The following is a 50,045-nucleotide window of genomic DNA, read 5'->3' on the forward strand; positions in this document are numbered from 1 at the left end:
GTCGGCCCGAGACCCTCGACCGCCTGCTCCGCTCGGTGCTTGAGCAGAGCCTCCCGGCCACCGAGATGATCGTCGTCGACCAGAGCGGCGGAACGGGGACCGCGGAGGTCGTCGAGCGCTGGCGGGAACGGCTGCCGGTCCGGCGGGTGAGCACGCCGCGAGGGCTGTCCGCGGGGCGCAACGCCGGGGTGGCGGCGCTCGGGGACTACGACATCGTGGGCTTCCCCGACGACGACACCTGGTACGCCCCCGACACCCTGGCCAGGGTGTGCGAGGCGATCGGCGGGCACGGGGTCGTCTCCGGCATGCTGCTCGACGCGGCGGGGCAGCCGACCCAGCTGGCCTTCGGCGCCGAGTCGGCCGTCCTCGACGGCGCCACCGTGTGGTCCCAGGCCATCGAGGCGACCTGTTTCTACACGGCGGCCTTCATGGGGGCGGTGGGCTCCTTCGACGAGGGGCTCGGAGCGGGCTGCCCGACGCCCTGGCAGTCGGGAGAGGGCACCGATCTGCTCCTGCGCGGGCTGCGGGACGGCTGGTCGATCGCCTACCACCCACGCGTCATCGTCTACGAGGACAACCCCTTCGTTCCCGCGGCCGGTACCAGAGAGTTCCGCCGCAGGGCACGCCACGTCGCGCGGGGGACGGGCAGGGTGTACCGCAGGCACCACGGCTGGGGGGCCCGGCTCAGGGTGCTGGCCAGACCGCTCGGCGGCGCGCTGCTGAGCGCCGCCCGCGCACGTTGGGCGGACGCGGGCTGGCACCTGCAGCGCCTGATCGGACGGTTGGAGGGCATCACGGGAATCCTGCTTCCCGTCCGGCGCCACGTCCACTCCAGGACGTGATCTCCTGAGGGTTCCCGCGCCCGGCGCCGCGCGGCCCATGTCCATGATCCATGCCATCTGATTATCACCGTGACGCGGGGCGCTCTCCCCGGTACCTTGAAGTGGGCCGACACTTCCGGGAGACGTCCATGGGCAAGTTCGAAGGAATGGACCCCAAGCTGGTCCGCGACCTGTTGTCCGAGGTGCGGCGGGCGGCCGATCAGATGCGGAACGTCGAGGGCAAGGTCACCCAGCTGATGAGCGGGGCCGGCCTGTCCTCGCAGTCGACCCACAGACCCGTCCAGATCGCCGACGCGTGCGACGTGATGGTCCGTGACGTCTCCGCTCGCGTGGCGTTGCTGGAGAAGAGGATCAACCAGAACGCGACGGCACCTCCCGCCGAGCCCAAGACCGGGGACACGAAGCCTGACAGCGGCACGGCGGGCGACGACGCGAAGCCCGAGACCCCGAAGGCCGACGGCCTCGAACCGGCGGTCGGAGCGGACGACAAGCCCCGCGTCGGTGACCAGTCGGCCGGGAGCACCCAGCGTGACGATCCGAAGGACTCCCCCAAGCCGGAGCCTCCGAAGGGCGACGAGACCAAGCCCGAGACGGGCTCGAAGGGTGACGAGGGCAAGCCGGAGGCGGGCTCGAAGGGTGACGAGACCTCCCCGAGGGACGGTTCGAAGGAGACGCCGAAGCCGGAGGCGTCCGGGGCCGACGACCGGAAGCCGGACACGGGTTCGAAGGCTGACGAGACCTCTCCGCGCGAGGGAGACTCCCCCAAGGAGAACGTCAAGCCGGTTGACACCGCACCGCGCGAGACCCCGAAGCCGGATGCCACGCCCACGCCCACGCCGGAGGCGCCCAGGGCTGAGGATTCGCCGCGTGAGGCGCCGAAACCGGATCCCACGCCGGAGGCGCCCAGGGCTGAGGATTCGCCGCGTGAGGCGCCGAAACCGGATCCCACGCCGGAGGCGCCCAGGGCTGAGGATTCGCGGCCGGAGACGCCGAGGGTCGAGGATTTGAAACCCGCGGTTCCCGGGCCCGGTGAGGGGCCTCAGGACGGGGGACGGCCGGTTGACGACGTGCCACGCCAGACGCCCGAGGCCCCCGGCCCGGATGCCACCCCCGTGCCGGAGATGCCCAGAGCCGATGACACGCAGCCGGAGATCGTCAATGTGAACGACACGATGCCCGGCGGGGAGGATTCCGACGCCAAGGGTGACTCCGGTTCCAAGGGTGACGAGACGACGCCGCGGGGGGATGGCTCCGTGGGTGGCGCGCCGGTGAACGATTCCGACGCCAAGGGTGACTCCGGTTCCAAGGGTGACGAGACGACGCCGCGGGGGGATGGCTCCGTGGGTGGCGCGCCGGTTGACGATCCCGACGCCAAGGGCGACTCCGGCTCCAAGGGCGACGAGCGCTCGCCCAGGCAGGAGGGCGGCACGTCCGGCAACGACATTCTCGACAGTTACCGGAAGGACCATCCCGACGACATCGACCAGAGCGGCGATCAGCGGGCGAAGGTCGTGGAGGTCGACGGTGTGAAGGTACTCCAGATCCCGCTCGACTCGCCCACGGCGGCCGAGGTCGACGAGTTGCTGAAGAACATCGAGGACATTCCGCCGCTGGAGATGCCTACGGTCGACAACGTCTCCGCCACGGCGGGGCAGCCGGGCTGGGTCGAGCCGCACGGCCCGCTCGATTCGGCCAAGCCCGACTATCCGCTCCTCGACACCGCGGGACCCACCACCGACCAGACCGTCCAGCCGCCGGGCACGGGGGGCGACGCCACCCCCGAACCCGCCGGTACGACCTCCGGTGAGGCGGCTGTTCAGCCGCAGGCCACGACCTCCGCCGTACCCGCCGTCCAGACGGCGGGTACGGCCTCCGGTGAGGCGGCCTCGCAGCCCGCCGTGGTGCCGCGGGGAGACGCCGGCACGCCGTCCATCGGCGACGCGGTCTTCAGCGAGGCGCGAGGGGCGGAGGATGCCGCAGGGGGCTCGGGGCAGTCGGCGTGGACGGCTCCCGGGGGGGTGGCCGCCGCACCGGACGGTTCGGTCGCCCGGTGGGCCGGCGGCGGCGACGTCGTCACCGCGGAGGCGAGCCCTCTCGATCTGGACGCCCTCAGGACGCTCGCCGACAACGCCCGGGAGATCGAGCCGCTGGAGATGCCCGGCGTGCGGGTGCCGGAAGGGGAGACCTGGGGCGAGGGGGCCTGGGTGCCCATGGACATCGGGCCCGACGGACCGGCGGGCGACGTGGAGCCGGGGAATCCGCTGCGGCCGATCCCGCCTCCGGGAGGCGGGCAGTGAGCGGGGGCGGGGATCATGTCGGCGAGTCCGACTCCCGAGCCGGTCAGCACCGTTACGGCGTCGGGCAGTGAGCGGGGGGCAGGGACTGTGTCAGCGAGGGTGAGGAGCCTGTGATGTTCGTGGATCCACCCGCACCGCAGCCGCTGCAGCCGGGGGAGACCCCGCCGGCCTCGGGCGGCGGCGGTCTGCCGTCCTCGGACGCCGCCACAGCGTGGGAGTTCAACCCCGAATACCAGCGGCTGGTCATGATGTGGCGGCAGGTGCTTCCCGCACTCGACACGCTGACCGCCAGTCTGGACAAGGCCTACCAGCTCGCCAGGAGCAGGGACGTCTGGGACGCCCCGGTCTCCGGCCGCTACGTCGAGGACATGACGGAGTGGCGCACCCGTCTCGGCCTCTACCGGCAGGCGATCCTGACCTCGATCAGCGACCAGGCGGCCGACACGCCGAGATGGGTGCCGGTGGGAGCCGGGGCCCCGCACGCCTTCTCCTGACGTCCTTCCCGGCTCGGCGTCGCCGGCCGGGTCCTTTGGTGCGAGGCCCGTGGGCCGGGCGGTTTTCGAAGCCTCCCGGGGGGACGACCCCAGGGGCCTTCCCGTGGCGTGCGTTTCCGCACGGAGACACGCCTTCCCGTGGCGACACCTCTCTGACCTGGGATAACCGGGGTAGCCGGGCTTACAGTGGGGGTGAGTTGTCATCTTCGGGATGTGAGCCATGGGCGCAGAGCCGTACTACGGGCCAGATTTCGGCCTACTGCAGCGCGAGGATCCGGAGATCGCCCGTGTGCTCCTCGACGAGCTCGACAGGCTCCGCGGCGGCGTCCAGCTGATCGCGAGTGAGAATTTCGCCTCGCCCGCCGTGCTCGCCGCGCTCGGCTCGACGCTCACCAACAAGTACGCGGAGGGCTACCCCGGCAGGCGCTACTACGCCGGATGCGAGGTCGTCGACCGGGCCGAGCAGCTCGCGATCGACCGGGCCAAGCGGCTGTTCGGCGCCGATCATGTCAACGTGCAGCCCCACTCCGGCGCCTCGGCGAATCTGGCGGCCTACGCGGCACTGCTCCAGCCGGGCGACACGGTGCTGGCGATGGCGCTGTCGCACGGCGGCCACCTCACGCACGGTTCCAAGGTCAACTTCTCCGGCCGCTGGTTCGACGTCGTGGCGTACGGCGTGCGCAGGGACACCGAACTGATCGACTATGACGAGGTCAGGGACCTGGCGTTGCAGCATCAGCCCAAAATGATCATATGTGGTGCCACCGCCTATTCCCGAAAGATCGACTTCGCGGCCTTCCGGGGGATCGCCGATGAGGTGGGCGCCTGGCTGCTCGCCGACGTCGCGCACACCATCGGGCTGATGGCCGGGAACGCCCTGCCGTCCGCCGTGCCGTACGCGGACGTGGTGACCTTCACCACGCACAAGGCGCTGCGCGGCCCGAGAGGGGGCGGGATCATGTGCACCCGGGAGCTGGCCCCCAGGGTCGACCGCGCGGTCTTCCCCTTCGTGCAGGGCGGCCCGCTCATGCACGCGGTGGCGGCCAAGGCCGTGGCGTTCGGCGAGGCGCTGCGCCCCGAGTTCGCGCGGTACGCGCGGCAGGTGGTGGCCAACGCCCAGGTACTGGCCGACGCCCTGGCCGCCGAGGGGATGCGGCCCGTCTCCGGCGGCACCGACAGCCATCTGGCGCTGATCGACCTGCGGGACGTCGGGGTCTCCGGCGCGGTGGCCGAGCAGCGGTGTGGCGCGGCCGGGATCACGCTGAACCGCAACGCGATCCCCTACGATCCGGAGCCGGCCACGGTGACGTCCGGGATCCGGGTGGGCACCCCCTGCGTCACGACCCAGGGAATGGGGGCCGAGGAGATGAAGACGGTGGCCTCGATGGTGGCACAGGCCATCCGCAACCCCGACGCAGTGGGTGAAATACGGGAGCGCGTCGCGGCGCTGACGAGCCTCCATCAGATATATCCCAGCGAACTATGAGCTGTTCTGTGGCGTTTTCCGGTCACAGGTGGCCGGACTATCCGCGAAACTGGTTCCGTGCGCGAATACCTACTCATGGCGCTCGTCGCGGCCGCGGTGACATACCTGCTGGTCCCACTGGTCCGCGTTTTCGCCGTCCGTATCGGTGCCATGCCCGAGGTCCGCGACCGTGACGTGCACACCACGCCGACGCCCAGACTCGGTGGCCTGGCGATGTACGGCGGTCTCGTCGCCGGTCTGCTGATCGCCGGCGAGCTGCCCTACGCCGGGGGCAAGCTGGCGGCCGAGGGCCAGGGCAAGACGGTGATCGCGCTGATCGCCGCGGGAGGGCTGATCACGCTGACCGGCTTTCTGGACGACTGGCTGGGGATGGACGCCCTCGTCAAGCTCGCCGGGCAGATCGGCGCGGCGGGCGTGCTCGTCGCCTTCGGCGTCAGCCTGCCGTGGCTCCCGCTGCCCACGGCGCTGGGCGGGCAGACCATTCTCGACTCCACGCTGAGCCCGCTGATCACGATCCTGATCGTGGTCGTCATGATCAACGCCGTCAACTTCGTCGACGGGCTCGACGGTCTGGCCGCCGGGATCGTGGGCATCGCCGCGATGGCCACATGGACGTACTCGGTGGCCCTGTCGAAGGACTACGGCAACACCAGCATCAACGTGACGGCGGTCATCGCCTCGGTGCTCATCGGGATCTGCCTGGGCTTCCTGCCGCACAACTTCCACCCGGCGAAGATCTTCATGGGGGACACCGGGGCGATGCTGATCGGCCTGGTCCTCGCCTCCACGATGATCCTGGTGACGCCGCTCGACTCCAGCAGCATCAACCGCTTCCCCGTCATCCTCCCCCTGCTCGTGCCGGTCGCGATCCTGGTGCTTCCGCTGCTCGATCTGATCATGGCGGTGGTCCGGCGCACGTCCAACGGCCTGTCGCCGTTCGCGCCCGACCGAGGGCATCTCCACCACCGCCTGCTGGACATCGGACACTCACACCGCCGCAGCGTCATGATCATGTACGCCTGGACCTTCCTGTTCGCCTTCGCGGTCGTGGCACTGTCCATCGAGGGTGTCCCGCTCATCCTGTTCCCGCTGACCGTGCTGCTCGCCATCGGCGTGCTGGTGATGATGGCGCTGCCCCGCTGGCGGGCCCGCCGCGACGTCGGCGGGTCCGGAGGGCAGGGCCCGACCGGCACCGCCGGGCCCGCCGGGCCCGCGGCTCCCACGGGATTCAGCGGCCCCCCCGAGGGGCCGGGGCGGCAGGTGCGACCGGGCGAGCCGCAGGCCCGGGTCCGGCCCCACCCCTACCCCTCGGAGACGCCGGGGCCCCGTCCGGCCGTCAGCGGCGACGACGGTGACGGCACGGCCACGCTCTCGGCGCTGCCCGGCCTGTCACTCACCGCTCCCCGGCAAGGTTTCTCAAACCCTGAGACGCGGCGTTGAGCGGTCCATCTCAGCTGCTTGATCGTTCACTTGAAACGGCAGGTAAAGGCGCTCTTCCATGAGCTTGTGATAGCTTTCACTAACGGATCCATGGTTCAGCTGGATCTTCGAGGTAGCAATCGCTCGCTTGATAACAGTCACTGGGAGTGCCGATGCAGGCCAATGACGTGCGCGTCCTCAAAGGGGCCGTGATACCCACCGCCGCCGCGGGTGCGGTCGTCATCCTCACGGCGGCTCTGCTCTCCGGTGCCAAGGGGGCACTGGGGGCCGCGATCGGCCTCCTGGTGGTGGCGGTCTTCTTCACGGTCAGCCTGGTCGCGGTCTCCTCCGCGAGCCGGGTCTCTCCCGTTGTGATGATGGTCACCGCGGTCGCCACCTACGCGGTGAAGGTCCTGATCATCATGGCGCTCCTCAAGGTGTTCGAGAGCGCCACGGCGTTCGAGCCGCGTGCCTTCGGCTGGTCGGCGATCATCTGCACCGTCGTCTGGACGGCCGGCGAGATGCGGGGCTTCGTGAAGACGAAGATGCTCTACGTCGACCCGGGTGCCGCTGTCCCTGGACAGGGTGGCCCCCGATGAGGCGTATCATGACCGGGCGGCGGGACCCGATATGACTAGTCATCTCCCCGGCTGCTATTGTCATGCCCGCAATGAGCGAACAAGAACGCAGGCCCGAGAGCGATGGCCGCGACTTCGCCAACGCTGCCTGGTCGGTTCCCAGCTACATTCTCTCCGGGATCATCCTGTACGGCGGCGGCGGTTGGTTGCTGAGCCGTTGGACTGGCGTGGCCGTGTTCACACCGATCGGAGTGATCGTCGGTGTCGTTCTCGCCATCTACCTGGTCTACCGGAAATACGGTCGCTGACCTCGCGCGGCGGTCGCTTCGCTGAGGAAGCAGTCTTGATCCACTACCACGTTGAAGGGAACGCCGCGTGAAGGCGCTGACGGTCCTCGCCGCCGACGAGTTCAAGGCCCCGGGGCTTGAGCTGTTCGATCTCCCCCCGATCATTCCCGGCGTCACCTGGTTCACCAAGCCGGTGCTGCTCGCCCTGCTGAGCTCGCTCGTGGTCATAGCCTTCTGCTGGTCGGCCTTCGCCAACCCGAAGCTGGTGCCCCGGGGCATCCAGAACATCGGTGAGTACGGTTACATGTTCGTCCGCGATCAGGTAGCCCGTCCCTTTCTGGGCAAGGACGCCGACCGCTGGATGGGCCTGCTGCTGAGCCTGTTCTTCCTGGTCTGGATCTGGAACCTGATGGGGGTCGTCCCCTTCCTGCAGTTCCCGATCGCCTCGCACATCGCCTTCCCGATCGTGCTGGCGGTAAGCGTCTACGTGCTGAAGATCTACCTGGGCATGAAGCACCAGGGAGGGCTCGGCTACTTCAAGAACATGATGTTCCCCCCCGGCCTGCCCAAGCCGATCTACGTGCTGCTCGCGCCGATCGAGTTCCTCTCCAACATGATCGTGGCGCCGTTCACCCACGCGGTGCGACTCTTCGCCAACATGTTCGCGGGCCACATCATCCTGGCCTTCTTCAGCGCCGTTGGTTTCTGGTTCCTCTTCGAGCAGCTCACGCCGCTCGGCGCCCCGGTCGGTGTCGTCGCCGTCATCATGACGATCGCGATGACCGCGTTCGAGATGTTCATCCAGTTCCTGCAGGCCTTCCTGTTCGCGCTGCTCGCCGCGATGTACATCGGCGGCTCGCTGCACGCCGAGCACTAAGACCCTTCTCCTCCAGTTCAGACCGGTGAGACCCGTTCACCGGCCATCTTGTAAAGGAAACAGCAATGAGCATCCTCGCTGAGGTCACCGGCAACATCGGCTCCATCGGTTACGGGCTCGCCACGCTTGGCCCCGGCATCGGTGTCGGTCTCATCTTCGGTAACGGTCTGCAGGCCATCGCCCGCCAGCCCGAGACCTACGGTCTGATCCGCCAGAACATGCTGCTGGGCTTCGTGCTCGTCGAGGCGCTGGCCCTGATCGGCCTTGTCGCGCCGTTCATCTACTGATCGAAGACACCCTGACGGAAGGCTGCATCGATGACTACCGCAGCTAAGCTCCTGGCGGCCGAGGGCGGCACCAGCCCGATCATGCCGCACCTCTACGAGCTGGTCGTCGGCGGTTTCGCGTTCTTCGTCGTCCTCTTCGTCGTCGGTAAGATCCTCACCCCGCGAATCCAGAAGACCCTGGCCGAGCGGACCGATGCGATCGAAGGCGGCATCAAGCGAGCCGAGGACGCCCAGGCCGAGGCCCAGGCGCTGCTCAAGCAGTACAAGGACCAGCTCGCCGAGGCTCGTCACGAGGCTTCCCGCCTCCGTGAGGAAGCTCGCGAGCAGGGTGCGCAGATCAAGGCCGAGCTCCGCGAGGAGGCGCAGGCCGAGGCCCGCCGTCTCGTCGAGGCCGCGCACCTGCAGATCGAGGCCGACCGTCAGCAGGCGTTCGCCCAGCTCCGCGCGGAGCTCGGTCGTCTGTCGATCGATCTGGCCGGTCGTATCGTCGGCGAGTCCCTTGAGGACGAGGCGCGCCAGCGCCGCACCGTGGACCGGTTCCTTGAGGAGCTCGAGTCGAGCAGCGCGGCGGTCCGCTGATGAGAGGTCTGAGCAGGGCTTCGCTGGCCGAGGTCGAAGAGCGCTTCAACGCCGTCGCGGGAAGCGCCGACCTCGGCACGCTGGCCGACGAGCTCTTCTCGGTCGCCGACCTGTTCGACCGTGAGCACGGGCTCCGCCGCAACCTCTCCGACCCCGCCCGGCCCGCGGCCCAGAAGGCGCAGGTCATACGGGTGCTGCTGGAGGGCAAGGTCAGCGATGCCGCGCTGGAGACGGTCGCCGCGGCCGTGTCCGCGCGGTGGGCCCGCTCCGGCGACCTGGCCGACGCCCTTGAGCGTCTCGGTGTCATCGCGGCCTCCGCGGAGGCCGAGGCACAGGGCAGGCTCGACGATGTCGAGGACGAGCTGTTCAGGTTCGGGCGCATCGTCGCCTCGAACCTGGAACTGCACCGGACCCTGACCTCCACGGCGGCACCGGAGCAGGCCAAGCGGGAACTGCTGGGCTCCCTGCTCGCCAGCAAGGTCGCCTCCACCACTCTCCGCCTGGTCACGCAGCTCGTGGTACACCCGCGAGGACGTAGCCTGGACAGTGGCCTTGAGGAGTTCGGAAAGCTGGTCGCCGCCCAGCGGCAGCGCCTCGTCGCGGTGGTGCGGAGCGCCATCGTGCTCTCAGAGGAGCAGAAGCAGCGTCTCGCCACGTGGCTGCGCACCTCGTACGGCCGCGACGTTCATCTGAACGTCGAGGTGGATCCGCGGGTGCTGGGAGGGTTCTCGGTGCACATCGGGGACGATCTCATCGACACCACCATCGCGGGACGAATCGAAGAAGTCCGCCGCCGGTTGGCCGGCTAGGCGAATAGGGAGACTGAAGAGAGATGGCGGAGCTTACGATCCGGCCGGACGAGATCCGGGACGCACTTGAGCGCTTCGTCCAGGCGTACGAGCCGGAAGGCGCCGCGCGTGAGGAGATCGGGACCGTCGTCGACTGCGGCGACGGTATCGCCCATGTCTCCGGCCTTCCCTCGGCGATGGCGAACGAGCTGCTTGAGTTCGAGGACGGCACGCGTGGCCTGGCACTGAACCTGGACGTCCGGGAGATCGGTGTCGTTGTTCTGGGCGACTTCAGCAAGATCGAGGAGGGCCAGTCGGTCCGCCGGACGGGCGAGGTCCTGTCCGTGCCGGTCGGCGACGGCTTCCTCGGCCGAGTGGTCGACCCGCTGGGCATCCCGCTGGACGGCAAGGGTGCCATCGAGTCCGAGGGTGTTCGTCCCCTCGAGGTTCAGGCGCCTTCCGTCGTGCAGCGCCAGCCGGTGAAGGAGCCCCTCGCCACCGGCATCAAGGCGATCGACGCGATGACCGCGATCGGCCGTGGCCAGCGCCAGCTGATCATCGGTGACCGTGGCACCGGCAAGACCGCGATCGCCGTGGACACCATCCTCAACCAGCGGGAGAACTGGCTCTCCGGCGACCCGGACAAGCAGGTCCGCTGCGTCTACGTCGCGGTCGGCCAGAAGGGTTCCACGATCGCCCAGGTCAAGGCTCGCCTTGAGGAGGCGGGCGCGCTGGAGTACACCACCATCGTCGCCTCTCCGGCGTCCGACCCGGCCGGTTACAAGTACCTCGCCCCCTACACCGGTTCGGCCATCGGCCAGCACTGGATGTACCAGGGCAAGCACGTTCTCATCGTTTTCGACGACCTGACCAAGCAGGCCGACGCCTACCGCGCGGTCTCCCTGCTGCTCCGTCGTCCGCCGGGCCGTGAGGCCTACCCCGGTGACGTCTTCTACCTGCACTCCCGCCTCCTGGAGCGTTGCGCGAAGCTGTCGAAGGAGATGGGTTCCGGCTCGATGACCGGTCTGCCGATCATCGAGACGAAGGGCAACGACGTCTCGGCGTTCATCCCGACCAACGTCATCTCCATCACCGACGGCCAGGTCTTCCTGGAGACGGACCTGTTCAACGCCGGTGTCCGTCCCGCCATCAACGTCGGTGTCTCGGTTTCCCGAGTCGGCGGCTCGGCCCAGACCAAGGCGATGCGGAAGGTCGCCGGCACGCTGCGCCTGTCGCTCTCCCAGTACCGTGACCTGGAGGCCTTCGCCTCCTTCGCCTCCGACCTGGACGCGGCGTCCAAGGCTCAGCTGGAGCGCGGTCAGCGCCTGGTCGAGCTGCTCAAGCAGCCGCAGTACAACCCCTTCCCGGTCGAGCGGGAGGTCGTCTCCATCTGGGCCGGCACCACCGGTGAGCTCGACGAGGTCCCGGTCGAGGACATCCGCCGCTTCGAGGCGGACTTCCTGGACTACATCGGTCGAGAGAAGAAGGGCATCTTCGACAGCATCCGCGAGACCAAGGACCTGTCCGAGGACACGGTCACCGCTCTCAAGGACGCCGTCACCGCGTTCAAGAAGACCTTCGAGACCTCCGCGGGCGAGCTGCTGGTCAACGAGGAGCCGGTCGAGGCGCTCGGCGCCGAAGAGGTCGGCCAGGAAAAGATCACCAAGCGCGTCCGTACGGCTGAGAAGAAGTAGCCGATGGGTGCCCAGCTAAGACTGCTGCGGCGGCGGATCAAGTCGGTCAAGTCAACGGCGAAGATCACGCGCGCCCAGGAGCTCATCGCTTCATCGCGTATCGTGAAGGCGCAGTTGCGGATGCAGGCGGCGGTGCCGTACGAGCGCGAGATCACTCGCGCCGTGACGGGCGTCGTCAGCAACACCGCCAGCGTCGACCACCCGCTGACCGTGGAGAAGGAGCGGCCGGCCAGGGCCGCCGTGCTCATCGTCACCAGCGACAGCGGCTTCTGCGGCGGCTTCAACGCGAACATCCTGCGTGAGGCCGAGGCCCTCGGCGGTCTGCTGAAGGACAGGGGCATCGAGCCCGTGCCCTTCGTGACCGGCCGCAAGGGCGTCGCCTGGCACAGCTTCCGCGGCCGCGAGATGAGCGGGCAGTGGACGGGGTTCTCCCGTAAGCCCTCCTACTCGGACGCCAAGGAGATCGCCGGTGTGCTGATCGACTCGTTCTCGGCCGAGGACGGGGTGGACGAGATCCACATCGTCTCGACCCAGTTCGTCTCGATGCTGACGCAGGAGGTCGTGATCAAGCGAATCCTGCCGTTGGAGGTCGAGGAGACCGTCGAGCCGGTGGACAGCACGCCGTTGCCGTACTTCGAGTTCGAGCCCAGCGCGGCCGATGTTCTCGACACGCTGCTGCCGCGCTACGTGGAGTCGCGCATCTTCAGTGCGCTGCTCCAGTCGGCGGCCTCGGAAGAGGCGTCGCGTCGCCGGGCGATGAAGTCGGCGACCGACAACGCCAACGAGCTCATCCGAACGTTCACCCAGCAGATGAACCAAGCTCGCCAGGCCGAGATCACCCAGGAAATCAGCGAGATCGTCGGTGGCGCGAGCGCGCTGGCTGACTCCGCAGCGGGGAAAGAGTGAAATGACTGCACAGACTGTTGAGACCGGCGTGGGCCGCGTCGCGCGGGTCACCGGTCCCGTCGTCGACGTGGAGTTCCCCGTCGAGGCGATGCCCGAGATCTACAACGCGCTCACCACCGAGGTCACCCTCGGCGGGGAGACCAGGCTGCTGACCCTGGAGGTCGCCCAGCACCTGGGTGACAACCTGGTCCGGGCCATTTCCATGCAGCCCACCGACGGTGTGACCCGTGGCGCGGCGGTGACCGACACCGGCGCGGCCATCTCCGTACCGGTCGGCGACGTCGTCAAGGGCCACGTGTGGAGCACGCTCGGCGAGGCACTGGACGTGCCCACCGCGTCGCTCAAGATCGAGGAGCGTTGGGGCATCCACCGCCCCTCGCCCGCCTTCGACACCCTTGAGTCGCGCACCGAGATGCTGACCACCGGCATCAAGGTCATCGACCTGCTCACCCCGTACGTGCAGGGTGGCAAGATCGGCCTGTTCGGCGGCGCGGGTGTGGGCAAGACCGTTCTGATCCAGGAGATGATCCGCCGGGTCGCCCGCAACTTCGGTGGCACCTCGGTGTTCGCCGGTGTCGGCGAGCGTACCCGTGAGGGCAACGACCTCTGGCTGGAGATGGAGGAGGCGAACGTCCTCAAGGACACCGCGCTCGTCTTCGGCCAGATGGACGAGCCCCCGGGCACCCGTCTGCGCGTCGCGCTCTCCGCGCTGACCATGGCGGAGTACTTCCGTGACGTGCAGAAGCAGGACGTGCTGCTCTTCATCGACAACATCTTCCGGTTCACCCAGGCCGGCTCCGAGGTGTCCACCCTGCTCGGCCGCATGCCGTCCGCGGTGGGTTACCAGCCGACCCTGGCCGACGAGATGGGTGTTCTGCAGGAGCGCATCACCTCGACCCGCGGTCACTCGATCACCTCCATGCAGGCGATCTACGTCCCCGCGGACGACATCACCGACCCGGCCCCGCACAACGCGTTCGCGCACCTCGACGCGCAGACCGTGCTCTCGCGGCCGATCTCGGAGAAGGGCATCTACCCCGCGGTGGACCCGCTCGACTCCACCTCGCGGATCCTCGACCCGCTGATCGTGGGCGAGGAGCACTACCGCGTGGCTCAGGAGACCAAGCGGATCCTGCAGAAGTACAAGGAACTGCAGGACATCATCGCGATCCTCGGTATCGACGAGCTCTCCGAAGAGGACAAGGTCACCGTCAACCGGGCCCGTCGCATCGAGCGCTTCCTGTCCCACCCGATGTACGCCGCCGAGGCGTTCACCGGTCAGCCCGGAGAGAACGTGCCGCTGGACGAGACCATCGCCTCGTTCAAGGGTCTGTGCGCCGGCGACTACGACCACCTGCCCGAGCAGGCGTTCTTCATGGTCGGTGGCATCGACCAGGCCGTGGCCAAGGCCAAGGAACTCGCCCGCTAGTCGCCTTCGGTGCCGGTACGGTCACGCGGTCGTACCGGCACCTGGTTCGATAGGGAACTGGAGAGAAAGTGGCGAAGCTGCGAGTAGGCGTCGTCTCCCCGGAGCGGGAGATCTGGTCCGGCGAGGCCGACATGGTGATTGCCAAGACCGTCGACGGCGAGATCGGTATCATGCCTAGACACGCACCCGTGCTCGGCGTTCTCGTCGAGGGCGGGCTGCTGAAGATCAAGCGAGGTGACGGCGAGGCCGATCTCGTCGCCGCCGTCCACGGAGGATTCCTCTCGGTGGCCGACGACGAGGTGTCGATCCTGGCCGAGATCGCCGAGCTTGGTTCCGAGATCGACATCGCCCGGGCCAGAAGCGCGCTGGAGCGGGCTCAGGCCTCGGTCGAGTCCGGCCAGGAAGACGCGGACGCGGCCGCCGAGGCCGCCGCCGAGGCCAAGCGTGCCAGGGCCCGGCTGCGCGCGGCCGGAGAAGAAGTCGGATAAATTCGGCTTCTTAGCGGTAAGGGCTTGTTGGGGGGCGGGCAGACATGGTGGTGCTGGACGTACTCATCGTGGTGGGGCTGCTCGTCGCCCTCCTGGCGCTCAGGGTGCTCATCCTGACCCGCTTCCGAGGGTCGGTGCTGTGTTGCCTGCGCCCCATGTCGAGGGAGCGGGGGTGGCGGGTCGGAGTGGCCCGCTATGCCGACGGCCACCTCAACTGGATCCCGCTCATAGGTCTGCTTCCAAGGCCGCGCCACGTCATCGTGAGGCGCGGCCTTGTCGTTTCCGGCCGTCGCAAGGTCGGCTCCGGTGAGTTCTTCGGGTTCATCGAGGGGGTGACGGCGCTTGAATGCCGCAACGGGCAGAGCGCCTTCGAACTCGCCATGGGATACCGCGCACTGACCGGTTTCGTGGCCTGGCTGGAGTCCGCCCCGCCCAGCGCCCATCTCGACGTCGCCTGATCCTCCGCGCCCTGTCACCGGGCGGCGGGCCCCCTCAGCGGGTGCCGCCGGGCTTCCAGAGGATCTCGTCGCCACCTGCGGCCACCCGGCAGAGGATGAACATCAGGTCGCTCAGCCGGTTGAGGTACTTCGCGGTCAGCGGATTGACGTCGTCGTGGGCCTCCAGCGCCGACCAGACGGTCCGCTCGGCCCGCCGGACCACGGTCCTGGCGACGTGCAGCCAGGACACGGCCGGGGTGCCGCCGGGCAGGATGAAACTGCGCAGCGGCTTGAGGCGCTCGTTGAACTCGTCACAGCGCGCCTCAAGCCATTCGATGTAGGAGGGCTCGACCCGCAGCGGCGGGAACTCGGGGTTCTCCGTGATCGGGGTGCAGAGGTCGGCCCCGACGTCGAACAGCTCGTTCTGGATCCGGGTGAGAACGGCGGTGACGTCCGCCTCCAGGGACCCCGTGGCCAGTGCCACGCCGATCGCCGCGTTGGCCTCCTCGACGTCCGCGTAGGCGGCCAGGCGCGGGTCGGTCTTGCGGGTACGGCTCATGTCGCCGAGCGCGGTCGTGCCGTCGTCTCCGGTACGGGTGTAGATCTTGGAGAGCACCACCGGGTTGTCTCTGTCAGCTCGCGTCATGCCGTCCAGCTTATCGGGGGCGAAAATTGCCCCCGATTCACCTGATAGTCGACAATATGATTTGTTAATGGTTTCTGGTTTCTACCTGCGATTCCCACACCTCTCCCACGAGACACTGACGTTCGTCGCGGACGACGACGTCTGGGTGGCTCCGGCGGATGGCGGCCGGGCGTGGCGCCTCTCCGCCGACCGGGCTCCCGCGAGCCACCCCCGTCTCTCGCCTGACGGCACCAAGGTCGCCTGGACCAGCGTTCGCGACGGCGCCCCCGAGATCTACCTGGCGGATCTGGACTCCGGATCCGCCGAGCGGCTGACCTACTGGGGGAACGCGCGGACCCGCGCGCGCGGCTGGACACCGGAGGGAGAGGTCCTCGCGATCAGCGCGACCGGCCAGCCGTTCCTCTGGCAGACCTGGGCCTACGCGCTTGGCGACGGAGTCGAGCGGCTGCCGTACGGTCCGGTCAACGACCTCTCGGTCACGGAAGACGCGGTGGCACTTCTCACCGCGGCGCTCGCCCGCGATCCGGCGACCTGGAAACGCTACCGGGGCGGTACGGCGGGCCGGCTGTGGGTGCGGCGGGGAGAGGGTGACTTCACCCGGATCCTGACCGATCTGAACAGCCAACTGGCCGATCCGATGCTGGTCGGGGGACGGCTCGCCTTCCTCTCCGACCACGAGGGCGTCGGCAACCTCTACTCCTGCGAGCTGGACGGCACCGGCCTGCGCCGCCACACCGACCACGAGGCCTTCTACGCCAGGCACGCCACCACCGACGGGAGGCGGATCGTCTACCAGAACGCCGGTGACCTCTACCTCTTGGACGATCTTGACGCCGAGGCCCGCAAACTCGACGTCACGCTCGGCTCCCCGCTGCGGGGGCGGCAGCCCTACCAGGTCAACGCGGGCAGACGGCTGCACGACCTGGCCGTGGACGCCACCGGGCGGGCCAGCGTGGTGGAGGTCGCCGGGACGGTGCACTGGGTGACCCATCGGGACGGCCCGGCACGGCAGCTCAGCACCGGCCTGTCGGCGGGGCGGCCCCGCCTTCTCGGCGACGACCGGGTGGTGTGGGTCTTTGACGACGGCGAGACCCAGGGACTGGAGATCGTCCCCGCAGGGGGCGGAGAGAGCCGCAGGATCGCCGCGGGCAAGCTGGGCGAGGTCGCGGACCTGGCCGTCGCACCCGACGGGAACACGATCGCGGTGAGCGCCAGGGACGGGCGGCTGCTCCTGGTGGACGTGGCCTCCGGCGAGGTGGTGGAGCTGGCGAGGGCCGCCGGTGAGATCCAGGGCCTCGCCTGGTCGCCGGACTCCGGCTGGCTGGCCTGGTCACACCCGGACAGCGAGCATCTGCGCAGGATCAGGCTGGCCAGGGTGGCCGACCGGGTGGTGACCGATGTCACCGATGGCAGGTTCGCGGACATCTCGCCCGCGTTCGCCGGGGACCACCTGGCGTTCCTGTCGCGGCGTGGCTTCGACCCGATCTATGACGCGCACTCCTTCGACATGTCCTTCCCGCTCGGCTACCGGCCCTATCTGGTGCCGCTGGCCGCCTCCACGCCGTCCCCGTTCGCGCCCAGCTCCGCGGGGCGGCCCGTCGCCGACTCCGGTGACGACGACAAGCGGGACGAGGCCGCGGTCACCGTGGACCTGGACGGCATCTCCGCCAGGGTCGTGCGGGTGCCGGTCCCCGAGGGACGGTATTCGAACCTGCGGGCGGTCAAGGGCGGGTTTGTCTGGCTGCGCGAGCCGCTGGCGGGGGAACTCGGCGAGGACCGGGACGAGGTGGGGAGTGAGGCGCCCCGGGCGGCGCTGGACCGTTACGACCTGGACAAGCGCAAGTGGGAGGAGGTGGTCGACAAGCTCGACTGGTACCGGGTGAGCGGTGACGGCACGCAGCTCGTCGTCAGTGACAAGGGCACGCTCACGGTCCGGCCGGCCAGTGGCAAGCCGGGCGCCAAGAACGGCGACGAGACGACCGTCGACCTGTCCAGGATCCGGATCACCGGAGATCCTCAGGCCCTGCGCCGGCACGCCTACGCCCAGGCGGGCCGCCGGATGCGCGCCGACTTCTGGGTCGAGGACATGGCCGACGTCGAATGGGAGACCGTGCTGGAGGAGTACCGGCCGCTGGTGGACCGCGTCGCCACCGCCGACGACTTCGCCGACCTGCTCTGGGAGGTCGTGGGGGAGCTGGGCAGCTCGCACGCCTATGTCGACGCGGCGGCCTGGGGTTACCCGGCCTCGGAGCCGGTCGGCCTGCTCGGTGCCGATCTCTCCAGGGGAGCCGACGGCCGCTGGCAGGTGGACACGGTGTTGCCCGCCGAGTCCTCCGACGTGCACGCCCGCTCGCCGCTGGCCGGGCCCGGGGCGGCGGTCATGGAGGGAGAGACGCTGCTCGCGGTCGACGGCCGCCCGGTGCCACCGGAGGGTCCCGCCCGGCTGCTGGTCGGCGCCGCGGACAAGCCGGTCGAGCTGACCCTGGGCGGTGGCCGGAGGGTGGTCGTCACGCCGCTCGGCGACGACAGGCGCCTGCGTTACCAGCACTGGGTGGCCGGGCGCCGGGCGCGGGTCAGGGAGCTCGGCGGCGGCCGCCTCGGCTACCTGCACATCCCGGACATGGTCGCCGAGGGCTGGGCGCAGTTCCACCGCGACCTGCGCAGGGAGATGACCTTCGAGGGGCTGGTGGTGGACGTACGGGGGAATCGAGGTGGCCACACCTCCGAGCTGGTCATCGAGAGGCTGATCCGCCGGGTCATCGGCTGGGACCTGCCCAGGGGCATGACGCCGATCACCTATCCCGAGGACGCGCCGCGCGGCCCGCTGGTCGCGATCGCCAACCAGAACGCCGGATCCGACGGCGACATCGTCACCGCGGCCTTCAAGATCTACAAGCTCGGGCCGGTGGTGGGCACCCGCACCTGGGGTGGCGTCATCGGCATCGAGGGCAGCCACCGGCTGGTCGACGGGTCGCACATCACCGTGCCCAGGTACTCCTTCTGGTTCGAGGGGCTCGGCTGGGGGGTGGAGAACTACGGCGTCGATCCGGACGTCGAGATCGACATCAGCCCTGACGACTGGGCGGCGGGCAGGGATCCGCAGATCGAGGAGGCGGTACGGCTCGCGCTGGCCGCGCTGGACGAGCGCCCGGCGGCGACCCCGCCCGACGCCTCCACCCGGCCGTCCCGTCGCCGCCCCGCGCTGCCGCCCCGCCCATAGTTGACATTTGTCATCTAAAAGATCTTAAAGATCATATCTTTCCGGTGATATTGGCGACTACCTGCTCAAACGCGGGAAGACGACGATTGTCGCCATGACAACACCACAGGTGACGGATCCGCCCGGCGCCGCGACCGCCGGCCTCGACAACGTGATCGAGGTCGGCGGGCTCCGGCAGGCGTACGGCGACTTCGAGGCGGTGCGCGGCGTCTCCTTCAGCGTTCCGAGGGGCGAGCTGTTCGCCCTGCTCGGCACGAACGGCGCGGGCAAGACCACCACCGTGGAGGTCCTGGAGGGGTTCAGAGCCGCGACCGGCGGTACCGTCCGAGTGCTTGGACTCGACCCGGTCGGCCAGCGCCGCCAACTGCGGCCCCGGGTGGGGATCATGCTGCAGGAGGGAGGGTTCATCGGTGACCTCACGGTTGCCGAGACCGTCGGCCTGTGGAAGGGGCTGAGCGAGGACGCGGGCCGGCCGGTCACCCTCTCCGGCACCACAGAGCCGCCGGCGGGCTCCGGCCTGCTGGGGCGCTTTCGGGGCGTGGACCGGCAGACCATGGGCGCGCTGGAGTTGGCCGGGCTGGAGAGGAAGGCCAGGACGAAGGTCCGGCAGCTCTCCGGCGGCCAGCGGCGCAGGCTCGACCTCGCGCTGGCGGTGATCTCCCGGCCGGAGGTGCTCTTCCTGGACGAGCCGACCACCGGGATGGACCCCGAGGCGCGCCGCGCCACCTGGGAGGTGATCGAGGACCTGCGGGTGGGGGGCACCACGGTGCTGCTCACCACCCACTACCTGGAGGAGGCCGAGCGTCTCGCCGACAGGCTGGCCATCATGCACGAGGGCCTGATCCACCTGCACGGCACCGTCGAGGAGGTGGTGGCCGGGGCCGGTGACCGGGTCTCTTTCCGCCTTCCCGGCATCGCCTGGAACTTCGACGATCTCCCTCGGCTGGACGGCGCGGCCCCCGTGCTCACCTACGGCGGCGCCACGGAGGTCGCCTACACCCTGACCGTCGGGCGGCCAGAGACCCGCGCGCACGAGGCGGTCCGGCACCTCCTGGCCTGGGCCGACGTACGGGGCGAGAGCCTGGAACGGCTGGCCGTACGGCGCGGAACCCTGGAAGACGCCTTCATGCGAGTCGCCGGAGAGGTCAAGTAGTCATGAGGATCGACGTTCTGCACGCGGTACGGCTCGCCAGGCTCGACCTGACCCTGATAGGCAGGAACACCACGGTCCTGTTCAACGTACTGTTGCTGCCGTTCCTGATGGCCTGGGCGTTCACCCAGATCATCGGTGACGCGGAGATCGACGGTGTGGCCGGAAGGCTGTTCGTGCTGACCGGGGTGCCGGGGTTGATGCTGGCCTTCGCGGTCTTCGTCAACCTGGTGAACTCCTTCACCGCCCGGCGCGAGGAACTGGTGCTCAAAAGGCTGCGCGCCGGCCAGCCGTCCGGTCTGGCGATCCTCGGTGGCAGTGCTCTCGGGGCGCTGGTGCTCTATCTCGGCCAGGTGCTGCTGCTGGCCCTCTGGATCCAGCGGTCCGAGGGCGTCACGGTGGCCAACGTGCCGCTGCTCGTGACCGCCGTGGTCCTGGGGGTCCTGCTGTTCGGCCTGCTGGGCGCCGCCTTCTCGGGGATCACGCCCAACGCCGAGGTCGCCCAGGTCACGGTGCTTCCGGTGCTCCTGATCGTGCTCGTCGGCGCCCCGATCGCCTTTCCCTCCGACGCGCTGCCCGGCACGCTGGGCACCGTCTCCGCCCTGCTCCCGGCGACCCCGGTCGTGGAGATCGTACGCACCGCCTTCCTGGGCGGGGACCACGTCTCCGGCGGTGGGGAGGCGTTGAGCACGGCTGGGCAGTGGGCGGCCGCACTGCCCTCACTGGCGATGCTGCTGGCCTGGATCGCGGTGGCGGGGCTGCTGGCCCGGTGGCTGTTCCGCTGGGAGCCCCGGCGCGGATAGCGTTGATTACGAAATGTCATCCGAAACTAGCCGGAAAGGGATGAGGCATCTCGGACGCCTCATCCCCTTCGCGCTTCCCCGGGGGAGGAAGCGGTCACACCTCCAGCGGCTCCGCCGGATGACCGTTCTCTCCCTGAGCATGGGTATCGTCATGGCCTGGGCCGGTCCCCTGGGCGCGCTGGCGAAGGTGGACGGGCGGCTCCCGCTCACCCCACTGCTTGTCGGGGTGCTCGGCCTGGTGGTTTTCACAGTCCTCTCCCTGAGGATCCTTCAGGCGGCGGTCGCGGGGAGCACCGCCGGAGGCGCGATCCTCACCTCGGCCATGGTCGCGGTGGTCCTCATGCTGACCCAGGACGGCCATCTCTGGTCCTGGGGGCTGCTCGCCCCGGCATGGGCGTCGGGTGCCGCGCTGCTGCTGAACAGGTCCGCCACGATCGCCGCCTGCGTCGCCGCGGCCGTCGTCGGCCCGCTTCTCACGTCACCGGTCGCCGATCTCGCCAACGTGTTCGCGCCGCCGTACACGGACGATCCCCGCCCCCTCCTCATCATCTACCTCGTGGTGAGTGTGGTGGCGCCGTGGACGAACCGGTTCCAGCTCTGGTTCTGGCAGGTGGTCAGGGCCGCCGAGGAGGGCAGGGAGGCGCAGGCCAGGTTGGCCGTCACCGAGGAGCGGCTCCGTTTCTCCCGCGACCTGCACGACCTGGTCGGGCACAGCCTCACCGCGATCGCGGTCAAGAGCGAGGTGGCCGTCAAGCTGTCGAGGGTGGACATCGGGCGTTCCACCGGGGAGATGGAGGAGGTGAGGACCTTGGCGCGGCAGGCGCTCAAGGAGATTCGCGCGGCGGTGCGCGGCTACCGGACCGTCGATCTCGCCGCCGAGCTGCGCGGGATGATCGCGGTGCTGGAGGCGGGCGGTGTCCGCTGCACGCTGAAGGAGCCGGGTGATCAGGTGCCCGAGGAGGCGGCCACGCTGCTGGCCTGGGTGGTGCGCGAGGGCACCACCAACGTGCTGCGGCACAGCTTCGCCACCAGGTGCCGGATCGCGATCACGATCCAGGAGGGGAACGCCGTGCTGGAGATGACCAACGACGGGGTGGCCGAGATGGACGGCGTCGGCGGCACCGGTCTCATCGGGCTGTCGGAGCGGGTAACCGCCACCGGAGGATCCGTCACGGTAGGCCCGGGGGGCCCGGGGGAGTTCAGGCTGCGGGCGACGGTTCCGCTGGAGGAAGCACGATGATCCGGGTACTGCTGGCCGATGACGAGCACCTGGTCAGAGGGGCGATCGCCACCCTGCTGGGCCTGGAGCCGGACATCGAGGTGGTGGCCGAGGTGGCCAGGGGGGACCTGGTGGCCGAGGCCGTGAGGGAACACCGGCCCGACGTGATCGTGCTGGACATCGAGATGCCGGGGATGGACGGGCTGAGCGTCGCCGAGACGTTGCCGGGCCACGCGGTGCTGGTGCTGACCAGCTTCGGCAGGCCCGGCTACCTGCGGCGGGCGCTCGCCGCCGGGGTGCGTGGCTTCATCCCCAAGGACACCCCCGCCGATGAGCTGGCGAAGGCGATCCGCAAGGTCTGGTCGGGCGGGCGCTACCTCGACCCGGAGATGGCCGCCTCGGCGATGATGGCCGGTGAGAGTCCTCTCACCGAGCGCGAGCGCGGCTCCCTGGAGCTGGCCGCGCGGGGAGCCTCGGTCGCCGAGATCGCCGCCTCGCTCCACCTCACCCAGGGCACCGTGCGCAACTACCTGTCCAGTGCCATCACCAAGCTGGGGGCGAGCAACCGGATCACCGCCATCCGGGCGGCTCAACAAAAAGGTTGGCTGTGAACCGCGTTTTATCCGTTGATTCGGGCAAGAGGTTCCTGTGTTGGTAAGAAGGGGGAATTCTGACGCGGAGGAAGTTCGCTCCTTCTTACACGCTGTGGCAGCATATGAATGCGGTGCGTGATCGACTGGCTGCGGTGACGCACCGCCGTTGTGCCTGGTCACGTCTCTTTTGTGGCCAGGTGTGAGGAGGAGGCATGCGCGTCCCTGGTAACCCCCAGGCCCAGGTGGTCAGCGTCGGGGCCCGTCTCGACGTGGGAACCGTCACCGGAGTGCGCCCGCGGCTGCACGAGGCGGTCGACTCCGGGCGCGGCGACCTGATCGTAGATCTTTCCGGGCTGGAAATGATCGACGCCACCGGGCTGGGGGTGTTGGTGGGCACGCATCGCCGCGCTGTGGGCGCGGAACGCCGCCTCATTCTCAGGAGGGTGCCGCCGAGGATCATGCGGGTGCTGGCGGTGACCCGGCTCAACCGGGTCCTGACCGTCGAGCACCCCATGGCCGCGGTGGCCTGATCCGGTCGCCCGCCGGAATTCGGGACACCGGCGGCACCGGAACATATCGGAGGACGGGCCGGCTGAGGCCCGTCCTCGTCTCCGCCTCGTCGAGGTCGTACCGAGGTGACCGGGTCACCCGGTGAAAGACCGGTAGAAGATGTGAACGGCAGTGCTGATCATGCTCTCGGTCGAGGGCGGGTCGTCGGCCAGCACCCACTCGATGAGCAGCTCCTGGATCGCTCCGATCATGCCCAGCGCGAGCAGGTGCCGGTTGGCCTTGACCGCCTCCGGCAGATCCGCGACGTTCAGCTCGATCATGTCGGTGAAGGCCGTGACGGCCAGCTGCCGTGAGGTGACGAGGCAGTCACCTGCTCTGCGCACCTCCAGATGCATGATCCTGGCACGGCGCCTGTCTTCGGTGACGAAATTGATGTATCCGGAGATTCCCGCCTCGACCCGGGCGGCCAGGGTGTCAGGGGCCTGCTCTATGGACTTCGCCACCGACTGCAGCGTCTCGTGCACGCATCGGTCGTGCACGGCCCGCATCAACTCGTTGCGTCCGGAGAAGCATTCGTAGAAGGCGCGGTTGGAGATGCGTGCCGCGGCGCACAGCCTCTCAATCGTGGTTTCGGGGAATCCTGGATCGGAGTAGAGGTTGTACGCCGCGGAGATCAGACGTTCCCGGCGTTCTGCCAGTCGCTCCTCCGCTGACATTCCCCGATATGACCGTCCGTTCATGTCAAGTACCTGAACGTCGATATGGGGTTGACAAATAATCGCTTTATCACTTCCACCTCATGGCTCTGGCCCCCAGAATCAACCATTATGGGTGCAAGATCCTTTTTGTGGAAGGGGCATTGTGTTATTACCTGCGTCGTCCATGCAAGAAGGTAACAAGTCTGACTAGCCGGTCAAGTTCCTTCTGGCTACGGGTGAACGAGGTGATGTTCATCCCGGGCAGCGCGAAGCGCCGGCGGGAGACGGCCTTGGGGCGGGCGAACTCCCGCAGCCCGTCCGCGCCGTGAATACGGCCGAATCCGGAGTCTCCGACCCCGCCGAACGGCAGCGCGGGGATGGACGCGAAGGAGATGATCGAATTGATGGCGGTCATCCCGCCGCGCATCCGGCGAGCGAGCTCCAGAGCCCGCCGGGTGTTTCCCGAGAAAACGGTCCCGGCCAGGCCGTACGCGGTGGCATTGGTCTTCTCCAGCGCCTCCTCCACATCGGCGACCCGCTTCACCGTCACCGTCGGGCCGAACGTCTCCTCGCGGACCGCGGGGGAGTCCTCGGGCACGTCCTCGACGATCACCGGGTCGACGAAGGGCGCCCGGACCGAGCCGGTCCCGCCCAGCACGGCCCTGCCGCCCGCGACCGCGTCGTCGATATGCCGCCGGATGATGTCCAGCTGGGCGGGCATGGTGATCGGGCCGTAGTCGCGCCCGGCCTTCACCTGACCGGCCCGATCGGTGAGTTCCTTCATGAAGGCGTCGTAGACCGCGTCCACCACGTAGATCCGCTCCACCCCGACGCAGGTCTGGCCCGCGTTGGACAGCGCGCCCCACAGCGCCGCGTCCGCGGCGGCGGGCAGGTCGGCGTCGGCGTCCACGATCAGCGCGTCCTTGCCGCCGCACTCGGCGACCAGCGGCGTCAGGTTCGTCGCGCACGCGGCCATCACCCGCTTGGCGGTGGCGGTCGAGCCGGTGAAGGCGATCTTCGCCACCCCGGGGTCCCCCGCCAGGGCCGCGCCGGTCTCGCCCAGCCCGGTGACGGTCTGGAAGACCCGGTGCTCCGGCACCGCCTCGGCGAACAGCGCGGCCAGTAGCACGCCCACGCCCGGGGTCAGCTCGCTGGGCTTGAACACCACGGCGTTCCCCGCGGCCAGCGCGTAGGCGATCGATCCCATCGGGGTGAACACCGGGTAGTTCCACGGCCCGATCACCCCGATCACCCCCAGCGGCAGGTACTCCAGGGTGGCCGCGATGTTGGCGCCGACCAGTCCGGGGGAGACCCGTCGCATCCCGAGCACCTTGTGCGCGTTCCTGGCGGCCCAGTCGAGGTGGGTGATGGCCAGGACGACCTCCAGGGTGGCGTCGGCCTCCGGCTTGCCCGTCTCCTCATGGACGAGGCGGGCGATCCTGGTCAGGTCACGCGCGAGGATCGCCTTGTAGTCGAGCAGCCGGCGCCGGCGCTCGGCCCGCTCCAGCCCGGCCCACCACGCGGCGGCGATCCCGGCCTCCGCCACGGCGGCGCGCACCGCCGCGGCGTCCTGGATCGGGTGGGTGCCGACGACGGCGCCGGTGGCCGGGTCGAGGGAGTCGAAGGTGCGCTGTCCGGTCGCCGTGGTCAAGGTCGTCTCCTCTGTGCCGTGACGGATGCCCTGGAAGGCGAAACGCCGCTCGGGGAAGGTCGGCGCCCGCCGGAAAGGCGAGATGCGCGGCGCCCGCCGCCCCGGCAGCGGGCGGTACGGGCACGTTCCGCTCACGATAGACCGGAAGTCGTTGCACAGTAAACCATTACTTACAAGCTGGGCTGCCCACCTGCCGGGGCGGCGTCCGCCGCGCGGTGCCGTGGGTCATCGACACTCTTCCGCGGCGTTCTCCTGGGCGGCCGACGCGACCGTCGGGATGAAAATGAGGCCGGTCGGCGTGACCATGGCCACGAGTGCGGCGGCGGCTTTTCCGGTTGTTTATGCGCTTCTCTTCTGCCGGTGCGGAACGGAGGGCACGGACTGCCCGTTCTTGGTGCCAGAAATCGCGCCTCTGGATGAGGTCTGGGCCCAATATCATTTGAGGGCAGGCTGAAATGAGGCCGACGGTGGGATTTCCGGTGGCGGGCCGGGTATCGCCGATAGTTGGTGTCCTGAGCTCTGCCTGGCCGATTCGCACTGACAACCACTGAGAATCGGCGGATGGCTTAACGGGTGAGCAGACCTCGGTCCAGGGCGGTGGTCACGGCGGCGGTGCGGCCGGAGACGCCGAGCTTGCCGAAGATGCGGAGCAGGTGGGTCTTGACGGTGGTCTCGCTGATGAACAGGGCCCGGCCGATCTCCGCGTTGGTCAGCCCGCCGGCCACCAGGGAGAGCACCTCCGTCTCGCGCGGTGACAGCGACTCGGCCACCGGTGCCCGCATCCGGGTGACCAGCCTGGTCGCCACCGACGGGGACAGCACCGTCTCCCCCCGCGCCGCAGAGCGGATCGCGGCGAGCAGGTCCGCCCTTGAGGTGTCCTTCAGCAGGTATCCCGCCGCGCCCACCTCGACCGCCCGTACGATGTCCGCGTCGGTCTCGTAGGTGGTCAGCACGATCACCCGGCTCTGGGGCCGCTCGGTGAGGATGCGCGAGGTGGCGCTCACCCCGTCCCCGCCCGGCATGCGCAGATCCATCAGGATCACGTCGGGTCGTAGCTCACCGGCCCGCACGACCGCCTCGTCCCCCGAGGCCGCCTCACCCGCCACCGAGATCCCGGGGTCGGCCTCCAGCATGCCCCGAAGGCCCTCCCTGACCACCGGGTGGTCGTCGACGATCATTACCCGGAGCATGTGTCACGCTTTCTGGTCGAGTCGGTCGGTGGGGGCGTCTGTGCGGATGCCGGGCCGGTCGGTGGGGATGAGCACCTCAAGAGAGGCCCCCTCACCCCGGAGACCCGTCACCGCGAGGGCCCCGCCGACCTGTTCCACGCGGGCGCGCATGCCCCGCAGACCGTATCCCTGGGCGCCGGACGGGTCGAAGCCGCACCCGTCGTCGCGCACCTTCAGCAGCACCGATCCGTCCTGATAGGCGATCGAGACGGCCGCGGATCTCGCGTCCGCGTGCCTGCGCACGTTGGCCAGGCCCTCCTGGACGGCGCGGACGAGCACCACCTCGACCGGCGCGCTCAGCGGCCGGGACTTCCCGTGCACCTCGAACCCCGCTGACATTCCCGTCTCCTCGCCGAGCCGGTTCGTCAACCGCCGCAGTGCCTCATCCAGGGTCGAGCCGTCCAGTGGTGCCGGGTTCAGCGTGGTGACCAGCATGCGTGCCTCCGCGAGGTTCTCCCGCGCGGTCCGCACGGCCAGCGCCAGGTGTCCGGACGGGTCCGGCTGCGCCTCGGCGGCCTGGAGCAACATGATGATGCTGGTGAAGCCCTGCGCCAGGGTGTCGTGGATCTCCCCGGCGAGCCGCTCGCGCTCGGCCTGCGCTCCGCGCTCGGCCGAGAGCCTGGCCACCTCGGCCCGGCTGCTCTCCAGTTCCTCGATGAGCATGGCCCGCTCCTCGCTCTGCCTGGTGATCCGCTCGATCCAGACGCCGAAAATGGAGGAGAAGAAGATGACGATGGTGATGACCATCAGGAAGTTGAACGGCTCCGGTGCCCCGACCAGGAAGATGTAACGGATCGCCGGAGAGAGGTTGAGCGCGGTGACCGCGATCATCGCCCGTCTGGCGGGAAAGACGATGAAACACTGCGGGCAGAGTCCGAACAGGGCGAACGTCGCGTACGACGCGGTGAGCCCGGCCGGGGTGAACAGCACGACCAGCAGGGCGATGTAGACCGCCCCCCTCCGCCGGTCGTTGGTGACGATCGCCGGGCGGCCCAGCAGGAGATAGAGCGGCAGGACCGAGAGCAGGCAGCCCGCCACGATCACCTTCTCCTGCCAGGGCACGTCGACGGTCAGCGCGGCCCAGGTGGGCAGGAGCGTTCCGACGACCAGGAGCATCTCCCAGCCGCGCAGCGACTGCCATGCGTGGACCCCGGCTCCACCGGTCGGGAGGCCGGGACGTTGGATACGCCCTGTCATCCATCGCGGCGGCTTTTCCAGCGGAACGTCATCAGGCACAGCACCAGTCCTCCGATGACCCAGGCTCCCAGGATCAGGGCGACCCGGTCCAGTTCGTACGATTTCGCGAGCTCCAGTGTGGCGCCGGCGTCGCCCAGGAAGACCGAGCGGAAACCCTGGCACATCCACTTGAGCGGAAAGATCGAGGAGATGTTCACCAGCCAGGACGGCAGCATGGCGATAGGAATGAACACCCCGGAGATGAACTGCAGCACCACGAACGGCATCGCGATCACCGCCGCGCTCTTGGCCGACCGGGGCAGGCTGCTGATCGCGACGCCGAGCAGTGACGAGCTGAGCACGCCCAGCACGAACACCCAGGCGAAGGTCGCCCACCTGGACGACTCCGACGGCAGTTCCAGGCCGAACAGCGCGGTCCCGATGGCCAGCAGGAGGACGACCTGGCAGAAGGAGACGAACAGGGTGTTGAACGCCTTGCCCACGAAGTAGGCGGTGCGGGGCAGCGGCGTGCCGGCCAGCCGCTTGAGCGCGCCGTCGTCGCGTTCCACCGCGATGCTGATCCCGAGGTTCTGGAATCCAGTCATCGCGGCGACGCCGATCAGCCCGGCCACGTAGACCTGGGAGACGTTGAGCCCGGTTCCCTCCAGATCATCCCCGAAGATCGAACCGAAGAGCACCAGCATGATGATCGGGAAGGCGAAGGTGAAGATGACCGCGTCCCTCTCGCGGAAGAACATCCTGGTCTCGATAACCGCCCGCGACAGTCCCAGCCGTACCGCGGAGGGGGGCCGTGCCATGACGGGCTGAGAGGCGGGTCGGGTAAGGGGCTGGCTCATCTCGGTGGTCACCTCGGGGGATCGGTCGATGCTCGCTGGGGTGGCGGCGGGGTCAGGCTTTTCGCCTGCCGGTCAATGGGCCGGCCGTGGCCGTGGGCCGGGATGGTCGGCAGGGCGGCCGGCCCGAGCCCGGCGGACGGTCACCGCCGGCGGCCGGTCGCTCGGACGGGCGGTCGCCCAGACGGGCGGCTCGATGAGGCGGAGGTAGACGTCCTCCAGGCTGGGGCGGGTCACGGCCAGTTCGGGGACCTCGCCGCCGAAACGGTGGGTCAGCTCCATGACGGTCCTGGTCGGGGTGTCCGTCTCCAGGAAGCGGTGCTCGCCCCCGTCGGACCAGCTCACCCTGGCCTTGGCGGTGGCCCTGCCGCCCAGGGTCTTGGGCTCGCCCTCGGCCACGATCCGCCCGCCGGCGACCACGGCCACCCGCCCGGCCAGTGCCTCGGCCTCGTCCAGGTAGTGGGTGGTCAGCACGATCGTGGTGCCGTCGCGGGCCAGGCCCTCGATCAGTTCCCAGAACTGCCTGCGTGCCTCCGGGTCGAACCCGGTGGTCGGCTCGTCCAGGAAGAGCAGCTCAGGGTTGCCGATCACGCCCAGCGCGACGTCCACCCGCCGCCGCTGGCCGCCGGAGAGCCGCCGGATGCGCGTGTCCGCCTTGTCGGTCAGCCCGACCTGCTCGATCACCTCGTCCGGATCCTTGGCGCCCGGGTAGTAGCCCGCGAAGTGCCGCACGGTCTCCCGCACCGTCGTCTCGGCCACGTCGTTGGCCGTCTGCAGCACGATGCCGATCCGGGAGCGCCACGCCCGGCTCGGCCTGCCGGGGTCGACGCCCAGGACGCTGACCTCCCCGGCGTCCCTGGTGCGGTGCCCCTCCAGGATCTCCACGGTGGTGGACTTTCCCGCCCCGTTGGGGCCGAGGATCGCGAACACCTCACCCGCGTGGATGTCCAGGTCGATGCCCCCGACGGCCCGCACGTCGCCGTAGCGCTTGGTCAGGCCCCTCACTCTCACCGCTGTGCTCATGCCTCAAGCCTCGCGTTCACCGGGCTTTCGCGGCACCAACGTTCGATGGAACCCCGTGTCCACCGTTCGGAGGACATGGCTCGGTTCGAGGGGCAAGGCGACGGCGGATTCCCGCCGTCGCCGCGGCCTTGAGGCCGGATGGACCGATACCTGCGAGCGGACCCGGGGCCGCTCCGCCCGCCGTCACGTGCGGTGCGGGCATGCTCGTCCGGTAAGCCCTGCTAGAACAGCGTGTCGTTGCGCTCGATGCCGCGTAGTTCGTCGTAGTCGAGGGTGACGCAGCGGATTCCGCGATCCTCGGCCAGCGTCTTGGCCTGCGGGGCGATGCTCTGGGCGGCCAGGATGCCGGTCACCGGGGCGAGCAGGGGGTCGCGGTTCATCAACTCCAGGTAGCGGGTGAGCTGCTCCACGGCGTCGATGCCGGCGCGGCGCTTGAGCTCCACGGCCACGGAGGCGCCCGTGTGGTCGCGGCAGAGGATGTCCACCGGGCCGATGGCCGTCATGTACTCGCGGCGGACGAGCGTCCAGCCCGCGCCCAGCGTGGTGATGTGCTCGGCCAGCAACTCCTGCAGGTGGGCCTCGACCCCGTCCTTGATGAGCCCCGGGTCCACGCCCAGCTCGTGGCTGGTGTCGTGGATGATCTCCTCCATGGTGAGGACGAGCTTCTCACCGGTCTTGCCGTGGGTCACCGTCCAGGTGCCCTCCTCCTCGCGGAGCTTGCACGGCGGGTTCATCCAGTTCAGCGGTTTGAAGGCCCGGTCGTCGGCGTGGATGGAGACGCTGCTGTCGGCCTTGATGAGGATGAGCCGAGGCGCCATCGGAAGATGGGCGGTGAGCTTCCCGACGTAATCCACGCTGCACCGCGCGATGACCAGACGCATTACCGAAGCCTATCGGCCCGGCGGCCCCCCGATCCCCGAGATCCGGCCACGGCGGCGGCTCCACCCCGCCGCCCGCGTCCGTACGCGTGAGCCGCGCCCCGGCTCACGCGTACGGCTTGGCGAGCACGGTCAGCGGACCACCTCGGAGAGTTTGACGCGGGCGCCCGTGCGCAGCACCGCGCGCTGGTAGATGCGCGCGCCGAGCAGGAGCGTGCCCACCGTGGCCAGGAGCATCAGGGCCGAGCCCGTCGCGATCTCCCAGGCGAGCACCTCGCCCCCGGCCATCCGGACCGGCATGACCATCGAGGAGAACGGCGGCACCATCGACAGGATCCTGGCCACCGCGCTGCTGGGCTGGACCGCCGCGAAGTAGGCCACCAGGTAGGTGATCGTCATGAGCATCGTCATCGGCGTCAGCACACTGTTCGCGTCCTCCTGCCTGGACACCAGCGACCCGAGCGCCGCCGCCAGCGCGGCGAAGAACGCGTAACCGAGGATGAACCAGAACAGGGTGCTGATCACGATGCCCGTCATGCCCGGGGGCAGCTCGGCCACGAAGCCGGTCGCCATCGCCGCGCCGAGACCGGCCACGATGATCACGACGAGATTGGCCAGCGCGAGGGTGCCCAGCCCCAGGATCTTGCCGCCGAGCAGCTGCCATGGGCGGATCGAGGTCAGCAGGATCTCCACGATCCGGCTGCCCTTCTCCTCGATCACTCCCATGGCGACGTACATGGAGGAGTAGATGAGCAGGAAGAACAGGACCATGACCAGCAGGGACGCGATGCCCACCCGCACGCTCGCGTAGCGGGCGTCGGCGCCGACCGAGACCTGCTCCAGGGGGGCGACCTGCATCGCCTGGGCGACCTTGGCCGCGTCCAGGCCCGCGTCGGCCAGCTGACTCTGGGTCTGGACGGTCTGGTGCGCGTTCTCCAGCAGCAGGCCCAGCTCGCGGTCGACCTCGCCGTCGGCGAGCACCCTGCGGCCGTCCACCACCGCGGCGTCCACGTCGCCGGCGTTGACCGCGTCGCTCGCGGCGGCCTCGTCGGGGAACTCCCTGACGGCGATCGTCACGTCCTTGGCCGTGCCGGTCAGGACCGGCTGCAGCGCCTGCGACTGCGGTCCGACGAGGCCCACGGTGTAGGAGTCGGGCCCCGAGAAGAGCTTGGGCAGGAACGCGAGCGCGCCGACCAGCACGGCGCTCACCACCAGCCCGATGACGAACGCCTTCGTACGGCCGCGCGTGATGATCTCCCGCCGCGCGACCAGCAGCAGCCCGCTCACGCGACCGCCTCCCTGAAGATCTCGGTGAGTGTGGGCCGCTGCCAGCCGAAGTGCTCGACCTTTCCGGCCTTGACCGCGAGGCGCAGGATGTCCTGGCCGTCGCCGTCCACGTCCGCGACGAGGACCTCGTCGCCCTTCTCGACGACCTCTCCCGGCAGGGACGCGGCCCAGCCGGGGGAGGCGTCCCTGACGACCACCCTGAGCCGGCCGCGTCCCTCCCGGTCGCGCAGGTCGTCGACGGTGCCGCTGGCCACCATGCGGCCGGCGGAGATGATGCCGACCGAGTGGCAGAGCCGCTCGACGAGGTCCAGCTGGTGGCTGGAGAAGAGCACGGGCACGCCCGCCTCGCACCGTGCGACGAGCACCCCGGCCAGCGCGTCGACGGCGAGCGGGTCGAGCCCGGAGAAGGGCTCGTCCAGCACGAGCACCTCGGGGGTGTGCACCAGCGCCACCGCGAGCTGCACGCGCTGCTGGTTGCCCAGGGAGAGCGCGTCCACCGTGTCGGTCGCGCGTTCGGTGAGCGAGAGCTGTTCGAGCAGGTCGCCGGTGGCCTTCTTCGCCCCGCTCGCGGTCAGGCCGCTGAGCCTGCCGAAGTACTCGATCTGATCGGCGACTCGCATCTTCTGGTAGAGGCCACGCTCTTCGGGCATGTAACCGAACCGGCGCCGGTCTTCGAACGTCAGGGGCCGGCCGTCGCGGAGCACCGAGCCCGAGTCGGGGGTCAGCACGCCCATCAGGATGCGCATCGTGGTGGTCTTGCCCGCGCCGTTGGCTCCGACGAAGCCGAACATCTCGCCGGGTTTCACGGAGAACGTCACCCCGCCCAGAGCGGTCTTGTCGCCGTATCGTTTGTGTAGATCGTTTATCTCGATCATGGGGGAGGTCCCTCGGTAAGGCGTCTCAGCACGGAGACGTAGTCATGGAACGCCCGGCGGCCCTCGTCGGTGAGGGCCAGCCAGGTGCGTGGGCGTTTACCCACGAAGGCCTTCTCCACGCGCACGTAGCCGGCCTCTTCCAGGGTGATGACATGCTTGGAGAGCAGGGAGTCGCTGACCTCGATGGTGTCGCGGAGGAAGCGGAACTCGGCCCTGTCGGTGGCCGCCAGGGCGGCCATGATCGACAGCCGGACGGGTGCGTGGATGACGTCGTCAAGGTCGTGCCGGGGGTGCGAGCCCGTACCACCTCCGGCTCCGCCCGTGCCGCTCACCGCTCCGCCCGTAGCACGCGCCACGCCGCGTAGAAGGGCGGGACGCTCGCGCAGACCGTCAGTGTGACCAGCGTCGCGATCCAGCCGGGACCCGGGTCGTCGGGGCGGAAGAACATCCCGAACACGAACACGGTCAGGAAGGCGACGAGGTAGGTGACCGTCACCGGCCCGGTGGACTTGTTGGCCCAGGTGACCTCGCGGTCCTGGATTCCCATACGGCCGAGGTACCAGGTGAACACGACGGTCAGCGCCACCCATGCCACCCCGACCACGGCCCGGGACCAGCCGGGGCCGAGATACATGATCGGCCAGTACGCGATCGTGGCCAGGCCGAGGATCGCGTAGAGCAGGCCGACGACGCGTGCCGGTCGCCGGGTGCGCCGGTCGACCTCGCCGATCTGCCGCAGCGCCTCCTCCGGTGTCAGGTCGTCTCCCATGCCCTCTCCAGTCTTCATGTACTCAAATACTAATTACTACTCAACTCCCATTCAAGTACTTTCTTTCAGCTCCCGGGATGTTCGACCGGCTTTTGGGTAGCCGAGCCCTCTCTGGGAGACTGTTGCGGTTCAAGGAACGGGCGGTTTGTCGCGCGGCGCGGGATCCGCGGACAGGGTGGGGAGAACGATGGCGGGCAGTTTCGAGACGGTCGGCGTGGTCGGCCTCGGCACGATGGGCGCCGGGATCGCCGAGTGCTTCGCCCGTGCGGGCATCGCCGTGATCGGCGTGGAGGCCGGCCCTGAGGCGTTGACGCGAGGCCGGGGCCATCTGGAGGACTCCACGGGCCGCGCGGTCGTCAAGGGCAGGCTGAGCCAGGCCGAGAGGTCGGAGATCCTCGGCCGGGTGACCCTCACCACCTCGCTGGAGGATCTCGCGGACGCCGACCTGGTGATCGAGGCCGTTCCGGAGGTCATGGATTTCAAGCGGGCGCTCTTCACCGACCTGGATCGGATCTGCAAGCCGTCCGCGGTGCTCGCCACCAACACCTCCTCGCTCTCGGTCACCGAGATCGCGGCCACCACCGGCCGCCCCGGCCGGGTGATCGGCATGCACTTCTTCAACCCGGCCCCGGTCATGAGACTGGTCGAGGTGATCCACACGCTGATCACCGACGACGGCCTGGCCGGCGAGGTCGCCGACCTCGCGCGCCGGCTCGGCAAGACCCCGGTGACCGTCGGCGACCGCGCCGGGTTCGTGGTCAACCGGCTGCTACTGCCCTACCTCAACCACGCCGCGGTCCTGCTGGAGAACGGCGTGGCCACCCGCGACGGCATCGACACCGCGATGAGGCTCGGTGCCGGGCTGCCGATGGGCCCCTTCGCCCTGCTCGACCTGATCGGCCTGGACACCTCGTACGAGGTGCTGAGCGTGCTCTTCAGGGAGAGCCACGACCGCCGTCACGCCGCCGCGCCGATCCTGCGCGAGCGGGTCGCGGCCGGACTGCTCGGCCGCAAGTCGGGTGGCGGCTTCCACCGGGCCGCCGAACCGGAACCGACGGCGGACGAGCCCTGGACCGGCCTGGTCGCGGTGCTGGGCGAGGGGGGTGACGCCTTCGCCGCCAGGCTCTCCGCCGCGGGCTTCAAGATCGTGCCCGTGCAGGACGCGGAGCTGGTCGTCGCGCTGTCCAGCGTTCCCGTGGTCGAGCTGGCCCCCGGGCTCCCGCACCCCGAGCGCCTGGTCGGCCTGCACCTGGTGGGCGACCAGGTCGCCGAGGTCGCCTCCACCGCGCTCACCGGGCCCGAGGTCGCGCGGGCCGTGGAGGGGCTGGTCCGGCTCATCGGCCTGGTCCCGGTGCCGTGCCGGGACAGGGCCGAGTTCGTGGTCGACGCGCTCCTGTACCCGTACCTCAACGACGCCGTCCGGATGTACGACTCCGGCTATGCGACCCGCGACGACATCGACAACGCGATGCGGCTCGGCTGCGGTTACCAGGCGGGACCGTTCGAGATGCTCGACGAGTTGGGCCTGGAGACCGTCCGCGACGGCCTGCGCGCCCTGTACGCGGAGTACCGCGAACCGTTCCTCGCGCCCGCGCCGCTGCTGGAGCAGCTCGTCGCGGCGGGGGTCCGGAGCTTCCGAGACCTGCCGTGAGTCCCCGCAGGGCCCGTCGGGCCGACCCGTTCGACCGCGGTGGCAACCGGGGTGCGGCCCGCCCCCTCGGCGGCTCCGTGCCCGGTGTCGACCAGACGGAGGAGTGGCCCGACGGAGACTGGCAGGTGCGCCGGGTCACCGGCGGCGCGGCGGACAAGGTCTACCGCTGCCCCGGCTGCGACCAGGAGATCAGGCCGGGCCTGCCGCACCTGGTCAGCTGGCCCGCCTGGCAGGGCGGCGAGGAGGAGCGCAGGCACTGGCACACCGCGTGCTGGCGCAACCGGGTCAGGCGCGGTCCTGGCAGAAGCAGATACTGACCGGCGTGGATCGCCGGTCGTGGTGAGGAGAGACATGGAGATCCGGGCCTCTACGGTGCTGCCCGCGCGCAGGGAGCCGATCGAGCTGCACACCGGTGACGGGCTGACACTTGTCGGTGAGCTGGCCCTTCCCGCGGAACGGCCTCCGGTGGCCACGCTGGTCTGCCTGCACCCGCTGCCCACCCACGGCGGCATGATGGACAGCCACGTCTACAAGAAGGCGGCGAACCGGCTGCCCGCCCTCGCCGACCTGGCGGTGCTGCGGTTCAACACGCGCGGCACCACCTCCGAGCGGGGAACGTCCCAGGGGGCCTTCGGTAAGGGGGAGGACGAGCGCCTGGACGTCGCCGCGGCCCTGGAGTACGCCGACTTCCACGACCTGCCCCGGGTCTGGCTGCTCGGCTGGTCCTTCGGTACCGAACTGGCGCTCAAGTGGGGCCGCGACCCGCTGGTGGAGGGGGCGATCCTCCTCTCCCCGCCGCTGCACAGGGCTACCGACGCCGACCTCGACGGGTGGGCGGAGTTCGGGCGGCCGCTGACCGCGCTGGTTCCGGAGTTCGACGACTACCTCCGTCCCGAGCAGGCCCGCGAGCGCTTCGCCAGGGTGCCCCAGGCCGAGGTCATCGGGGTGGACGACGCCAAGCACCTGTGGGTCGGCGAGCCGTACGTGCGGATCGTCCTCAACGAGATCGTCCTGCGGGTCAATCCGGCCGCCCACCCCCTCCCCACCGAGGTCGCCGACTCGTAGGTACCCTGTCCGGTTCGGGCCCGTCCCGGAATCCTCGTCGCCGTATCGCCTGCCGGGTCCCATTCGTTGACCGCGGAGTTACCACAACGTCATAAACGGTTGTGGAACCGGGGGTGCCAGACGGGGGCTCCGGGAATACGGTGGACGGCGTGCGGCTGTACACGCGATCGGCTGGAGAGGGGCTTCCGGTCGTCCTCCTTCACGCGTTCCCCCTGTCATCGGCCATGTGGCTGGCCCAGCGTGAGGGCCTGGCCGAGGTCTGCAAGGTCATCACCCCCGATCTGCGCGGTTTCGGCGGCTCGGTGCTGGGCGGGGACGTTCCCTCCCTCGACGTGATGGCCGACGATGTCGTGCGCCTGCTGGACAGCGAGGGCGTCGACCGCGCGGTCGTCGGCGGCCTGTCCATGGGCGGCTACGTGACGATGGCCCTGTGCCGCCGCCACCCCGACCGGCTGCTGGGGGTGATCCTCGCCGACACGAAGGCGGGTGCCGACCCGGAGGCCGCGAGATCCAACCGCGAGCGGATCGCCGCCGCGGTGCTCCAGGAGGGCACCTCCGTCCTGCTGAAGGAGTTGCTGCCTGGGCTGGTCGGGCAGACCACGGTGCGGAGCAGGGCGATGGTGTTCGGCCGGGTGCGCGGGCTGGTCCAGTCGGCTCCGCCGACGGCCGCGGCCTGGGCGCAACGGGCCATGGCCGGCCGTCCCGACTCCTTTGACACGCTGCGGGCGATCAAGACGCCGGTCCTGGTGATCGTGGGCGAGGAGGACGAGATCACCCCGCCCGCGGAAGCGGGCGCGATGGTCGAGGCGGTGCCCGACGGGCGGCTGGCCGTCATCGAGAAGGCCGGCCATCTCAGCGCGATCGAGCAGCCCGAGGCGTTCAACCGGGCGGTGTCGGACTTCATCGCCGAGCTTGCCGGGGGATCATCACCTCGCGGATGAGCAGGGCGATCGCCGCGGTCAATCGAGATCGACCGGCGCCGTCGCAGCGCCTCGACGGCCGGGTCGAGCCCCACGGCGCCGAGAGAGCCTGGTGACCTTGAAGGTCACCAGGCTCTCTCGTCAGCCGTCGTCAACGCCCCGGAGTCAGCGGCCGCCTATTCCTGCCACCACTCCGCGTCGTCGTCCTTCTCCGCCCTGGCAGGAGTCGGAACCGGCTTCTCGGCACCGTTGGTGGCGGCGGGGATGGCCGGCTTCGGCGGGGCCGCGGTGATCGCGGGCTCCGGGTCGGCGGCCGGGAGCGGCGCGCCACCGAGCAGCTGGCGCAGCTGCGCGAGGTGGCTGGTGATGCTGTCGCGCTGGCGGGTCAGCTCGTCGACCTGGCGCTGGGCGACAGAGCGGCTCCGCTCGGACTCCGCCTTGGCCTCGGAGACGATGGACTCGGCGCTCGACTTGGCCTCGGACACGACCTGGTCGGCGTTCTTGCGCGCGTTGGCCAGCAGCTGCTTGGCGTGCGTGTCGGCCTCGCGGCGGGTCTGCTCGGCCTGCTGGGTGGCCTTGGTGGCGCGCTGCTCGGCGGTGGCCGCACGCTGCTCGGCCTCGGCGACCAGCTTCTGGGTGGCGGCCTGCGCGGTGGCGTGGCGCTCGGCCTCCTGGCGCTCGGCCTCCTCGCGCCGGGCGGCGAGCTGGATCTCGAACTCCGCCTCGTCCTGGGCCCGCTTGGCCTCGGACTCCTCAAGCACCCGCTGGGCCTGGGCGCGCATCTCGTCGGCCTGGCGCTTGGCGGTGGTGAGGACCTCGTCACGCTCGCGCTTGGTCGAGGCGCGCAGCTGGGCCACCTCGCGCTCGGTGGTGGTGCGCAGCTTGGCGATCTCGCGCTCGGCGTCGGCGCGCTTCTCGGCCACCTCGTGGTCGGCGGTGGCCCGCAGCTTGGAGACCTCGCGCTCGGTGGTGGCGGTCAGCTCGTCGGCCTCGCGGCGGGCGGTCGAGCGGATCTCCTCGGCCTCGCGCTCCGCGGTGGTGCGCATCTCGTCGACCTCGCGGGTGGCGAGGGCGCGCTTCTCCGCGGCCTCGTTCTCCGCGGCGGCACGCAGGTCGGCGGCCTCGACCTTGGAGGCCGCCTTGATCTCGTTCGCCTCGGACCTGGCTGCCTGGACCAGCTCGGTCGCCTGTTCCTCAGCCAGGCGGAGCAGTTGCTCGATCCGGGCGCCGAGGCCGGAGTAGGTCGGGCGCTCCTGCTCCTGAAGTTGGCGCTGGGAGTCGGACAGATCCCGTTGCAGGTTCTGAACCTGCTCCCGGGACTGCCGAAGCTCACCGTCGATTTGCTTCAGATGGTCGTGGACCTGGTGCCGGTCATAGCCCCGGAGCACCACGTCGAATTCCCGAGCGGGGGCGTCTTCAAAGAAGTTGTTGAGCTGGGCGTCGATGTCGGACTGCATGGAGGCTCGATCCTGGGTTGTCGAGACGGCTACACGGGCCGGACGGGGGTTTCAGGCATCCGAAGCGGGAGCCGGGGCGGGATCCACGTCCGGTGGTACGCCAGCGTACTCCGCCGTTGCCGAGTTGGCGGTCTCGTCCGACTTTATGCGCGACTTGTTACGTATCGGCGTTTCTTGCATTCGACGTGGTCTCAGCTTGCCTTTCCGGAGCCTGTACGAGTTCGGTAAGCATTCCCCCCACGTCTTTGGGGTGAAGAAAGGCGATGGACGAACCCATGGAGCCGTGGCGCGGCCGTTCGTCGAGCAGCCGGACGCCCCTGCCGCCGATCGTGTCCAGAGCACGCACGACGTCCGGAACACCGAAGGCGACATGATGAACGCCTTCCCCGCGCTTCGCGAGAAATTTACCGACCGGCGTGTCGGAGCCGAGCGGTTCGAGGAGCTGGATATACGATCCACCGCCCTCCCCGTCGGCGATGTGCAGCATCGCCTCCTTCACCCCCTGCTCGGTGTTCACCTCGCGGGCCACCACCGTGAGCTCGAAGGTCTGCTCGAAAAAAGCGATCTTCTCCTCAAGATCGTGGCAGGCGATTCCCACGTGGTCGATGCGCATGAACATAGAGCCATCCTCCTTCAAGGTCACCGATGTGCCCATGGGTATGGTGGCAAAGTCGCTCCAAGCCCTGTCAGGGAGGCCCCCTGTTATGTCCGTTTCCGTCATCGTCTCCGGGGCTCGAACCCCCATCGGCCGACTGCTCGGCTCGCTGTCCGGCCTGTCGGCCGTCGAACTCGGCGGCATCGCGATCAAAGCCGCGCTGGAGCGTTCCGGCGTCGCTCCAGAGGCGGTGCAGTACGTGATCATGGGGCAGGTGCTCCAGGCGGGTGTGGGTCAGATGCCCTCCCGCCAGGCCGCCGTCAAGGCGGGCATCCCGATGTCCGTGCCGTCCCTGACGATCAACAAGGTCTGCCTCTCCGGCCTGGACTCCATCGCCCTGGCCGACCAGCTCATCCGGGCAGGTGAGTTCGACATCGTGGTCGCGGGCGGCATGGAGTCCATGTCGAACGCCCCGCACCTGCTGCCCGGCCTGCGCAAGGGCGTGAAGTACGGTGCCGCCGGCATCATCGACTCGATGGCCTTCGACGGCCTCACCGACGTCTACGACCAGGTGGCCATGGGCGAGTCCACCGAGCGGCACAACGCGCGCTTCGGGCTGACCCGCGAGGAGCAGGACGAGTTCTCCGCCCGCTCCCACACGCTCGCCGCCGCCGCGATCAAGAACGGGACCTTCGACGACGAGATCGTGCCGGTGGCGATCCCGCAGCGCAAGGGCGAGCCGACGGTCTTCTCCGCCGACGAGGGCGTGCGCGGGGACACCACGGTCGAGGTCCTGTCGCGACTGCGACCGGCGTTCACCAAGGACGGCACGATCACCGCCGGGTCCGCCTCGCAGATCTCCGACGGCGCCTGCGCCGTCGTCGTGATGTCCAAGGCCAAGGCCGAGGAGCTCGGTCTTGAGTGGCTGGCCGAGATCGGCGCCCACGGCAACGTCGCCGGGCCCGACAACTCGCTCCAGTCCCAGCCGGCCAACGCGATCAAGCACGCCCTCGGCAAGCAGGGACTCGTCGCCGGTGACCTCGACCTGGTGGAGATCAACGAGGCCTTCGCCCAGGTGGTCCTCCAGTCGGTCAAGGAGCTCGACGTCCCCCTCGACAAGGTCAACGTCAACGGCGGCGGCATCGCGGTCGGCCACCCGATCGGCGCCTCCGGCGCCCGCATCGTCCTCGCCCTCGCCTACGAGCTCAAGCGCAGGGGCGGCGGCCTCGGCGCGGCCGGCCTCTGCGGCGGTGGCGGGCAGGGTGACGCTCTGATCATCCGCGTTCCCTCGGCATGACCTTGGAGGTCTCCGACCTGGTCGCGCTGGCCAGGGAGGGCCGACCCCGGGCCGTGGCCCGGTTGATCTCCATGGTCGAGAACGGTTCCCCCGGACTCAGGGAGATCGCCGCGCTGCTCTGCGCCGACCGGCCACACCAGGCCCGGATCATCGGCCTGACCGGCCCGCCCGGTGTCGGCAAGTCGACCTCCACGGGGATGCTGGTCCACGCGTTCCGCAGGCGTGGCGTGAGGGTCGGCGTGCTCGCCGTCGACCCTTCCTCGCCGTTCACCGGCGGGGCGCTGCTGGGCGACCGGGTCCGGATGCAGGACCACGCCACCGATCCGGACGTGTTCATCAGGTCGATGGCGAGCAGGGGCCACCTGGGCGGGCTGTCCTGGGCCACGCCCCAGGCGCTGCGCGTCCTGGAGGCGGCCGGCTGCGAGGTCATCCTCGTCGAGACCGTCGGTGTCGGCCAGGCGGAGGTCGACATCGCCTCGCTGGCCGACACCACGGTCGTGCTGCTCGCCCCGGGGATGGGCGACGGCGTCCAGGTGGCCAAGGCGGGCATCCTGGAGATCGCCGATGTGTTCGTGGTGAACAAGGCCGACCGAGAGGGCACCCAGGCCGCGATCCGCGAGCTCCGCAACATGATCGCCCTGGTCGACCGGCCCTGGAGACCGCCGATCGTGCCGACCGTGGCCCTGCGGGGGGAGGGCGCAGAGGAGGTGGTCGCGGCCCTCGACGGCCACCTGGCCTATCTGGAGGGGTCGGGCGAGCTCGTCCGCCGCCGCCAGGCCAGGGCCCGGGACGAGATCGAGGCGATCGCCCTCACCACCCTGCGCTCCCGCTTCGCCGACCTGCACGGAGACCGGCGCCTCGACGCCCTCGCCACCCGCGTTCTGGACGCGGAACTCGACCCCTACACCGCGGCTGACGAGCTTCTGACGGTGGTGGGGCCTCCCGGCACCTAGCGGCGCCCGCGAACCCTCACCGCGCTTCCATGGTTTCCAAGGTGTCCCAAGGGGGCGGGCGAGGTCGTCTCCGCGGCGGCGCGCCGCCGAACCCGGTGAGCGTGGGCGGGGCCCCGCACCGGCCGGAGCGCCGAGGGCCAGGACACGGGGGCGTCAGGTCTCGTCGGCGAACTTGACGATGACCTTCTCGAAGCCGAGCCCCTTCAGCATGCCCTCAAGCATGATCTTGGTGTTCTGGTCGGCGCGGTTGCGCAGATCGCTGGCCAGAGCGGCTTCGGCGATCTTCTTCTCGGCCAGCACGTAGAGCTCCTGCTGGTCTGAGGGGGAGGAGGACAGGAAGTCCTCGACCCGGTCCAGCAGGCCACGCTGCTGGGCGTAGACATAGGAGCGCTTGTTGTCGAGATTCGGCTTCTCCAACTGGGCGCGGGGCAGCCTGACCGTGACCTCGGTGCGGTCGGGGGAGACCGTCAGCCCGCCGTTGCCGATGCCGCCGAAGTCGACGTAGGCGTCGACGCCACCGGCACCGACGAAGAGCGTCCGGCTGCCCTTGATCGCGTCGGGCAGGAAGGCGGCGTCCTTCTCCAGGTCGACCACGACCTGGAAGTTGCCGGTGGCGGCCTCGAAACGGCTGAGGTTGTGAATGGACTCCAGCAGCACGGGCTGGCTGCGGTCGATCGTGGCCTCGCCGAACGGGTTCAGCCACGACCAGGTCAGGCGAGCACCCACGACGAGAAGAACCATGACGACGAGCAGCCCGGCGAGGAAACGCCAGCGGCGCCTGCGAGGCGCCGCCTGGGGGGTCTCGGGCGGAGCTTCTTGGGAGGCTTTCACGAAGCTCTCCTTCCCCGGGGGGCGACCTTCTCACGCCGAGCCTATGCCGATCTTGTCAGCCCCGTGGCGACGGCGGCGTGCCGCCTTCGGCGAAGGGGGCACGCCACGGGGCGGGCGGGACACCCGTCCCGGGCGGCGGCGGCCCGCCGGGTGCCTGGTGGACGGGTCCTGACCTGGGCTCGGGTCCGGTCGAGGTGCCTCCCGCACCCTGCCCCGGCTGGCTGTACTGTCCTGTCTGGGCGGTCTGCCCGGACTGGCCACCAAAGTGAGTGCTTTGTAACCGGCAGCCGGTGAAGTCCGCGTAGTAGAGCCGGAGCCAGTCGCGCCGCTGGACGTCCGTGAGCCCCGAGAACCACGCCGCCGCGTACCGGTGCTCCGCGAGCGGCCCGCCGGGAAGCGGCTCACCCCGCAGCCACGCGGCCACGATGTCGCGGTAGCCCGCCGCGGGAGTGGCGTCACACCGCGCGGCCAGGCCGTCGACGAACTCGTCGGCCGCCTTCTCGGCGAACCCCGTGGCCAGATCGTCCACGTGGATCGCGATCACGCCCGCGGAGAGGGCGGAACCGTCACGTCTGGGGTGCTGCTCCACCCGGGAGAACTCCCCGGGTGTCCCGGCCAGCCGGGAGGCGATCTTGATGAACTCCGAGCCCAGTTCGGGTAGTCCGGCGCGCATCCCCGGGTGCACGCAGACCATGATCGGCCACTCCTGGCAGCTGTAGACGATCTGCTGGGCCGAGACCGGCTGCTCCTCGGTGAACAGGCGGGCCATGCCGGTCCCCGCCGCCAGCACCGCGATCAGCGCGGCGGCCAGCACCAGGGCCTGGCGCGTCACGACCGCGGCCCAGCCGAGCAGGAGCGCCGCGCTGATCCCCACCAGCCAGAGCGTCTGGTCGGTGAACGCCGCCGAGTTCAGCCCCTGGAACGGGTCGTACGGCTCCCGCGTGGCGGGGGCGAGCCGGTCGGCCCAGGTCGGCCCGTGACACAGCCAGGTGAACAGGCTGTAGCAACCGAGTCCGGCCAGGACCGGCGTGATCGTCCACGGCATCAGCCAGCCGGTGACCCAGCCGATGACGACGTACAGCGCCAGCCCGGCCACGCCCATCACCAGGCCGCTGGGCAGCAGTCGCCCGGCCTGCTCGGTGATCATGGTCCTGACCGCCAGGACCATGACGGTGGCGGTGAACGCGCCACCCGTCACCACCAGGATCGCCAGCGGCGCCCGCACCGCCTGCCACGGGGTCATCGATCGGCCCCCCGTCCCGCGCCGCCTGCGCACCGCCACCCACGCGGCGAACGCGGCCGCCACCGGGCCGGTCAACCGGAGCGAGCCGATCACCGCGACGATGATGTTCTCCCACGCGCTGACACCGGGAACCAGGACGCTCCACGCCGCGACCACCCCGAGCACGAGCAGGATGGCGACCGCCATCAACCCGCTCTGCTGGAGTTCCTCGCGTGAAACGCCCCTGTGCTCACGCACCGGTGGGCGTGGTGAGAACCCACGCCGAGCCGGTGTAGCCGAAGTGCGTCCGGCGTTCGAACGCCGTCAAGTTGTCGTTCATCAAGCACCCCCCGTGCCGTGAATGTGCGGATGCCGGTCCCCTCGGCACCGGTCCGGCTCGCTTCCCCCGCAGGCCGGACTGAGTCAGCGTGGCCACTTGGCCACGGCCTCACCATTCGATGTGGGAACCATAACGGAGCGTGACGTTTGGCGTCCGGGTTCTTGGTGAAGCCATCAGGATGGTGACTCTACGTATATGGGCGAATCGGGATGAGGCCGCGCTACCGTAGCCCTGTGGTTACAGGTCAGCTGAATCTCCCGTTTGACCCCATCGAGCGTGCCGCGAAGACGTGGCGCGTTCACTTCGGGCCCTCCTCGGCCATGGCCGCCGTCACATCGATCATGAGAGCGCAGCAGATCCTGCTGTCGCAACTGGACACGCTGCTCAAACCGCATGACTTGACCTTCGCCAGATACGAGGCCCTGGTGCTGCTGACCTTCAGCAGGACCGGAGCGCTGCCGCTCTCCAGGATCGGCGAGCGTCTGATGGTCCATCCCACGAGCGTGACCAACACCGTGAGCCGCCTGGAAAGTGCCGGTCTGGTACGTCGCATGCCTAATCCCCGCGACGGCCGGGGGGTGCTCGCCGAGATCACCGACCGGGGGCGGGAGGTCGTCCGCGGGGCGACCGCCGACCTGATGGAGGCCGACTTCGCCATGCCCATGTACGGCGAGGATGAGCTGGACCAGATGTTCGACCTCCTCAGAACCCTCCGCGTCGCCGCCGGTGACTTTGTAGACGGCGATTAGATGGCGACGCTGCGCGTCGCGGTTCGGCCGCTCTTATCCGGCTCCTTCCCTCGTCGAGAGGGGGCGCTCGTTCCTCGCGGGTTGCCGGCGACGCTGGCGCGTCGCGGTGAGGCCGCTCTTACCCGGCTCCTTCCCTCGTCGAGGGAGGTCGCTCGTTCCTCGCAACCTCCCTCTCCTCAGTCCAGTCCCCGGCGCGGCCTCACAGCCCCGCTCTCCTCAGTCCAGTCGCCGGCGCGGCCTCACGGGTCGTCCCTTAGGGCATGAACACGGGCGCGTCCCGGTGGGAGTCCTTGGGGTAGTCGCCGGTGAGGGCTCGCTCTCGCCGAGAAGTAGTAGGACGTCCTAGTATTTGGGGGAGGCCACAAGCCGGGGGTAAGCCGCTGCCGTACAGGGGGTTGGCCATGGACGCTGAGCAGGTCGAGGCGGGGCGTGCGCGCTGGCAGGCGCGGTTCGACGGGGCTCGCAGGCGTGAGGCCGAGTTCCGCACCATGTCCGGGCTCGACGTCGAGCCGGTCTACGGTCCGGACGGCGGTGACCCGCGGATGGAGCGCATCGGCTGGCCGGGGGAGTTTCCCTTCACCCGCGGTCTGCACCCCACCGGTTACCGGGGCAAGGCATGGACCATCCGGCAGTTCGCCGGGTTCGGCAACGCACGGCAGACCAACGAGCGCTACAAGATGATCCTCGCCGCGGGCGGCGACGGGTTGAGCGTGGCCTTCGACATGCCCACGCTGATGGGCCGCGACTCCGACGACCCGCGATCGCTCGGCGAGGTGGGCCACTGCGGCGTGGCGATCGACTCCGTGCTGGACATGGACCTGCTCTTCGAGGGCATCCCGCTCGGCGACATCACCACCTCGATGACGATCAGCGGTCCGGCCGTCCCGATCTTCTGCATGTACGTCGTCGCCGCCGAGCGGCAGGGGGTGCCGGTCACCAGACTCAACGGCACCCTGCAGACCGACATCTTCAAGGAGTACATAGCGCAGAAGGAGTGGCTGTTCGCCCCCGAGCCGCATCTGCGGCTGATCGGCGACCTGATGGAGTTCTGCGCGGCGGAGGTGCCCGCGTACAAGCCGCTCAGCGTCTCCGGTTACCACATCCGCGAGGCCGGGGCCACGGCCGCCCAGGAGCTGGCCTTCACCCTGGCCGACGGGTTCGGCTACGTGGAGCTCGGCCTGTCGCGCGGCCTGGACATCGACGTCTTCGCCCCCGGCCTGTCCTTCTTCTTCGACGCGCACATCGACTTCTTCGAGGAGATCGCCAAGTTCAGGGCCGCCCGGCGGATCTGGGCGCGGTGGCTGCGCGACGTCTACGGGGCCGGCACGGAGAAGGCCCAGTGGCTGCGCTTCCACACCCAGACGGCGGGCGTGTCACTGACCGCGCAGCAGCCGTACAACAACGTGGTGCGCACCGCGGTCGAGGCGCTCGCGGCGGTGCTCGGCGGCACCAACTCGCTGCACACCAACGCGCTGGACGAGGTCCTCGCGCTGCCCTCCACGAGGGCGGCGGAGATCGCGCTCCGCACCCAGCAGGTGCTCATGGAGGAGACCGAGATCGTCAACGTCGCCGACCCGCTCGGCGGATCCTGGTACGTGGAGGCGCTGACCGACCGGCTGGAGGCCGAGGCCGAGGCGATCTTCACGAGGATCCGGGAGATGGGCGCCGACGGCACGATGACCTCGGGCATCCTGCGCGGCATCGAGGACGGCTGGTTCATGTCCGAGATCGCCGAGGCGGCCTTCGACTACCAGCGCAAGCTGGAGAAGGGCGAGAAGAGGATCGTCGGGGTGAACTGCCACACGGCGTCCGTCGACGAGCCGCTGGAGATCCTCCGGGTGGGGCACGAGGTCGAGCGCGAGCAGCGCCGCGTCCTCGCCGAGCGCCGCGCCGCCCGTGACCAGGCGGCCGTGGACGCCGCCCTGGCCGCGATGAGGCGGGCGGCCGGGGCGGCGGGCAACATGATCCCCGCCATGCTCGACGCGGCCAGGGCCGAGGCCACGCTGGGTGAGATCTGCGACGTGTTGCGCGGTGAGTGGGGCGTCTACAGCGAACCGGCGCGTTTCCAGTGAGGGCGCGTCGGGACACCGGCCGGGATACGGCAGGATTGGAACCATGAGCCCAGCGGACTTCACTCGACCCGGATCGCTCTACGGCGCCGTCGATCTCGGCGCTCGCAAGCAGGCACTGGAGGCACAGGCGCGGCGGGAGAGCGCCGCGCAGGAAACCGGCGGTGTTCCGGCGCCGGTCATCGATGTCGACGACGCCAACTTCGCGACCGAGGTCGTAGAACGCTCCATGAACAGCCTCGTGCTGCTGGAGCTCACCGTCACCCGCGCCGAGCAGGCCAAACAGTACAGCCTGCTGCTGGAGAAACTGGCCGCCGAGAACGCCGGCCGGTGGACCCTGGCCAGGGTCGACGTTGAGATCAACCAGCAGATCGCGCAGGCGCTACGGGTACAGAACGTGCCCGCCCTGTACGCCATCTTCCAGGGACAGCCGGTGGCCGTGGTTCCGGGCATCGCCACCGAGCCGCAGCTCCGTGACTGGCTGTCGCAGCTCATGGAGGCGCTGGCGCAGTATCTCCCGCCCCCCGCCGAGGAGGGCCAGGACAAGCAGGAGCAGCCGCAGGAGCCCCCGGTCGACCCGGACGTGCTCGCCGCCGAGCAGGCCGTCGACGCCGGCGACCTCGACGGCGCGGTGGCCGCGTACGAGCGGCTGCTGGCCCGCTCGCCGAACAACCAGGACGCGAAGCTGGGCCTGGCCGGGCTCGGTCTGATCCGCAGGACGCAGGACGTCGACCCGGCCGACCTGCAGAGCAGGCTGGCCGACCCCGCGGACATCGAGGCCCAGCTCCTGGCCGCCGACTTCGAGATGCTCTCCGGCGAGGTGGACAGGGCCTTCGACCGGCTCGTCGACGTGGTGCGCCGCACCTCGGGGGCCGAGCGGGACAGGGCCAGGGTGCACCTGCTCGGCCTGTTCGACACGCTCCCCGGAGACGACCCGTCCATCGCCAGGGCCCGCAGGAACCTGGCCAGCGCCCTGTTCTGAGCACCTCGCCTCCGAGCACCCGGCCCGGCGGCCCGCCTCCCGGAGCCGTCTTTGGTGACAAGCGTCACGATGGGCCGGGACGAGGTGTTCCGTGACCGCATCTACATGTGCGGGTTCACCACCTCCGGTGCGTACACACCCCTGGTGGTGGCACGATGGAGGCATCCCAACTTAAGTTAGTCGCAAAGGAGCGGATCGGCTGTGGCCACCGTGCCGAGTGTGTCGTACTCCATCACCGTGCGCCTGGAGGTGCCCGCCGGCGGCAAGGCCGTCAGCCAGCTCACCCACGCGGTAGAGTCCGCCGGGGGTGTGGTCACCGCGCTCGACGTGACCACGGCCGGGCATGAGACGCTGCGCATCGACGTCACCTGCGCCGCGCGTGACACCGATCACGCGCAGGCGATCGTCGACAAGCTGGAGGGTGTCGAGGGCGTCGTCATCCACAAGGTCTCCGACCGGACCTTCCTCATGCACCTCGGTGGAAAGATCGAGATGCGGTCGAAGGTGCCGCTGCGCAACCGGGACGAGCTCTCCATGGCGTACACGCCCGGCGTCGCCCGGGTCTCGATGGCCATCGCCCGCAACCCCGAGGACGCCCGCCGCCTGACCATCAAGCGCAACACCGTCGCCGTCGTCACCGACGGCTCGGCGGTGCTCGGCCTGGGCAACATCGGCCCGGCCGCCGGACTCCCCGTCATGGAGGGCAAGGCCGCGCTGTTCAAGCGGTTCGCCGACATCGACGCCTGGCCGATCTGCCTGGACACCCAGGACGTCGACGAGATCGTGCGGACCGTGCAGATCATCGCTCCCGGTTTCGGCGGCATCAACCTGGAGGACATCTCGGCGCCGCGCTGCTTCGAGGTGGAGCGGCGGCTGCGCGAGCTGCTGGACATCCCGGTCTTCCACGACGACCAGCACGGCACCGCGATCTGCGTGCTGGCCGCGCTCACCAACGCGCTGCGCGTGGTCGGCAAGGACCTGGGTGAGGTCCGCATCGCCCTCGCGGGCGCGGGCGCGGCCGGTACGGCGGTGCTGCGACTGCTGCTCGCGGCGGGCGCCCGCAACGTGGTCGTCTGCGACTACCTGGGCGCGGTGCACCGCGGGCGCCAGGACCTGGACGACTCGCTCCGGTGGATCGCCGACCACACCAACGCCGATGGCTACGCGGGCGACCTGCGCGGCGCGGTCAAGGGCGCCGACGTGTTCATCGGCGTGTCCGCGCCCGGCATCCTCAACGGCGACGACATCGCCACGATGGCCAAGGACGCCGTGGTCTTCGCGCTCGCCAACCCCGAGCCCGAGGTCTCGCCCGACATCGCTCGTGAGCACGCAGCAGTGGTCGCCACCGGCCGCTCCGACTATCCGAACCAGATCAACAACGTGCTGGCCTTCCCCGGCGTCTTCCGCGGCCTGCTCGACGCGCAGGCCACCGTGGTCAGCCAGGAGATGCTGCTGGCCGCGGCCAAGGCGCTGGCCGACGTGGTGACCACCGAGGAGCTCGGCCCCAACTACATCGTCCCCAGCGTGTTCCACCCGGACGTGTCGGGTGCCGTCGCGGCGGCCGTGCGCGAGTCGGCCGGCGGCCGTGCGCGTACGGGCATGACGGAGGCCTGAGGCCCGTCGTCAGGCCGTCGTCACCGTCCCGTTCCGCGATCTTCGCTCCATGGAGTTCCGTCCTGTGCGCGTCGCGTGACGAGCGCATGAGGTCCGGGTCATCAGAAGGGCGGGGGGAGCAGCGCGAAGGGGTGTTCACCCCTCATGATGGAGGTATGGCGGAGGCGATCTACGTCGGTGGGCTTCTGGTGGCCACCCCGCAGCTGGAGGATCCCAACTTCCGGCGCAGCGTGGTCCTGGTGCTGGAGCACGACCTCGATGGCGGCACCCTGGGCGTGGTGCTCAACAGACCGAGTGACATCTCGGTGACCCAGGTGCTGCCGACCTGGGACACCATGGTTACCGGCCCGTCCGTGCTGTTCCAGGGAGGCCCCGTGCAGACCGACAGCGCCTTGGCGCTGGCCGCGGTGCCGAGCGGGCAGGAGCCGCTCGGCTGGCGGCGGCTGCACGCGGGCACCGCGGCGGTCTCCAGGCTCGGCACCGTCGACCTCGACGCGCCGCCGGAGATCCTCGCCGGGGAGATCGCCCAGATGCGCATCTTCGCGGGGTACGCCGGATGGTCGGCCGGGCAGCTGGAGAGCGAGATCGGCGAGGGCGCCTGGTACGTCGTGGACTCGGAGCCCGGCGACACCTTCCACCACGATCCCGAGTCGCTCTGGCGGGCCGTGCTCCGCCGCCAGCGGGGCGAGCTGGCCTACGTGGCCACCTGCCCCGACGACCCGTCGATGAACTAGGTCCTGTCCTGTGGATCTTGCCGTGGCGAGGATCGGTCAGGTGGTGTCTCGCAAGGCGGAGGAGGGAGCCGCAGCGTGCTGCGGTGACCGACGACAA

General features: G+C 69.7%; 49 protein-coding genes (1 of these 49 only partly in view). 33 read left to right on the forward strand and 16 right to left on the reverse strand.

Going from position 1 to position 50,045, the window contains the following annotated elements; translation table 11 throughout:
- From ABT130_RS10935 to ABT130_RS11010, 16 genes are all read left to right on the forward strand, one after another.
- Positions 1 to 842: the 3' portion of a glycosyltransferase family 2 protein gene (locus ABT130_RS10935; RefSeq protein ID WP_350954699.1), read on the forward strand. The gene continues 43 nt to the left of window position 1, outside the view; the window shows 842 of its 885 coding nt (coding positions 44-885); its start codon lies beyond the left edge, outside the window; it ends in the stop codon at positions 840 to 842.
- A 128-nt stretch (positions 843 to 970) separates the two neighbouring features.
- A complete protein-coding gene (locus tag ABT130_RS10940) occupies positions 971 to 3,139 on the forward strand; it encodes a hypothetical protein (protein WP_350954701.1) in 2,169 nt (722 codons plus the stop codon).
- A gap of 113 nt (positions 3,140 to 3,252) precedes the next feature.
- Positions 3,253 to 3,633, forward strand: coding sequence for a hypothetical protein (locus ABT130_RS10945; protein WP_350924678.1), 381 nt, complete (start codon positions 3,253 to 3,255; stop codon positions 3,631 to 3,633).
- A gap of 220 nt (positions 3,634 to 3,853) precedes the next feature.
- Positions 3,854 to 5,119, forward strand: a complete 1,266-nt coding sequence (gene glyA, locus ABT130_RS10950) for a serine hydroxymethyltransferase (RefSeq protein ID WP_350954703.1) — start codon at positions 3,854 to 3,856, stop codon at positions 5,117 to 5,119.
- A 57-nt stretch (positions 5,120 to 5,176) separates the two neighbouring features.
- Positions 5,177 to 6,559 carry a glycosyltransferase family 4 protein gene (locus ABT130_RS10955; RefSeq protein ID WP_350954705.1) on the forward strand — a complete coding sequence of 461 codons (1,383 nt, stop codon included), beginning with the start codon at positions 5,177 to 5,179 and terminating at the stop codon, positions 6,557 to 6,559.
- A gap of 152 nt (positions 6,560 to 6,711) precedes the next feature.
- On the forward strand, positions 6,712 to 7,137 hold the full coding sequence (locus tag ABT130_RS10960) for a Cg1360 family ATP-synthase-associated protein (protein ID WP_350924685.1): 426 nt from the start codon (positions 6,712 to 6,714) through the stop codon (positions 7,135 to 7,137).
- A 71-nt stretch (positions 7,138 to 7,208) separates the two neighbouring features.
- Positions 7,209 to 7,424: an AtpZ/AtpI family protein gene (locus ABT130_RS10965; protein WP_343975662.1), complete on the forward strand. Its 216-nt coding sequence runs from the start codon at positions 7,209 to 7,211 to the stop codon at positions 7,422 to 7,424.
- A gap of 67 nt (positions 7,425 to 7,491) precedes the next feature.
- A complete protein-coding gene (gene atpB, locus ABT130_RS10970; RefSeq protein ID WP_350924687.1) occupies positions 7,492 to 8,280 on the forward strand; it encodes a F0F1 ATP synthase subunit A in 789 nt (262 codons plus the stop codon).
- 65 nt (positions 8,281 to 8,345) lie between these two features.
- Complete coding sequence (gene atpE, locus ABT130_RS10975) at positions 8,346 to 8,567, forward strand: ATP synthase F0 subunit C (RefSeq protein ID WP_343975656.1); 222 nt, start codon at positions 8,346 to 8,348, stop codon at positions 8,565 to 8,567.
- A 30-nt stretch (positions 8,568 to 8,597) separates the two neighbouring features.
- The gene (locus tag ABT130_RS10980; RefSeq protein ID WP_350924690.1) at positions 8,598 to 9,146 is read left to right on the forward strand and encodes a F0F1 ATP synthase subunit B; all 549 of its coding nucleotides are present in this window, start codon (positions 8,598 to 8,600) and stop codon (positions 9,144 to 9,146) included.
- Positions 9,146 to 9,955 carry a F0F1 ATP synthase subunit delta gene (locus ABT130_RS10985; protein ID WP_350954707.1) on the forward strand — a complete coding sequence of 270 codons (810 nt, stop codon included), beginning with the start codon at positions 9,146 to 9,148 and terminating at the stop codon, positions 9,953 to 9,955. Before ABT130_RS10980 ends, ABT130_RS10985 begins: the two co-directional genes overlap by 1 nt.
- Positions 9,956 to 9,978: 23 nt before the next feature.
- Entirely contained in the window at positions 9,979 to 11,628 is a 1,650-nt protein-coding gene (gene atpA, locus ABT130_RS10990) for a F0F1 ATP synthase subunit alpha (protein WP_350954709.1), read from the forward strand.
- 3 nt (positions 11,629 to 11,631) lie between these two features.
- Complete coding sequence (locus tag ABT130_RS10995) at positions 11,632 to 12,534, forward strand: F0F1 ATP synthase subunit gamma (protein WP_350924696.1); 903 nt, start codon at positions 11,632 to 11,634, stop codon at positions 12,532 to 12,534.
- Between the two features lies 1 nt (position 12,535).
- Entirely contained in the window at positions 12,536 to 13,963 is a 1,428-nt protein-coding gene (gene atpD, locus ABT130_RS11000) for a F0F1 ATP synthase subunit beta (protein ID WP_350924698.1), read from the forward strand.
- 68 nt (positions 13,964 to 14,031) lie between these two features.
- A complete protein-coding gene (locus ABT130_RS11005) occupies positions 14,032 to 14,451 on the forward strand; it encodes a F0F1 ATP synthase subunit epsilon (RefSeq protein ID WP_350924700.1) in 420 nt (139 codons plus the stop codon).
- Between the two features lie 44 nt (positions 14,452 to 14,495).
- Positions 14,496 to 14,909: a DUF2550 domain-containing protein gene (locus ABT130_RS11010; protein WP_350924702.1), complete on the forward strand. Its 414-nt coding sequence runs from the start codon at positions 14,496 to 14,498 to the stop codon at positions 14,907 to 14,909.
- Positions 14,910 to 14,943: 34 nt separating this feature from the next.
- Here the strand turns inward: ABT130_RS11010 and ABT130_RS11015 are convergent, their stop codons facing one another.
- A complete protein-coding gene (locus tag ABT130_RS11015) occupies positions 14,944 to 15,534 on the reverse strand; it encodes a cob(I)yrinic acid a,c-diamide adenosyltransferase (RefSeq protein ID WP_350924704.1) in 591 nt (196 codons plus the stop codon).
- 67 nt (positions 15,535 to 15,601) lie between these two features.
- Between ABT130_RS11015 and ABT130_RS11020 the strand changes: the two genes are divergently transcribed.
- From ABT130_RS11020 to ABT130_RS11045, 6 genes are all read left to right on the forward strand, one after another.
- Positions 15,602 to 18,754: a S41 family peptidase gene (locus ABT130_RS11020; protein WP_350954711.1), complete on the forward strand. Its 3,153-nt coding sequence runs from the start codon at positions 15,602 to 15,604 to the stop codon at positions 18,752 to 18,754.
- A 94-nt stretch (positions 18,755 to 18,848) separates the two neighbouring features.
- A complete protein-coding gene (locus ABT130_RS11025) occupies positions 18,849 to 19,907 on the forward strand; it encodes an ABC transporter ATP-binding protein (protein WP_350924708.1) in 1,059 nt (352 codons plus the stop codon).
- A 2-nt stretch (positions 19,908 to 19,909) separates the two neighbouring features.
- Entirely contained in the window at positions 19,910 to 20,707 is a 798-nt protein-coding gene (locus ABT130_RS11030) for an ABC transporter permease (protein ID WP_350954713.1), read from the forward strand.
- A gap of 118 nt (positions 20,708 to 20,825) precedes the next feature.
- Positions 20,826 to 21,947, forward strand: coding sequence for a sensor histidine kinase (locus ABT130_RS11035; protein ID WP_350954715.1), 1,122 nt, complete (start codon positions 20,826 to 20,828; stop codon positions 21,945 to 21,947).
- Positions 21,944 to 22,537 (forward strand): response regulator, encoded by a 594-nt coding sequence (locus tag ABT130_RS11040; protein WP_350924715.1) that lies wholly within the window; start codon positions 21,944 to 21,946, stop codon positions 22,535 to 22,537. Before ABT130_RS11035 ends, ABT130_RS11040 begins: the two co-directional genes overlap by 4 nt.
- Positions 22,538 to 22,731: 194 nt before the next feature.
- A complete protein-coding gene (locus tag ABT130_RS11045) occupies positions 22,732 to 23,049 on the forward strand; it encodes an STAS domain-containing protein (RefSeq protein WP_350924717.1) in 318 nt (105 codons plus the stop codon).
- 114 nt (positions 23,050 to 23,163) lie between these two features.
- Here ABT130_RS11045 and ABT130_RS11050 read toward each other — a convergent pair whose 3' ends face one another.
- The 11 genes from ABT130_RS11050 to ABT130_RS11100 form a co-directional block, all read right to left on the reverse strand.
- Positions 23,164 to 23,745, reverse strand: a complete 582-nt coding sequence (locus ABT130_RS11050; protein WP_350924719.1) for a TetR/AcrR family transcriptional regulator — start codon at positions 23,743 to 23,745, stop codon at positions 23,164 to 23,166.
- Positions 23,746 to 23,896: 151 nt separating this feature from the next.
- Positions 23,897 to 25,378 (reverse strand): aldehyde dehydrogenase family protein, encoded by a 1,482-nt coding sequence (locus ABT130_RS11055; protein ID WP_350954717.1) that lies wholly within the window; start codon positions 25,376 to 25,378, stop codon positions 23,897 to 23,899.
- A gap of 566 nt (positions 25,379 to 25,944) precedes the next feature.
- The gene (locus tag ABT130_RS11060) at positions 25,945 to 26,568 is read right to left on the reverse strand and encodes a response regulator (RefSeq protein ID WP_350954719.1); all 624 of its coding nucleotides are present in this window, start codon (positions 26,566 to 26,568) and stop codon (positions 25,945 to 25,947) included.
- 3 nt (positions 26,569 to 26,571) lie between these two features.
- Positions 26,572 to 27,804: a sensor histidine kinase gene (locus tag ABT130_RS11065; RefSeq protein ID WP_350954721.1), complete on the reverse strand. Its 1,233-nt coding sequence runs from the start codon at positions 27,802 to 27,804 to the stop codon at positions 26,572 to 26,574.
- Entirely contained in the window at positions 27,801 to 28,601 is an 801-nt protein-coding gene (locus ABT130_RS11070; RefSeq protein ID WP_350954723.1) for an ABC transporter permease, read from the reverse strand. The genes ABT130_RS11065 and ABT130_RS11070 overlap by 4 nt, the downstream gene beginning before the upstream one ends.
- 111 nt (positions 28,602 to 28,712) lie before the next feature.
- Positions 28,713 to 29,660, reverse strand: a complete 948-nt coding sequence (locus ABT130_RS11075) for an ABC transporter ATP-binding protein (protein ID WP_350954725.1) — start codon at positions 29,658 to 29,660, stop codon at positions 28,713 to 28,715.
- Positions 29,661 to 29,881: 221 nt separating this feature from the next.
- Positions 29,882 to 30,541 (reverse strand): endonuclease NucS, encoded by a 660-nt coding sequence (nucS, locus tag ABT130_RS11080; RefSeq protein WP_350924727.1) that lies wholly within the window; start codon positions 30,539 to 30,541, stop codon positions 29,882 to 29,884.
- A 129-nt stretch (positions 30,542 to 30,670) separates the two neighbouring features.
- Positions 30,671 to 31,825 carry an ABC transporter permease gene (locus ABT130_RS11085; protein WP_350924730.1) on the reverse strand — a complete coding sequence of 385 codons (1,155 nt, stop codon included), beginning with the start codon at positions 31,823 to 31,825 and terminating at the stop codon, positions 30,671 to 30,673.
- The gene (locus tag ABT130_RS11090; RefSeq protein ID WP_350954727.1) at positions 31,822 to 32,700 is read right to left on the reverse strand and encodes an ABC transporter ATP-binding protein; all 879 of its coding nucleotides are present in this window, start codon (positions 32,698 to 32,700) and stop codon (positions 31,822 to 31,824) included. Before ABT130_RS11090 ends, ABT130_RS11085 begins: the two co-directional genes overlap by 4 nt.
- A complete protein-coding gene (locus tag ABT130_RS11095) occupies positions 32,697 to 33,032 on the reverse strand; it encodes a winged helix-turn-helix domain-containing protein (protein WP_350954729.1) in 336 nt (111 codons plus the stop codon). The genes ABT130_RS11090 and ABT130_RS11095 overlap by 4 nt, the downstream gene beginning before the upstream one ends.
- The gene (locus ABT130_RS11100; protein ID WP_350954731.1) at positions 33,029 to 33,487 is read right to left on the reverse strand and encodes a hypothetical protein; all 459 of its coding nucleotides are present in this window, start codon (positions 33,485 to 33,487) and stop codon (positions 33,029 to 33,031) included. The genes ABT130_RS11095 and ABT130_RS11100 overlap by 4 nt, the downstream gene beginning before the upstream one ends.
- Positions 33,488 to 33,656: 169 nt before the next feature.
- Between ABT130_RS11100 and ABT130_RS11105 the strand changes: the two genes are divergently transcribed.
- From ABT130_RS11105 to ABT130_RS11120, 4 genes are all read left to right on the forward strand, one after another.
- A complete protein-coding gene (locus ABT130_RS11105; RefSeq protein WP_350954733.1) occupies positions 33,657 to 35,120 on the forward strand; it encodes a 3-hydroxyacyl-CoA dehydrogenase family protein in 1,464 nt (487 codons plus the stop codon).
- A complete protein-coding gene (locus ABT130_RS11110) occupies positions 35,117 to 35,437 on the forward strand; it encodes an Rv1322 family protein (protein WP_350924741.1) in 321 nt (106 codons plus the stop codon). Before ABT130_RS11105 ends, ABT130_RS11110 begins: the two co-directional genes overlap by 4 nt.
- 34 nt (positions 35,438 to 35,471) lie before the next feature.
- A complete protein-coding gene (locus ABT130_RS11115) occupies positions 35,472 to 36,185 on the forward strand; it encodes an alpha/beta hydrolase (protein WP_350954735.1) in 714 nt (237 codons plus the stop codon).
- Between the two features lie 149 nt (positions 36,186 to 36,334).
- Entirely contained in the window at positions 36,335 to 37,126 is a 792-nt protein-coding gene (locus ABT130_RS11120) for an alpha/beta fold hydrolase (RefSeq protein WP_350954737.1), read from the forward strand.
- A 155-nt stretch (positions 37,127 to 37,281) separates the two neighbouring features.
- On the opposite strand, the gene ABT130_RS11125 is transcribed toward ABT130_RS11120, so the two are convergent.
- Together ABT130_RS11125 and mce are read right to left on the reverse strand one after the other, a co-directional pair.
- Complete coding sequence (locus ABT130_RS11125) at positions 37,282 to 38,562, reverse strand: DivIVA domain-containing protein (protein ID WP_350954739.1); 1,281 nt, start codon at positions 38,560 to 38,562, stop codon at positions 37,282 to 37,284.
- A 157-nt stretch (positions 38,563 to 38,719) separates the two neighbouring features.
- On the reverse strand, positions 38,720 to 39,181 hold the full coding sequence (mce, locus tag ABT130_RS11130) for a methylmalonyl-CoA epimerase (protein ID WP_350924749.1): 462 nt from the start codon (positions 39,179 to 39,181) through the stop codon (positions 38,720 to 38,722).
- An 85-nt stretch (positions 39,182 to 39,266) separates the two neighbouring features.
- Between mce and ABT130_RS11135 the strand changes: the two genes are divergently transcribed.
- Entirely contained in the window at positions 39,267 to 40,454 is a 1,188-nt protein-coding gene (locus ABT130_RS11135) for an acetyl-CoA C-acetyltransferase (RefSeq protein ID WP_350924752.1), read from the forward strand.
- 2 nt (positions 40,455 to 40,456) lie between these two features.
- On the forward strand, positions 40,457 to 41,407 hold the full coding sequence (meaB, locus tag ABT130_RS11140; protein WP_451935154.1) for a methylmalonyl Co-A mutase-associated GTPase MeaB: 951 nt from the start codon (positions 40,457 to 40,459) through the stop codon (positions 41,405 to 41,407).
- Between the two features lie 153 nt (positions 41,408 to 41,560).
- On the opposite strand, the gene ABT130_RS11145 is transcribed toward meaB, so the two are convergent.
- Entirely contained in the window at positions 41,561 to 42,238 is a 678-nt protein-coding gene (locus ABT130_RS11145; RefSeq protein ID WP_350924757.1) for a DUF4230 domain-containing protein, read from the reverse strand.
- 55 nt (positions 42,239 to 42,293) lie between these two features.
- Positions 42,294 to 43,718, reverse strand: a complete 1,425-nt coding sequence (locus ABT130_RS11150) for a hypothetical protein (protein WP_350954743.1) — start codon at positions 43,716 to 43,718, stop codon at positions 42,294 to 42,296.
- A gap of 291 nt (positions 43,719 to 44,009) precedes the next feature.
- Between ABT130_RS11150 and ABT130_RS11155 the strand changes: the two genes are divergently transcribed.
- The 5 genes from ABT130_RS11155 (at position 44,010) to ABT130_RS11175 (ending at position 49,948) form a co-directional block, all read left to right on the forward strand.
- Positions 44,010 to 44,549, forward strand: a complete 540-nt coding sequence (locus tag ABT130_RS11155) for a MarR family winged helix-turn-helix transcriptional regulator (protein WP_350954745.1) — start codon at positions 44,010 to 44,012, stop codon at positions 44,547 to 44,549.
- A gap of 401 nt (positions 44,550 to 44,950) precedes the next feature.
- Positions 44,951 to 46,621 carry a coenzyme B12-dependent isobutyryl-CoA mutase large subunit gene (icmA, locus tag ABT130_RS11160; protein WP_350954747.1) on the forward strand — a complete coding sequence of 557 codons (1,671 nt, stop codon included), beginning with the start codon at positions 44,951 to 44,953 and terminating at the stop codon, positions 46,619 to 46,621.
- A 43-nt stretch (positions 46,622 to 46,664) separates the two neighbouring features.
- Entirely contained in the window at positions 46,665 to 47,600 is a 936-nt protein-coding gene (locus tag ABT130_RS11165) for a tetratricopeptide repeat protein (RefSeq protein ID WP_350954749.1), read from the forward strand.
- A 201-nt stretch (positions 47,601 to 47,801) separates the two neighbouring features.
- A complete protein-coding gene (locus ABT130_RS11170) occupies positions 47,802 to 49,214 on the forward strand; it encodes an NAD-dependent malic enzyme (RefSeq protein ID WP_350954751.1) in 1,413 nt (470 codons plus the stop codon).
- A 155-nt stretch (positions 49,215 to 49,369) separates the two neighbouring features.
- Complete coding sequence (locus ABT130_RS11175) at positions 49,370 to 49,948, forward strand: YqgE/AlgH family protein (protein WP_343975538.1); 579 nt, start codon at positions 49,370 to 49,372, stop codon at positions 49,946 to 49,948.
- Positions 49,949 to 50,045 lie beyond the last annotated feature (97 nt).

The organism is Streptosporangium sp. NPDC001681 (assembly GCF_040298085.1).
Lineage (GTDB): Bacteria > Actinomycetota > Actinomycetes > Streptosporangiales > Streptosporangiaceae > Streptosporangium.

Excerpts from the sequence above, each read along its gene's own strand:
- nucS (WP_350924727.1), bottom strand. The coding sequence starts at position 30,541 with ATGCGTCTGGTCATCGCGCGGTGCAGCGTGGATTACGTCGGGAAGCTC.
- mce (WP_350924749.1), bottom strand. The coding sequence starts at position 39,181 with ATGTTCATGCGCATCGACCACGTGGGAATCGCCTGCCACGATCTTGAG.
- ABT130_RS11015 (WP_350924704.1), bottom strand. The coding sequence starts at position 15,534 with ATGACGCGAGCTGACAGAGACAACCCGGTGGTGCTCTCCAAGATCTAC.
- ABT130_RS11050 (WP_350924719.1), bottom strand. The coding sequence starts at position 23,745 with ATGTCAGCGGAGGAGCGACTGGCAGAACGCCGGGAACGTCTGATCTCC.
- ABT130_RS11125 (WP_350954739.1), bottom strand. The coding sequence starts at position 38,562 with ATGCAGTCCGACATCGACGCCCAGCTCAACAACTTCTTTGAAGACGCC.
- ABT130_RS11020 (WP_350954711.1), top strand. The coding sequence starts at position 15,602 with ATGGTTTCTGGTTTCTACCTGCGATTCCCACACCTCTCCCACGAGACA.
- ABT130_RS11115 (WP_350954735.1), top strand. The coding sequence starts at position 35,472 with ATGGAGATCCGGGCCTCTACGGTGCTGCCCGCGCGCAGGGAGCCGATC.
- ABT130_RS11025 (WP_350924708.1), top strand. The coding sequence starts at position 18,849 with ATGACAACACCACAGGTGACGGATCCGCCCGGCGCCGCGACCGCCGGC.
- ABT130_RS11105 (WP_350954733.1), top strand. The coding sequence starts at position 33,657 with ATGGCGGGCAGTTTCGAGACGGTCGGCGTGGTCGGCCTCGGCACGATG.
- ABT130_RS11035 (WP_350954715.1), top strand. The coding sequence starts at position 20,826 with ATGACCGTTCTCTCCCTGAGCATGGGTATCGTCATGGCCTGGGCCGGT.
- icmA (WP_350954747.1), top strand. The coding sequence starts at position 44,951 with ATGGACGCTGAGCAGGTCGAGGCGGGGCGTGCGCGCTGGCAGGCGCGG.
- ABT130_RS11040 (WP_350924715.1), top strand. The coding sequence starts at position 21,944 with ATGATCCGGGTACTGCTGGCCGATGACGAGCACCTGGTCAGAGGGGCG.
- ABT130_RS11010 (WP_350924702.1), top strand. The coding sequence starts at position 14,496 with ATGGTGGTGCTGGACGTACTCATCGTGGTGGGGCTGCTCGTCGCCCTC.
- ABT130_RS11155 (WP_350954745.1), top strand. The coding sequence starts at position 44,010 with ATGAGGCCGCGCTACCGTAGCCCTGTGGTTACAGGTCAGCTGAATCTC.
- ABT130_RS10985 (WP_350954707.1), top strand. The coding sequence starts at position 9,146 with ATGAGAGGTCTGAGCAGGGCTTCGCTGGCCGAGGTCGAAGAGCGCTTC.
- ABT130_RS11090 (WP_350954727.1), bottom strand. The coding sequence starts at position 32,700 with ATGATCGAGATAAACGATCTACACAAACGATACGGCGACAAGACCGCT.
- ABT130_RS11175 (WP_343975538.1), top strand. The coding sequence starts at position 49,370 with ATGGCGGAGGCGATCTACGTCGGTGGGCTTCTGGTGGCCACCCCGCAG.
- ABT130_RS11070 (WP_350954723.1), bottom strand. The coding sequence starts at position 28,601 with ATGGCACGGCCCCCCTCCGCGGTACGGCTGGGACTGTCGCGGGCGGTT.
- atpD (WP_350924698.1), top strand. The coding sequence starts at position 12,536 with ATGACTGCACAGACTGTTGAGACCGGCGTGGGCCGCGTCGCGCGGGTC.
- ABT130_RS11075 (WP_350954725.1), bottom strand. The coding sequence starts at position 29,660 with ATGAGCACAGCGGTGAGAGTGAGGGGCCTGACCAAGCGCTACGGCGAC.
- ABT130_RS11100 (WP_350954731.1), bottom strand. The coding sequence starts at position 33,487 with ATGAAGACTGGAGAGGGCATGGGAGACGACCTGACACCGGAGGAGGCG.
- glyA (WP_350954703.1), top strand. The coding sequence starts at position 3,854 with ATGGGCGCAGAGCCGTACTACGGGCCAGATTTCGGCCTACTGCAGCGC.
- ABT130_RS11065 (WP_350954721.1), bottom strand. The coding sequence starts at position 27,804 with ATGACAGGGCGTATCCAACGTCCCGGCCTCCCGACCGGTGGAGCCGGG.
- ABT130_RS10940 (WP_350954701.1), top strand. The coding sequence starts at position 971 with ATGGGCAAGTTCGAAGGAATGGACCCCAAGCTGGTCCGCGACCTGTTG.
- ABT130_RS10960 (WP_350924685.1), top strand. The coding sequence starts at position 6,712 with ATGCAGGCCAATGACGTGCGCGTCCTCAAAGGGGCCGTGATACCCACC.
- ABT130_RS11060 (WP_350954719.1), bottom strand. The coding sequence starts at position 26,568 with ATGCTCCGGGTAATGATCGTCGACGACCACCCGGTGGTCAGGGAGGGC.
- ABT130_RS10995 (WP_350924696.1), top strand. The coding sequence starts at position 11,632 with ATGGGTGCCCAGCTAAGACTGCTGCGGCGGCGGATCAAGTCGGTCAAG.
- ABT130_RS11135 (WP_350924752.1), top strand. The coding sequence starts at position 39,267 with ATGTCCGTTTCCGTCATCGTCTCCGGGGCTCGAACCCCCATCGGCCGA.
- ABT130_RS11045 (WP_350924717.1), top strand. The coding sequence starts at position 22,732 with ATGCGCGTCCCTGGTAACCCCCAGGCCCAGGTGGTCAGCGTCGGGGCC.
- ABT130_RS10965 (WP_343975662.1), top strand. The coding sequence starts at position 7,209 with ATGAGCGAACAAGAACGCAGGCCCGAGAGCGATGGCCGCGACTTCGCC.
- ABT130_RS10945 (WP_350924678.1), top strand. The coding sequence starts at position 3,253 with ATGTTCGTGGATCCACCCGCACCGCAGCCGCTGCAGCCGGGGGAGACC.
- ABT130_RS11165 (WP_350954749.1), top strand. The coding sequence starts at position 46,665 with ATGAGCCCAGCGGACTTCACTCGACCCGGATCGCTCTACGGCGCCGTC.
- atpA (WP_350954709.1), top strand. The coding sequence starts at position 9,979 with ATGGCGGAGCTTACGATCCGGCCGGACGAGATCCGGGACGCACTTGAG.
- ABT130_RS10980 (WP_350924690.1), top strand. The coding sequence starts at position 8,598 with ATGACTACCGCAGCTAAGCTCCTGGCGGCCGAGGGCGGCACCAGCCCG.
- ABT130_RS11030 (WP_350954713.1), top strand. The coding sequence starts at position 19,910 with ATGAGGATCGACGTTCTGCACGCGGTACGGCTCGCCAGGCTCGACCTG.
- atpE (WP_343975656.1), top strand. The coding sequence starts at position 8,346 with ATGAGCATCCTCGCTGAGGTCACCGGCAACATCGGCTCCATCGGTTAC.